A 57,671-nucleotide genomic window follows, 5' to 3' on the forward strand; every position below is an offset into this window, starting at 1 on the left:
CCGCCCCCTCGATCCCCGCCCCCTCGGACGTTCGACGGTCGTACGAGACGAAGCTCAGTTCCGACGCGCCGTAGAAGTGCGTCATGGTCGCGTTCGGTAGCACCGTGGCAAGTGCCGCCCGACCCGACTGCGGCCATCTCGCCGCAGACGACAGCACCTCGCGGACGCTGGGGTACTGCACGTGCGACCGCGCGATGTCCCAGGCAATAGTCGGTACCGAATACAGGTGTGTCGGAGCATCTTCGAGAGCGGCCGCCGCCGTGCGCAGCGACATGCTGTTCGACGGCTATCTGAGTCGGGTGGGTGAGCACACCACCCTGACGGACGGCCCGGTCGACGGGTGGATGACGGTCGGTGATCGCGGCAGCGTCGACCAGGGCCGGCTGACCTTGCTCGGCCGCGGTAGCGAGACGATCGTTCGAGCCGGCCTCACGGTCGAGTTGCCCCCGATCGAGGTAGCGCTGTTGTCGGTCCCCGGTGTTCTCGATGCCGGAGTTCTGGGCTTGCCCGATGATCGAGCGGGGGAGATACCGGCCGCCGGAGTGGTTGTAGCAGAGAATGATTCACCGACGGTAGCGCAGATACGGCGGCACCTGCGTTCGTTGCTCCCCGACCCGAGTCTGCCCGTCGTCATCGCGATCGTCGACGGTTTGCCGCGTACCCCGCGCGGCAAGCTCGATCGTCAGGCCTTGGGTGCAACCTTGGCGACGGTGCGGACCGTGGGTTCGCCCGAGGCTCCGGTGACGACGAACCAGACGGTCAGCGCTCCGCCCTCGTAGCGGTGACGTAGCGTCACGCGTTCGTTCGCCAGCACCGGCGTGAGGTATTCGATGACGGCGCGGTGGGGCGCTGCGGCCAGGTGCGGCAAGTCCACCAGGAGTTCTTCGACCGCGTGCCAGTACGCCGCGTTGTTGAGGTGATTGAAGGGGTCGATATCGGTTGCGCGCAAGGGGAATTCGATATCGTCCTGGGATTGCGACGGTACCGGTTCGGCCAGCCACGCCTTCCAGCGCAAGCGGTGCTGATCGGTGGTCTTGGCCAGCATCTCCAGTGCCGCGTCGCTGATGCGCGTCGGCATGCCGGTGTCCTTGCTGATGTTGATCCAGAAGCCCTCGGTCTCGATGCGACCGCCCTTGGGGGTCGTCACCGCCACCCGCATGTTGGACCAGCGCGTCGACATCGAGGAACACCAGCGCCGCAGGTGCACGCGGTCGGGAAAGTGGATGGGCTCGAAGACGTCGATGACGGTGCGTCGCACGATCCACATCGGGTCGGTCTTACCCAGAGGGGTGGCGTCGAGATTGTCGGTGCCGATGTCCTGGAGGTAGCGCGCGACACCGTCGAACCGGAGTCGGTTGTTGGGGTCGATGTCGCCGGTACGTACTGGCCAGCTCGTCTCGAAGCCTTCACCGGGCGGCGGCTCGGGTGCCAGTTCGTCGTCGAAGCCGGCCGGTTCCACGCGTGCATTGGTCACGTCCGCACTGTACGCGGGTGGACCCACGTGATACCCGTCAGAGGATGTGGCGAGCTCGCATCCCGTCGAACACCGGTGCCACCCGCACCACGTCACCGGTGGTGGGCGCATGCACCATCTGCCCGTTGCCCATGTAGATCGCCACGTGTCCCGGGCCCGCCGCGCCCCAGTTGCCGAACAGTAGATCGCCGGGCTGGGCGAGGGCCATCGGCACCTCGGTGCCCACGTTCCACTGCGTCTCCGACGTACGCGGCAGGGTGACCTTTCCGCCCGAGGCCTTGAACAGTGCGTAGGACGTCAGGCCCGAGCAGTCGAATCCGCCGCCGGACGGTCCGTTGATGTTTCCGCCGCCCCACACGTACGGCAGGCCCAGGTAATCCATCGCCAATTGCACTGCCCGCCCGCCCATTCCGGTGAGATCGAGCCCGGCGAACGGAGTGAGGATGGCCGCGAACTGGGCCTCGGTGGCCCGGATGCGCGCTACGTAGGGCTTGGTCTGAGTCTCGTAATCGACTGACCCCGAGGGCATTCCGCCCGAGCGCAACACTGCGCCCGCTCCGGCGTTGTATCCGGCGAGGGTCAGGTCCGTCGTGTCGCCCGAGACCTTGCCGTCGCGCTTCCAGCTGTCGACCTGTCCGTAGATGTCGCACAGCATCGTTCCCGACGCCATGACCGAGTCACCGATGCTGTTGACGTCGACCACGCCGTTGCCGTCGTAGTCCTTGCCGTAGGTTGCCCAGGTTCCCGGCATGAACTGGCCGGGTCCCTGTGCGCCGGTGCTCGATACCGGAGCTGTCGGACCGTATCGAAATCCGTTCTCTGCGGCATAGAGCGCGGCGATCGTTGTGGCCTTGACGCCGCCGCAGATGTTGCCTGCCTTCTGCAACCACGGAACGAACGCGGTGATCGCTCCCACCGCGCCCAAACCGATAGGGCCCACATTGATGCCGGTGAACGTTATGGGTAGACCGGGGAACAGTGCTCGCCGAATGGCTTCGGCCGACGCCATGAACGCCGTCTGGGTCGCGATGTCGGCGGCGGTGTACGTCCGGCCGGCGAATTGCAGGGCGCCGGTGGCGAGCCCGGCGACGGCGCTGGATGCCGTACCGGACGAGAAGACACTGTTCGACGAGAAGACACTGAAGGGAAGCGGGGCACCGGCAGTGATCGCAGCCTGTGTGACGGCTGCCCCTGCAGCTGGGGACACCGCCCCGGGCGCAGCAGTGTCGGCAGCGCCTGCAGCTGCGGCAGCGTCCGGGGTCTCGATCTCGGCAACCGCGGGCAGGTCCGGCAGCATCGGTTCGACGGCGGTGTGCAGTCCCTCGGCGGCGTCGTTCAGGGTCCGGTCTGCGACGTCGGCGGCGGGTTCGGGCATGGTGCCCATCAGGTCTGCCCATTGGTCGGACATCGTTTTGCCCTGGTCCTCGGCAGCGGCAGCGACCGCGGCTGCCTGATCCTTCACCGCCTGATTCTGCAGTGGAGCTGGGGCGTCCGTTCCGGCGACTGCGCCTGCGGCAGACACGATGACGGCAACGATGACTGCGAAGGGATCGCCTGCCATGCTTCGACTCCTGTTACTCGATCGTTCTTCCCCGAGCCAGGAGCTGTGATCAGACTCACCCGGGTGCTGCAACCATCATGCACGGTGCAGCCGATCGACTCATGAGTTTTGCGAAACTGTCAGAGCAACGAAACTCAGAGCAACGAGCCCCAGTAGTCCGAGAACCGGATTCCGATGAGCGCGACGACGATTGCGTACCACACGGCGAGCAGCGTCCACCGCCATTCGAGGAAAAGACGGCCGACTGTGCCCGGGCGTTCGTCCGGATTACTGGAGCCGGTACTGATCAGCCGGCTCAGCGCCAGTACGAACAGTGGCATCGTCACCGCCCACACCACCATGCAGTACGGGCACAGGGCACCGATCTCGTAGAGACTCTCGAAGATCAGCCAGTGCACGAACACTTCGCCGAGCAGCAGCCCGGCACTCAGTCCGAGCCAGAACCAGTGCGGGAGTTCGACGCGGCCGAGCCACAGGATACCGGCGACGAGAGCGACGGAGAACGCCACGATTCCGAGGATCGGATTGGGGAATCCGAACAGCGCAGCTTGCTTCGTGACCATCACCGACCCGCACGAGAGCACCGGATTCAGGCTGCACGACGGAACGTAGGACGCGTCTTCGAGGAGCTTGAATCGTTCGATCGTCAGGGTCAGTGCGGCGAGGAGCCCCAGTGCGCTGAAGAGTGTGAAGACTGCAGCGCCGGCGCGAGTTCTCATGGTCGGTTACCGGTTGCTGCTCAGTTTCCGGCTGCCGCGGCGGCAGCGAGGATGTTCTCGGGTGTCGGAGTGGCGACGTCAGTGCCGTTGACGCGGACGCTCGGCGTTCCGTTGATGCCCTCGCCGATGACGGTCTGCGTCTGGGTGGTGACCCAGTCCGTGTAACTGCCGTCGGTGATGCACGACGCGGTGGCGGGGGAGTCGGCACCGGCTGCGGCGGCGATCTCGACGAGCTTGTCGTCGGGCAGACCGTTGCCGTTCTCAGCGGGCTGCTCGGCGAACATCGAGTTGTGCCAGTTCGTCCAACTGTCCCGATCGTTCTCGGCGACGCAGATCGACGCGCTCGCAGCACGAGTGGAATACATCGTGCCGTTCGAGAAGCGATCGAGAATGGAGATGGGACGGTAATCGACGGCGACGTTGCCTGCGTCGGCCAGCTGCTGCAGAGTCGATCCGCTGACCGACTCGAATGCCTTGCAGGCCGGGCACTGGAAGTCCTCGACGACGCTGACGACAGTGGTGGCATCGGGGTTGCCGAAACGAATGGCACCGTTCGCGGTGAGTGACGTGGGAGTCAGCTGCGGGCCCGATGTGGAACTCGCGTCGGGAGATGCCTCACCCGACGTCGAATCCTTGTTGACGATGAACAGAGCAATGGCTGCAACGAGTGCGATGAGAACGACCGCGACGACGATCTGGATCAGCGTTCGACGATTCTTGTCGCCGTTCTGCATTGCCCGGATGTCCTTGGACGCTCTGCCGTCTCTCGATGCCTTGTTGCTGGTGTTCACGGCGACCAGTTTATGCAGGACAACCTGAGTGTCAGATGAGAGCTGTGTCGAATAAGTGCAGTATCAGACAAGTACTGCGAGTCGTTCGATTGCGAATCGGTATCCGTCGATGCCGAGTCCGGCGATGACTCCGCTGGCGATCGGAGAGACGTAGGAGTGGTGCCGGAACTCCTCGCGGGCGTGCACGTTGGAGATGTGCACCTCGATGATCGGGACCTCGGGGATGACGAGTGCGTCACGCAGCGCCACCGACGTGTGGGTCAGTCCGCCGGGGTTGATGACGATGCCCGACGCCACCCCGCGTGCCTCGTGGATCCAGTCGATCAACTGTCCCTCGTGGTTGGACTGCTCTGCTTTCACGTCGAGTCCGTGTGTGGCGGCGGTCTTCTCGCACAGGGCGACGACGTCGGCGAGGGTGGCGCTGCCGTACACCTCGGGCTGGCGGGTGCCGAGCATGTTCAGGTTCGGACCGTTGAGCACCAGCACTTGCTTGGCCATGACGTCACTCGCTTTCCTGCTCTACGAACTACCGGGTCCGATCATTCCACAGCGTGGTTGACACAATCGCCCGGTGAGTACTGGCAAGACAGTCTGGGTGGTGTGGGGCGTCGGTGTCTTCGCGTATGTCATCGGGGTGCTGCATCGGACGGCCTTCGGGGTCGCCGGGCTGAGCGCAGCGGACCGGTTCTCGATCTCCCCGTCTCTGCTGTCCTCGTTCGTGGTGCTGCAGGTGGTCGTGTACGCGGCGATGCAGATTCCGGCCGGAGTGCTGCTGGATCGGATCGGTTCGCGCAAGATGATTGCTGCCGGTGCGCTGGTCATGGCGTCGGCGCAGATCACGTTGGCGCTCACCGAATCGCTGCCGGTCGCGGTGGCGGCACGTGCATTCGTGGGCATCGGCGACGCGCTGACGTTCATCTCGGTCCTGCGTCTGGTGCCGCGTTGGTTCTCGCCGCGGCGGGTGCCGATCGTGTCCCAGTTGACCGGGCTGCTGGGTCAGCTCGGGCAGGTGCTCTCGGCCGTGCCGTTTCTGATTCTGTTGAACGGGCCGGGGTGGACGTTCGCTTTCGGTAGCGCGGCGGCACTGGGTTTGCTCGCACTCGTCCTCTCACTCGCTCTGATTCGAGATCGTCCCGACGACAGCACTGCTCCGGAACCGGAGCCGACGTCGTTGCGGGAGACGCTGGACTCCATCGGCGAGGTGTGGCGACGACCGGGGACCCGGCTCGGATTCTTCTCGCACATGGGGACCCAGTTCTCGATCACCACGTTCGCCCTGTTGTGGGGTGTGCCGTACATGACCACCGCTCAGGGATTGTCGGCGTCGACGGCCGGAGCGCTGCTGACGTTGTCGGTGCTGTCGGCGGTGGCGTCGGGCATCGTGCTCGGTTTGCTCACCGGGCGCTACCCGATGCGTCGGTCCTGGCTGGTGCTGGCGATCATGGTCAGCAACGCCACGATGTGGGCCATCGTGCTGTCGCTGCCCGGACCTGCGCCGCTGTGGCTGCTCGTTCTTCTCGTCGTGGTGATTTCCGTGGGTGGGCCCGGGTCGGTGATCGGATTCGACCTCGCCCGCACGTTCAATCCGAGTGCCAATCTGGGGACGGCTCAGGGGATGGTCAACATCGGCGGCTTCCTGGCATCGCTGTTGGTCATCGCGGCGATCGGGTGGATTCTCGACGCGATGGGTGGTTACGACTTCGACAGTTTCCGGGTCGCGATGCTGGTGCAGTTTCCCGTGTGGATCATCGCGATCATCGGGGTGCTGGCGACGCGGCGCAAGACGCGCAAGGTGCTTGCGGCCGACGGCATCCACCCGCACACGATGCGCGAGGTCCGAGACCGGATGCGCCGCAAATAAACCTTTGCTTAGTCGGCTTTCTACGAGCATGCTGGTGGTCCGAATATCGTTGTAGGACACAAGCAAACGTTACGTAAAGGTGAAACAAAGAGATGGTAAGCGAGCCTGAAGCGACCGCCGAGCGTGAAGCGAGTGCGGTGAGTGGCGAGTACTCGCACCGCGAGATCATGACGATTCTGTCGGGTCTGATGATGGGCATGTTCCTGGCGGCTCTCGACCAGACGATCGTGTCCACGTCGGTACGTACCATCGCCGACGACCTGAACGGTTTCTCCGTTCTCGCCTGGGTGACAACGGCATATCTGATCACGTCCACTGTCTCGACCCCGCTGTACGGCAAGCTCTCCGATCTCTACGGGCGCAAGCCGTTCTTCATGACGGCCATCTCGATCTTCGTCGTCGGGTCCATGCTGTGCGGCATCGCGACATCGATGTACGAGCTCGCAGCTTTCCGGGCCGTGCAGGGTTTGGGTGCAGGTGGCCTGATGTCGATGGCGTTGGCGATCATCGGCGACATCGTGCCCCCGCGGGAGAGGGCCAAGTATCAGGGTTACTTCCTGGCGGTGTTCGGTACGTCCAGTGTGCTCGGGCCGGTCATCGGCGGTCTGCTGGCCGGACAGTCGTCCATTCTCGGCATCACCGGCTGGCGCTGGGTCTTCTACATCAACGTTCCGCTGGGCATCATCGCGCTCGTCGTCGTCTGGCGGGTGCTGAACTTGCCGGTCTACCGCCGCGAGGCCCGCGTCGACTGGTGGGGCGCAGTGCTTCTCAGCGTCGGGCTCGTGCCGCTGCTGATCATCGCCGAGCAGGGCCGCGTCTGGGGATGGAGTTCGCCGCGGGCACTGCTGTGCTTCGGGATCGGCATCGTGGGCGTCATCGCGTTCGTTCTCGCCGAGATCAAGATGGGCGACGACGCCTTGATCCCCATGCGGTTCTTCCGAAACCCGTTGTTCTCGTTGTGTATTGCCGTCAGTGTCATCGCAGGCGCAGCCATGTTCGGCGGCATCTCGTTGCTGCCGCAGTACCTGCAGGTGGTCAAGGGTTCCTCGCCGACTCTCGCCGGCTATCAGACCTTGCCGCTCGTCGGCGCTTTGATGATCGCGTCCATCGTGTCGGGTTCGATCATCTCGAAGACGGGGCGGTACAAGATCTTTCCGATCGTCGGCACTGCGCTGATGGCGATCGCCATGTTCACGTTCCACTACGTGCACGCCGACACTCCGTTGTGGCAGACGATGGTCGTGATGGGTGTGTTCGGTCTCGGTCTCGGTTCGATGATGCAGCCGCTCACGTTGGCCATCCAGAATGCGATGCCGCCCAAGGACATGGGCGTCTCCACCTCGGCGGCAACCTTTTTCCGTCAGATCGGTGCGACGGTCGGCGTGGCGGTGTTCCTGTCGATGCTGTTCACGCAGCTGACGCCCAAGACCGGCGATGCGTTGGTCGCCGCGAGTTCGACGCCCGCGTTCCAGCAGGCCGTGCAGAGCGCGGCCACCAGTGCCGATCCGTTGGAGTCCGGGTTCGCGAAGGCCATCGCCTCGGGTGATGCATCCGTTGCCGGTAGTGCCTTGCAGGACAGTTCGTTCATCCAGAAGCTCGATCCCGCGCTCGCCGAGCCGTTCCGCATCGGCTTCTCCGACGCGATGGACTACGTGTTCCTGGCCGTGTCGATCCTGATGCTCCTCGGATTCGTCCTGGTGCTCTTCCTCAAGGAGGTGCCGCTGCGCACGATGTCGGGTCTGGCGGCAGCTCAGCAGGAACGCGACGAAGAGCGAGCGAACGACGTGGGCACGGGTCTACATTGATGGCGTGAATTCGGAGAACTGGGTTCGGCTCGGCTCGGTGGACACCTGGTACGCCGAGGTGGGCGACGGGGAACCGCTGGTCCTTCTCCATCCTGGGGGCGCTGATGCGCGAGCGCTGGATGTCAATGTCGCCGGGCTGTCCTCGGCGTTTCGGGTGCTCACCCCCGAACGTCGAGGGCATGGCCGCACCACGGATGTTTCCGGGCCTGGTCTCTCCTCCGAGTTGACGTTCTCGGACATGGTCGACGACACCGTTGCGTTCATCGAGCAGGTCGTCGGGCGACGGACGCGGTTGGCCGGGTGCAGCGACGGCGGTGTCGTAGCGCTACTGGTCGCACTGCAACGCCCGGATCTGGTGGATCGTCTCGCCTGCGTCGCGAGTGTCTTCCATCGCGATGGTTGGGGCGGCGGGTTGTCCGGACTCGGCGACGCCGACCGTAGCGATTTCGTACGCCGGCTCGACGATATGCACAGTGCAGATCCCGCACTGACTGCGAGCGATCTCGCCGAGTTGTCGGTGCGCACTCTGGTGATGATCGGTGACGACGACGAGGTGAGCATCGAGCATGCTGCCGAGTTCTACCGCAGTATGCCGGTCGCCGAGCTGGCAATAGTCCCGGGTACCTCGCATGGTGTGTTGGTCGAGAAGCCCGCGTTGTCCAATGCGATATTGCTGGACTTCTTCACCCGGGATGCAGTGCAGACGTTCGCGCCCATTCGCCGAGCCTAGTCCGTGGTCACGGTGTGTGACGCAGGCCGTCGAACAGGGCCTTCAATCCGCGATCGAGCTCGCGGGCACCGTCGTATGCGGTGATGAGTGGCGGCAGTACGGACATGATCGGGAAGTCCTCGATCGGGAGTCTGCGCAACGCGAGGCTGAGTCTGTCGACGGTCTCGTCCGGGTTGTCCGTCGTCTCCTGCGTTTCACTGAGCACGTGACCGCGGAGCATCGACATCAGCAACCGGTAGGCCGAGAGCGCCTCGGGGACAGTGAATCCCGCGGTGGCAAACAGGCTCAATATGCCTTCGAGTGACATCAGGGACCTGGTGGTGCCCAAACCCAGCGGAGTTGCTCGTGGCCGAGTCGCCAGCAAAACGGCCGCGCGCGGATGTGCCAAGGCGAGTTCGCGATAATGCCGGCCGAAGATCGTCAGCTGACGTCGCCAATCGGTGTCCGATCCGTCCACCGACACGAGGTCGCCGAGAATCGAATCGGCAACGGCGTCGAGTAGTGCTTCCTTGGTGGCGACGTACCGGTACACGGTCATGGGGTCGCGATCGATCGAGACGGCCAGGCTGCGGATGGTCAGGCTGTCGAGTCCGGTGTCGTCGATGATGGCGAGGGCGGCCGACACGACGAATTCGTGGTCGATTCTGTCCCGAGAGTTGTGGCTGCTGCGATCCGAGGGGGTCATCACATTGCTCCACCATTTTCGGTTATTCGGATAAGCGGCAAGCCGACGGCTTTCGGTCGATAAACAATCTTATTGTTCACCAACGCTTTTCGCTTGACCCCCGACCCTACACATGGTGTGCTGTAGTTCTACACCGTAGAGATACGGGGAAACTCGCTGTTGCGGAGTGGGCCACGAGCCTCCGCGCCCCCTCTACTCATGTCGCGCAGTTGAACAGCCAGCCGGCGACGCCACCGATATACGGACTCCGCGAGACCTCGACGCCCCTGGTGAATTCCAGTGACCATCGTCGACCGTCGCGGTACCGCTGCAGACACCATCGAATCTCGTCGGGGGAATCGATATCCCTAAAGCGTTGTGCGGCAACAAGCCTCGCACGCATCTCCTCGAGCAGATCGGTACACACCATGTACTCTCCGCAACATCGTCCTGCGCCGTCCACATCCAGACGCAAGGGCTCGGCGTTGATTCCCCTCGTCGGTACCGTCGCACTGGCCACCAGCGCGCTCATGCTGGTCAACGCCTCTTCGGCCGACGCTCAATCACCTGCTGTCGTCGTCCCCACCGTCGGTCTCGGTGCCGCAGATCCGTACGCAATTCTTGCCGGCTCCACCGTGACCGATGCGGGTGGATCTGTGATCAACGGCTCCGTGGGTGTGAGCCCAGGTGACGGGAACCCTTCGAGCGTCAGCGGCCTGCTGCAGGGCCAAATTACCAACGGCGTGATCGATGACAAGAACGAACGGGCCTTGAATGCGAAAGCTGCTCTGCAGGTTGCATATACCAACGCTGCCAACAGGTCTGGTCCCGAACTGGTTCCCGTCGAGCTCGGGGGCACCACACGGTATGCCGGTCTGTACAAGGGCGACACGCTCGGATTGACCGGATCTCTGCCTCTGACGCTCGATGCGCAAGGCAATTCCGCTGCGGTCTTCATCTTCCAAGCCGGATCCACTCTCATCACGGGCTCGAACAGCAGTGTCTCACTGATCAACGGGGCCAGCCCGTGCAACGTGTTCTGGCAGGTGGGAAGCTCGGCCACTCTCGGCACCGGCACCGATTTCGTCGGCACGGTCATGGCGCAGGCGTCGATCACCGCGACGACGGATGCCGATGTGCGGGGACGGCTCTTGGCTTTGACCGGCGCAGTCACCCTCGACTCGAACACGATCAGCAACGCCGAGTGTGGGATCACCGAACCGCCGGTCACGACCACGAACCCTCCGGTCACGACCACGACGCCTCCGGTCACGACGACCACACCGCCGGCGCCTACGACAACGACACCGGCACCCACGACAACGACGACCGCCCCGGGTGGCGGCGGCGGTACGCCGGGTGATGGTGGCGGAACGCCGGGTACACCGGGTGACGGCGGTGGTGGCGGTACGCCGCCGATCGTCATCGAAGTACCCCCGATCCCGGGTCTGCCGCCGATCCCCGGCATCACGCTTCCGCCGATTCCGGGTATCCCGAACGTGCCGGACAACCCGAACACGCCGGATCAGCCGAACACGCCGGATCAGCCGCGCACTCCCGATCAGCCGAACACCCCGGACCAGCCTCGGACTCCGGACCAGCCCAACACCCCGGACCAGCCGCGCACTCCGGATCAGCCGCGCACTCCCGATCAGCCGGGCGGCCCTGATCAGCCGGGTACATACAACCCCGGTGGCCAGATCACCCAGATTCCCAACGGTGGAGTCGAAACGGGCGATGGCAGCACCAGCGTGCGGCCGAGCGCGGCGTCGATGACGTCGATGTGGGCTGTGCTGTTGGTACTCGCTGCAGGCGGGGTCTCCGCCTTGGCGCTCAGCCGTCGTCGACGCTGAGTAACACGTGACCACTGAGATCGATACTGCTGCAGAAGTTTCCCGCACTGTAACCCGTCGCCGGGTTGCAGTGCGGGCTGCGGCAGCAGCCTGCCTGATGGTGGTGGCCCTCGTGTCGGGGTGTGCGACACCCGTCGATGAACCCGCTCCGACTCGAACGTCAGCGGCGACATCGGCTGACGTTGTTGCTCAACTTAATTCGATCCCTGCCCAGGGCGGTGGTTCGGCCGAGGATGTTGCATCTCCGCCCGAACGTATCGAGATCGACGCGATCGGTGTCGATTCCGATGTGATGGACCTCGGGTTGAATCCCGATGGAGCAATGGAAGTCCCGCCGGGCGGTTTTCCCGCAGGCTGGTACACCGGATCGCCGGTCCCCGGTCAGCTGGGACCGTCCATCGTTGCCGGCCACGTGGATTGGGCCGGTAGTCCAGGTGTCTTCTACCGACTCCGCGAACTGGAGCAGGGAGACGATGTGTCCGTCACTGCCGAGGATGGAAGTACGGTCCGGTTCGTCGTCAGCGCTGTGGAGCAGTATCCGAAGGATGCTTTCCCCACCCAGAAGGTGTACGGCGATCTCGACCACCCAGGGTTGCGTCTGATCACATGCGGTGGCCAATTCGATTCGGATGTCGCCAGTTACGAGGACAACATCGTCGTCTACGCGGATCGGGTCTGACGCTCTACGTTCCTAGCCCGGCTCGAGTTCGAGGTCGATGAATCTGCCTGCTGTTCCGCGCCTTGGGGTCTGCGGTAGACGGTCGGTAGGTGGCCGCAATCGGCGAGCTGCGTTGTTGCAGGCACGGTGACGGCAGTGGTGCCGGCATTGGAGACCCAGAATTCGACGCCATCAGCAAGGATGACCGGAGTCCACAGGCCCGCGGTCTTCAGGCTGTGGTGACAGCGGCACAGGCAGACCTTCATGCCAGCTCGAATCGCTCCAGCACCACCTGAGTGTCGTCGTTGACCGTGAAATTCGGATTGCCCAGCTCCTCGCGGACTTCGACGGACTGCCAGAATCGTTCGTGTCCGGCACGCCACTGCGCCACATCGGCGTATCCCTCAGCCTCGTCGAGCGCATGCTGCAGCGGAACATCGCTCAGCGCAACGACCTCGACGGCCGTGGTCTCGATGACCCCGACTACGGCACCCGCCGAATTCACCACCGCACCGCGTTCGCCGACCCTCGGCAGCTCCTCGTCGGTGTACTGAGCCAACAGGCTTGCCGTGCTGGTCTTCGCTCCGGACAGCACGGCCGCAACCAGCGTGTCCCGTAGTGGGCCCGGGTAGGCGAACTCGACAATCGGCAGATCGGTCACTCACGCATCATATTTCGAGGTCTACCCACACCAGTCTGTGGTCCGACGGGTGCTCGGCCTGATCGGGCCAATACACCTGCGAGTCGCGCACGGTCAGATCGTCCGACGGCAGCACGTAGTCCACCCGCAGGTCACCCGGCGTCGGATCAGCGAAATCGGCTGTGTCCGTTCCATGTCCATCGGACGTGGGTGCCGGATCTCGAACCCGCGGAAGATCCAGAACCTGTGCGATGGCACCGGCCACGGAGTCGCCGTCGACCGGATCGCTGTTCTGGTCGCCCATCATCACGAACGACGCTCCCTCGTCGAGTCCGCCTCGCACGCCGTTGTCGTCGTAGAGGTAGTCGGCACCGGAAATGTAATCGGCGCTCAACCGGATCTCGTCGTGATTGCGCTTACCGTTACGGTCCTCGGGTCCGTCGAAGGATGGGGGAGTGGGATGCGAAGCCAACACGTGCAGCGTCTTCCCGTTCACGTCGACGGGCACGTCCCAATGAGACTTGCTGGACAGTCGAAGCGCGTCTGCGTTCTCTCCGTAATAGTCGCGCGGTAACAGCGAGTTCGGCATGTCCTTCCACAGAAAGTTCTGGAACGTGCGTACCGAACCGGTGTCGATCGGGAACTTCGAGTACACCACCATGCCGTACTGACCGGGAAACTGTCCGAATCCCCAGGCGTCACCGGGGCCACCGAGTGCGCCGTCCCCGTCCAGGTCGAGTCCCGAGTCGACGCCGGTGTTCACCGGAGCAGTGAAGAAGAACGGGTACTGCCCGTCGAGGTAGTTCTCGTTGAAGAGGGTGGGGCCATCGGACCCCGAATAGTCGAACTCGTTGACCAGCAGAACATCCGGTGAGTTCGCGGAGATCACGTCGGCCACTGCGCGAGCCTGGGCGTTCTCCGCGCTCAGGTCGGTGACCAACTGTCCGGCCGCGGACCGATTGAGACTGGCGTTGAACGTCGCCACCCGGATGCTCGACGGTTCGTCGGGGGTCGGGTCTGCAGCAGACGGGTCCGTGGTGGAGCAGCCGGCAGCCATGACGGCGAGGGTAACGGCGACGGCCACAAGTCTCGACGTTTTCACGTTTCCCACCGTAGAGACGGTAAGCGAACGTAAGGTTACGAATTAACAAGCAAGCGTGCTTGCTTTTTTCTCGTGCCTTTGTGAAGCTGGTCCTATGGCAGACCTCGACTCACTCGTCGGCGATCTCCGTGCCGAGGGTGACGACCTCGACGCGCTGGTGGCCGAGCTGGTACCCGAACGCTGGGCGGCACCTACTCCGGCGGCGGGCTGGACGATCGCACATCAGATCGCGCACCTGTCGTGGACGGATCACGTCGCGGAGCGAACCACATCCGCAGCGTCCGGTGATACCGCGGCCGAGGAGGAGTTCGCCCGCACGCTGAAAAAGGCCTGGGAGAACCCCACTGGATTCGTCGACGACGCCGCCGAGGAGGAAGCGGGCAATCCGGAACTGTTGAGCGCCTGGCGAACCCGCCGCCACGCCATGACGGACGCGCTGAAGCAGGTCCCGTCGGGCGTCAAGATCCAGTGGTTCGGGCCGCCCATGAGTGCCGCGTCCATGGCCACCGCCCGTCTCATGGAGACGTGGGCCCACGGACAGGATGTCGCCGATGCGCTGGGCGTGACCCGCGTGCCGACCGACCGAATCCGCGGAGTCGCACACATCGGCGTGCGGACACGGGATTTCGCTTACGCTGTCAACGAGCAGACTCCGCCGGCGGAACCGTTCGGAGTCGAGCTCACCGCACCCTCGGGCGAAGTGTGGACGTGGGGTCCCGACGACGCAGAACAGCGTGTCACCGGATCTGCACTCGACTTCTGCCTTCTCGTCACTCAGCGCGCACACCGCGACGATCTGGACGTTCGAGCCGACGGGGCCGACGCCGCACACTGGCTCACCATCGCCCAAGCCTTCGCAGGCCCTCCCGGACAGGGACGAGACAAGGCAGGACGCGAGAAAGCATGACCGTACGTATAGGCAACTGCTCCGGTTTCTACGGAGATCGACTGTCCGCGATGCGGGAGATGCTCGAGGGAGGAGACCTCGATTACCTCACCGGTGACTACCTCGCCGAGCTGACCATGCTCATTCTCGGACGCGACCGAATGAAGGACGCGACCCGTGGCTACGCCAAAACCTTTCTGCGGCAGGCCGAGGACTGCCTCGGACTGGCACTCGACAAGGGCGTGAAGATCGTGGCCAATGCCGGCGGACTCAATCCGCGCGGACTGGTCGAGGCGTTGGAGAAGCTCGATTCCGGCGCGAAGATCGCCTACGTGGACGGCGACGACCTCCTCGGCAGGGCAGGCGAACTCGGCCTCGGCAGCCCGCTGACGGCAAACGCCTACCTCGGTGCGTGGGGAATCGTGGAATGCCTGAACTCCGGTGCCGACGTCGTGGTGACCGGTCGCGTCACCGACGCCAGTGTCATCGTCGGCCCCGCCGCCGCTCACTTCGGTTGGTCGACAACCGATTACGATGCATTGGCCGGCGCGGTCATCGCGGGCCACGTCATCGAGTGCGGTACTCAAGCGACCGGCGGCAACTACTCGTTCTTCACCGAGATCGCCGACATGTCCCGTCCCGGGTTCCCCATCGCCGAGATCGAAGCCGACGGATCCTCCGTCATCACCAAGCACGAGGGCACCGGCGGTGCCGTCAGCGTCGGTACCGTCACAGCGCAACTGCTGTACGAGATCACCGGTGGCCGATACGCGAACCCCGACGTCACCGCGCGCATCGACACGGCGGTCCTGGCGCAGGAGTCCAGCAACCGAGTATCGATCAGCGGGGTCACCGGAGAAGCGCCGCCGCCCACCTACAAGGTCTCGCTCAACGCGCTCGGCGGCTTCCGCAACGAATTCACGATGGTGTTGACCGGCCTGGACATCGAGGCCAAAGCCGAACTGGCGCAACGGCAGTTCGAGTCGTGGTTGCCCGCCCGACCGACCGAGTTGGACTGGACTCTGGTGCGTACCGACAAGCCCGACGCCGAGACCGAGGAAACCGCAAGCGCGTTGCTGCGCTGCGTCGCCCGCGACAGTAACCCCGACGCGGTGGGACGCCAGTTCTCGGCTGTGGCGGTCGAACTCGCACTTGCCAGCTACCCGGGCTTCTCGGTCACCGCACCGCCCGGAAACGGAGCCCCGTACGGGGTGTTCACCGCAGGTTTCGTCGACGCACACGACGTACCGCATACGGCCCACCTGGCCGACGGCACCGAACGCAGCATCGCACCCTCGGCGGAGACGCGAGTCCTGGAATCGCTGGTCGAACCGCAGCTGCCGGCACCGCGAGCCGCCGAGGACACCATCCGACTACCACTCGGCACCATCGCCGCCGCCCGCAGCGGAGACAAGGGTGGGAGCGCCAACGTCGGAGTGTGGGTGCGCACCGACGACGAATTCGCCTGGCTCGTCCACGCATTGACCGTCGACACCCTGAAAACGATGCTGCCCGAGGCCGAGCACCTCACGGTCACGCGCCACGTGTTGCCCAATCTGCGGGCGGTGAACTTCGTCATCGACGGCATTCTCGGCCAGGGCGTTGCATCGCAGGCCAGATTCGATCCACAGGCCAAGGGGCTCGGTGAGTGGCTGCGGTCGCGTCACATCGACATCCCCGAAACACTCGTGTTCACAGGAGTGGAGCCTGCGGAACGACCCGACAAGAAAGCAGCACTCATATGAGCATCTGGACGACGCCGGAGCGTCAGCAGCTTCGCAAGACCGTTCGCAGTTTCGTCGAGCAGGACATCGCGCCGCATATGAACCAGTGGGAAGCCGACGGCGAGATTCCGCGTGAGCTGCACAAGAAGGCGGCCGCTCTCGGTTTGCTGGGCGCAGGGTTTCCCGAGGACGTCGGCGGCGACGGCGGTGATCTCGCGGACGCGGTGCTGATCTGCGAGGAGATGCACCAGGCCGGCGCGTCGGGCGGACTGTTCGCTTCTCTGTTCACCTGTGGAATTGCGTTGCCGCACTTGGTTGCCGCGAGAGATCCTGAGCAGATCGACAAGTGGGTACGGCCGACGCTCGCGGGGGAGAAGATCGGCTCGCTCGCGATCACCGAGCCGGGCGGCGGCTCCGACGTGGGTCATCTGCGGACCAAGGCGGTCAGAGACGGCGACCATTACATCGTCAACGGGTCGAAGACCTACATCACCTCGGGGTGCCGTGCGGACTTCGTCGTCACCGCGGTCCGGACGGGAGGCGAGGGGGCAGCCGGAGTGTCGCTCCTCGTCGTCGAAAGGGGCACAGCGGGCTTCGAGGTCACCAGCAAGCTCGACAAGATGGGGTGGCGCGCCTCCGATACCGCCGAACTCTCCTTCGTCGACGCACGGGTTCCGGTGGCCAACCTGGTCGGTGCCGAGAACAGTGGCTTCGTCCAGATCGCGCAGGCATTTCTCACCGAGCGTATCGCTCTCGCCGCTCAGGCCTACGCCAGCGCGCAGCGGTGCCTCGATCTGACGCTGCAGTGGGTCCGTGATCGCGAGACCTTCGGAAAGCCGCTCATCGCACGGCAATCCGTACAGAACACCGTCACCGAGATGGCGCGCAAGATCGACATCGCTCGCGTGTACACCCGCTCCCTCGTCGAGCGGTCCTTGCAGGAGGACGGTGACTTCATCGCCGAGGTCTGCTTCGCCAAGAACACCGCCGTCGAATCCGGGGAGTGGGTGGCCAATCAAGCCGTCCAGCTGTTCGGCGGACTCGGGTACATGCGCGAGAGCGAGGTCGAACGGCAATACCGCGACATGCGCATCCTCGGTATCGGCGGCGGAACCACCGAAATTCTCACCGGCCTTGCCGCAAAACGATTGGGATACCAGGCATGAGCGTGCTGAAGTCCACTCTCGACACCGCATCGGAGCAGTACACCGGTGCCACCGAGGCCATGCACACCAAACTGGCCGAGATCGACGCCGAACACGACAAGGCTCTGCTCGGTGGCGGTCAGAAGTACGTCGATCGCCACAAGAAGCGTGGCAAGCTGCTCGCCCGTGAGCGCATCGAATTGTTGATCGACGAGGACTCCGCGTTTCTCGAACTGTGCCCACTTGCGGCGTGGGGCAGCGACTTTCCCGTCGGTGCCAGCACCGTCATGGGTATCGGTGTCGTGTGCGGGGTCGAATGTCTCATCGTTGCCAACGATCCCACGGTCCGCGGCGGGTCCAGCAACCCGTGGACCCTGAAGAAGGGGTTCCGCGGCAACGACATCGCCACCCAGAACCGACTGCCGGTCATCTCTCTCGTCGAGTCGGGCGGTGCCGACCTGCCCACGCAGAAAGAGGTGTTCATCCCCGGCGGACGCATGTTCCGCGATCTGACGCAGCTGTCGGCGGCCGGCATTCCGACCATCGCCCTGGTGTTCGGTAATTCGACTGCGGGCGGTGCCTACGTTCCCGGCATGTCCGATCACGTCGTCATGATCAAGGAACGATCCAAGGTGTTCTTGGCCGGACCGCCCCTGGTGAAGATGGCCACCGGTGAGGATTCGGACGACGAGTCGCTCGGCGGAGCCGAGATGCACGCCCGGAAGTCGGGTCTCGCAGACTACTTCGCCGTCGACGAGCAGGACGCCATCCGTATCGGACGCAGCATCGTCTCCCGGTTGAATTGGAAGAAGAAGGGGCCCGAGCCACGGGCCGAGGTCATCGAGCCACTCGCCGATCCCGAGGATCTGCTCGGCATCGTCCCCACCGACCTGAAGATCCCGTTCGATCCCCGTGAGGTCATCGCCCGCATCGTCGACGGTTCCGACTTCGACGAGTTCAAGCCGATGTACGGCGGCTCGCTCGTCACCGGCTGGGCCGAGTTGCACGGCTACCCGATCGGCATCCTGGCCAACGCACGCGGCGTGCTGTTCAGCGAGGAATCGCAGAAGGCGACGCAGTTCATCCAGCTCGCCAACCGGTCGAACACGCCACTGCTGTTCCTGCACAACACCACCGGCTACATGGTCGGCAAGGAATACGAGGAAGGCGGCATGATCAAGCACGGATCGATGATGATCAACGCCGTCTCCAACTCGAAGGTGCCGCACATCTCGATCCTGCTCGGGGCGTCCTACGGAGCCGGCCATTACGGCATGTGCGGCCGTGCTTTCGATCCTCGCTTCCTCTTCGCCTGGCCGTCCAGCAAATCCGCCGTCATGGGTGGCGCACAGCTGGCCGGCGTCATCTCCATCGTCGGACGCGCCGCCGCAGAAGCTCGCGGTCAAGCGTTCGACGCGGAGGCCGATGCCGGACTGCGCGCGATGATCGAGAATCAGATCGAAGCCGAATCGTTGCCGATGTTCCTGTCCGGACGCCTCTACGACGACGGCGTCATCGATCCCCGTGACACCCGCACGGTAGTGGGAATGTGCCTGTCGGCCATCGCCTCTGCCCCGATCGAAGGCACCGCGAACTTCGGTGTCTTCCGGATGTGATGCCCGCATGCTGAACAAAGTCCTCGTGGCCAATCGCGGCGAAATCGCCCGACGCGTCTTCACCACCTGCCGCGCGGAGGGCATCGATACCGTCGCGGTCTTCTCCGACGCCGACGCGGCATCTCCCCATGTGCGTGAGGCGGACTCCGCTGTGCGCCTGCCTGGGCAGAGCCCGTCCGAGACCTACTTGCGTGGAGAATTGATCATCGCCGCCGCGGTGCAGGCCGGTGCCGACGCGGTCCATCCGGGATACGGATTCCTCTCCGAGAACGCCGAATTCGCCCGGCAGGTACTCGACGCCGGGTTGACCTGGATCGGACCGCCCGTCAAGGCCATCGAATCGATGGGCTCGAAGGTCGAGTCCAAGAAGATGACGGCCGACGCCGGAGTGCCGGTGTTGACTCGGCTCGATCCCGAGTCGGTCACCGAGAACGAGCTACCGGTACTGATCAAGGCCTCCGCGGGCGGCGGCGGTAGGGGGATGCGCATCGTCCGCAGTCTCGACGCACTGCAGTCGGAGCTCGAGGCAGCCGGACGAGAAGCCCTCTCGGCCTTCGGCGATGGAACGGTGTTCATCGAGCGGTACATCGAAACCGGGCGGCACATCGAAGTTCAGGTCATGGCCGATCGATTCGGCACGGTGTGGACGGTGGGCGAGCGTGAATGCTCGATCCAACGCAGGCACCAGAAGGTCGTCGAGGAAGCTCCGTCGCCGCTCGTCGAACGCATCGACGGCATGCGCGAGAAGCTGTTCGAGGCAGCCACACTGGCAACCGAGGCCATCGGCTACGAGGGTGCAGGCACCGTCGAATTCCTCGCCGACGAGAAGGGAAACTTCTTCTTCCTCGAGATGAACACCCGCTTGCAGGTGGAGCATCCGGTCACCGAATGCACGACGGGTCTGGATCTCGTTGCGCTGCAGATCCAGGTTGCGGCGGGGGAGCGGCTACCGGCCGAACAGCCCACGGCACGGGGACACTCGATCGAGGTTCGGCTGTACGCCGAGGATCCGGCTCAGGACTGGCAGCCGCAGAGCGGTGCCGTGCACCGATTCGACATCCCCGGTGCGCAGTTCGAGGTGTCGGACAAAGCTGGATACATCAGAGTCGATTCCGGCGTCGAGACGGGCAGCGTGGTGGGAACGCAGTACGACCCCATGCTCGCCAAGGTGATCTCCTTCGCCCCGACGCGGGACCGAGCGGCGACTCTGTTGGCGAAAGCACTGCAGAACGCCACCATTCACGGTCTGAAGACCAATCGGGATCTGCTGGTCAACATTCTGCGCCATCCGGCGTTCCTGGCGGGCGACACCGATACAGCCTTCTTCGACACGCACGGCCTCGATGTCCTGGCTCAGCCGATCGCGCAGGGCCGGGCCGAGGAACTGTCGGCGCTCGCGGCTGCCTTGGCCGACGCGGCGAGCAACGTCTCGCGAGCTCGGGTGAACCGGGGTCTACCCGGCGGCTGGCGCAATCTCCGGTCGCAACCGCAGCGCAAGACGTACAACGACATCACCGTCGAATACTCGATCGGACGCAGCGGACTCACCTCCTCGGTAGCCGGAGTGTCGTTGGAGGGTGTCGAACTGGTGGGGCACACACCGACCTCGGTGACGTTGGACGACAACGGTATTCGTCGTATCTTCGCAGTGAGCACCTACGGGCCCGACGTGTTCGTGGATTCTTCCCTGGGCCCCGTCCGATTGGTTCGAGCACCGAGGTTCACCGACCCCACCGACGAGGTGGCGGCCGGATCACTGCTTGCGCCGATGCCGGGCAGCGTCATCAGAATTGCTGCTGCGCAGGGAGATACCGTCACCGCAGGCCAGCCCATTCTGTGGCTGGAGGCGATGAAGATGGAGCACACCGTGACTGCACCCGCCGATGGTGTGCTCACCGAACTGAACGTGCAGCAGGGTCAGCAAGTCGAGGTAGGACAGGTCTTGGCAGTAGTCACCGACACGCCAGTAGTCACCGAGCAGGGAGTGGAGCAAGCATGAGTTTCATCGAAACCGAAGAGCAGAAGGGTCTGCGCAACGCAGTCTCGTCACTGGGCAAGCGCTACAACTACATCGACTACGTGCTGCCCAAGGCGCGCAAAGGTGAGCCACTGACCGAACTGTGGAACGAGGCGGGCAAGCTCGGCTTCCTCGGGGTCAATCTGCCCGAGGAATACGGCGGCGGCGGCGCAGGCATCTACGAACTCGCGCTCGTACAGGAGGAGTTGGCTGCGCACGGTGCCGGTCTACTGCTCGTCGTCGTCAGCCCGGCCATCTGCGGCACCATCATCGGCAAGTACGGCACGCCGGATCAGAAGCAGGAGTGGCTCACCGCCCTCGCCGACGGTTCCAAGATCATGGTCTTCGGCATCACCGAACCCGACGCCGGATCCAACTCGCACCAGATCACCACCACGGCGCGTCGCGACGGTGACGAATGGATCTTGAAGGGCAACAAGATCTATATCTCGGGCGTGGATCAGGCCGACGCCGTGTTGATCGTTGCGCGGACCGAGGATTCCAAGACCGGCAAGCTCAAGCCGGCGCTGTTCATCGTGCCCACCGACGCTCCGGGACTGCAGAAGACGCAGATGGAGATGGACATCGTCGAGCCCGATCACCAGTTCGTGCTGTTCCTCGACGACGTCCGGTTGCCCGCCGAGGCACTCGTCGGTGAGGCCGACGCTGCCCTGATGCAGTTGTTCGCCGGACTGAACCCCGAGCGCATTCTCGGTGCTGCGATGGCTGTCGGTATGGGTCGCTACGCTCTGGACGCGGCGGTCAAATACGCCAACGAGCGGACGGTCTGGAAGACGCCGATCGGCGCTCACCAGGGCTTGGCGCACCCGTTGGCGCAGTGCAAGATCGAGCTGGAGTTGGCGAAATTGATGATGCAGAAGGCCGCGGTGCTCTACGACTCCGGCGACGATTTCGGAGCGGCAGAAGCCGCGAACATGGCCAAATATGCTGCGGCCGAGGCCAGTATCAAGGCACTCGATCAGGCGATCCAAACCCACGGCGGTGCCGGGTTGAGCAGTGAATACGGATTGGCTGCGATGCTCGGAGCCGCCCGCATCGCCCGCGTTGCTCCCGTGAGCCGGGAGATGATCCTGAACTTCGTGAGCCAGCACTCGCTCGGCCTGCCGAGAAGCTACTGATGGCCGTTCTCGTCGAGTCGGGCAAAGACACAGCGTATTTGACGTTGGATTCGCCGCAGAACCGAAACGCGCTGTCGTCGGTGTTGGTCGAGGAGCTGACAGCGGGCCTCATCGCTGCGGCGCACGACGACGACATCAGAACGATCGTGCTCGGTCACACCGGTACGACGTTCTGCGCCGGTGCCGACCTCAGAGAGGCCGGGGCGTCGCCGGAGCTTCGTACTCGGCAGATGCTGGATCTGATGCGGCTGATCATCGACACCCCGAAACCCGTCGTCGTACAGATCGATGGTCATGTGCGGGCAGGCGGGATGGGGCTCGTGGCGGCGTGCGACGTCGCCATTGCCGGACCGGAAAGCTCGTTCGCGCTGACCGAGGTTCGCCTCGGACTGGCGGCGTCGGTCATCTCCGTCGCCGTGTTGCCGCGACTGTCGTCCCGGGCGGCGAGTCGATACTTCCTCACCGGGGAAACATTCGACGGTGCCACGGCCCAGGAGATCGGTCTGGTCACCGTGGCCGACGCCGTTCCCGCGGCCGCGGTGGCCGACTACATGATCATGTTCAGGAAGTGCTCGCCGCAGGGCTTGGCCGAGTCCAAACAGCTCACCACCGCCGCGATCCGACGCGAGATCGACGAGCGCGGAACGGCCGTCGCCGAGCAATCGGCCAGGTTGTTTGCATCGGAGGAAGCCCGAGAGGGGATGATGTCCTTTCTGGAGAAGAGGCCGCCGTCCTGGGCTGCCGAAAAGTAGGTCGAGAAGGAGCAGGGAGATGGTGATGGCGCGCGAACCCAAGCAGGATCGCAGCAGGGTGACGCGTCAGCGACTGCTCGAGGCGACGATCGACTCGCTCGCCGAGCAGGGCTGGAGCGCAACGACGGTCGGGGTCGTCGCCGAGCGCGCCGGCGTCTCTCGCGGTGCCACCCAACACCATTTCCCGACGCGTGAGGACCTCATCACCGGGGCACTCGAGTACATGTTCGACACTCGGATGGACCATGCGCGCCGCGAGGCACAGGAGATTCCGCCCGGACCCGGCCGAACGAAACTGGTGGTGGAACGGCTCGTCGAGTACTACACGGGTCCGATGTTCAAAGCGGCACTGCAGGTCTGGACGGCGGCGTCGGCCGATCCGGAACTGCGTGATCGGATCGTCCCACTCGAAGAGCGATTCGGTCGTCGAGCACACACGATGGCCGTCGAGAACCTCGGAGTCGACGACAACGATCCCGTCACCCACCGTCTGGTCCAGGCGACGCTCGACCTGGCGCGTGGGCTCGGTCTCGCGGATGTCCTGACCGACGACGCGCGTCGCCGCGTCGAAATCGTGCGAGCCTGGGCCGATGTGCTCGACGCCTCGCTGAACGCACGGCTGTCCGCCGCAGGAGCGGTAGCGCACTAGACGCGCACGATCTGCAGTTCCGATCCACCTGTGCTTGAGTCTGCTCGTGACTTCCGATTCCGCACGCGTCCACCGTGGCCACATCTTTCACATCGCGGGCTCGCCCACAGTGCTGGACGCCGCCGCGTCGTTGGTCTCGATTCCCGACGGTGCCCTCGTGGTCTCAGGCGAGGGCAGGATCGAGTACTGCGGCGAGTTCGATTCTCTGCCAACGCACTACGCCCATGTCGATGTGTCGGATCACCGGCCCGGCTTCCTACTGCCGGGATTCGTCGACACGCACATTCATTTCCCACAGACCTACGCCGGTGACTCCTACGGCGGCGGGCAATTGCTCGAATGGCTGAATACGTGCATCTTTCCGTCCGAAGCGCGCTTCGCCGATCCGGAATTCGCGGCGGCGGCCGCGCGCGACTTCTGCGCAGCACGCATTCGCGCTGGGACGACGCAGGCCATGGTGTTCGGGTCGGCATTCCCGCACGCACAGGATTCTTTGTTCTCCGAGACGCTCGAGCACGGACTGCGCATCGTCAGTGGCCGCGGGATCCAGACCACCGGCCCCGCGTCGGCGCACGCGCTGATCACCGGTGAGGACGAGGCGATCCGCCTGGTGTCCGAGGAGATAGAGAAGTGGCACGCCGCCGATACCGGCGACGTCGACACGGCGATGCTGCACGTCGCCGTCGTACCGCGTTTTTCTCTGTCGGTGACGACGGACACGCTGAGGAACCTCGGCGAGCTCTACGACTCCGTACGCGGCAGAGGTGTCTACGTCCACACGCACCTCAACGAGAACAACCGACCGGGCACCGGCGAGATCGACGCCACCAAGGGCGCGTACCAGGTCGAGAACTACCTCGATACCTACGACGGCAAGTTCCTGCCGGGCTCGCAAGTAGGGGGCAAGAGCCTGCTGGGTCGACGGTCGATTCTGGCGCACGCGGTGCACTGCGAGGACGCGGAACTGACGAGGTTGGCCGAGACGGGTACGTCCATCGCGCACTGTCCCACCTCGCAGCAGTTCCTGGGCTCGGGCACGATGCCGTGGAAGAGAACCGTCGCCGCCGGGGTGACCATCGCCATCGGGTCCGATTTCGGTGGCGGTGACGAGTGGCTGCTCCCGCAGGTACTCGCCGACGCGTTCAAGGTGCACATCTCCGAACCGGGAGACGCAGGCCTGTCGTTGCATCCGGCCGAACTGTTGTTCACCGGAACGCTCGCCGGGGCACGTGCTCTCGACATGGAGGAGCGCATCGGAAACTTCGACGTGGGGAAAGAGGCGGACTTCGTCGTCGTCGATCCCGACGCGTGGCCGCAGCTGGCTGCGGCCGTCGACCATGGCGTGCGGGCCGAGGACCCCGAGCTGGCCCGCGACCAGACCCTGTTCGCCCTGCTGATGGCCATGCGAGAGCCGGCCATCGTGGGTGTGTACGTCCAAGGACGCGCTGTGCACGGCACATGACCGCTGCCCTGTTCGGTTGGTAGGTTCGGTGCGACGCGAACTGCAGCATCGGACCAGCACGCGAAGGACGGCATGAAGCGAGTGACACTGGTGATCACCGCGGTCGCCGCGCTGATCGCAGGCTGCGGTGGCTCGGATACCGACGCCGCCGATACCGCGCCCGAGCCGTCGACTAGCAAGGCCGCGTACGAGCCCGGCCCGTTCTTCGGCGAGTGCGGATCGATCAGCGACGCCGAGGTGCAGGCCGCGTTCGGTGCCGGACCGTTTGCCCAAGTCACCCGTAACTCCGTCGGTTGCCAGTGGGAAACCGTGGCCATCAGCGGACCGAGCGTCAGCTTCTCCTGGTACCGCGGCAGTCCGATCGGCCGCGAACGCGCCGGTTCCGAACTGATCGGCCGTCCGGCCAAGGACATCGCCGTCGTCGGCAACCCCGGATTCGAAGCCGAGCAGGGCCCGTTGTGCGAGATCGGTGTGCAATTCGGCGACGACTTCTTCCATTGGTCGGTCACCTACTCCGAGCAGATTCCGGCGCGCCCGCCGTGCGACGTCGGGAACGAACTGGCGAAGCTCACCGTGGAGCGTAAGCAATGAGATCGCGAGCAGGTACTTCGAGACGGGTTTTCGCCGCCGCAGCGACCCTGCTGCTCGCGGCCGGTTGCTCGCAGACGGTCGAGGGCACGCCGCGGCCGGCGAGCTTCGCCGGATCGGGCAACCAAGAATTCACCAAGTTGTTGACCGAGTGCGATGCCGTCTCCGACGACCAGATTGCCGATGCCACCGGAGCCGACGAGATCGCTCGCGGCTTCTTCGGAGCGATCTGCCGATGGGATCTGATCGGTTCCGCGGGCATCGTGAAGGTGACGTTCAACTGGTTCGAGTCCGGCACCCTGGCCGCCGAGCGGGCGGCCGACGAGAAGATGACGTACACCGTCAGTGACACAACAGTGCAGGGCCGCAAGGCAATACAGGCTCAACGCCCGAACGACCCGGACTCGTGCGGAGTGTCGGCCGGAGCGGACCAGGCGGGCATCTTCGGGTGGTGGGTGCAGTACCGTCCGGGCGTCGCACACCCCGATCCCTGCCAGGCGGCCGCGAAGCTGGCAGACCTCACACTCAACCTGAGCAGATAGGTTGCGTATCAGAGCGAAGGGTGTTTTGACCCGAGGCCGCGCCGCCGGGTATCGTTATGGGTCGTGTCCGGCCTGGCCGGACCGTTTGTGTGCCTATGCGAGGTACAGCCGTGCGCACGTTCGTCTCGAGAGCGCGCAACCGGCTGGACGTGTGGGGGTATGCGACACACCCGACCGCGGGGTGCAAGAGACCCGCGGAGACGTCATGGGTGAGGAGCAGTGTTCTCTTGCTCCAACTGCTAGATCCCTGTTTATCGACACGAAGAAAGCCGGTTTATGCCAACGATCAACCAGCTGGTCCGTAAGGGTCGCACCGACAAGGTCGCGAAACTGAAGACCGCTGCCCTCAAGGGCAGTCCCCAGCGCCGTGGTGTGTGCACTCGCGTGTACACCACCACCCCCAAGAAGCCGAACTCCGCTCTCCGTAAGGTCGCGCGCGTTCGCCTGACCACCTCGGTAGAGGTCACCGCGTACATCCCCGGTGAGGGCCACAACCTGCAGGAGCACTCGATGGTGCTCGTTCGCGGCGGTCGTGTGAAGGACCTCCCGGGTGTGCGTTACAAGATCATCCGCGGCTCGCTCGACACCCAGGGTGTCAAGAACCGCAAGCAGGCTCGCAGCCGCTACGGAGCCAAGAAGGAGAAGAGCTGATATGCCACGCAAGGGCCCAGCACCCAAGCGGCCGCTGATCAACGACCCGGTCTACGGATCGCCGTTGGTCACGCAGCTCGTCAACAAGATCCTTCTCGACGGCAAGAAGTCGACCGCAGAGCGCATCGTCTACCAGGCGCTCGAGCAGGCTCGCGAGAAGACCGGCACCGACCCCGTCGTCACGCTCAAGCGTGCACTCGACAACGTCAAGCCGGCCCTCGAGGTTCGCAGCCGACGCGTCGGCGGTGCCACCTACCAGGTGCCCGTCGAGGTTCGTCCCGGCCGCTCCACCACGCTGGCACTGCGCTGGCTGGTCACGTTCTCGCGCGCTCGTCGCGAGAAGACCATGGTCGAGCGTCTGGCGAACGAGTTGCTCGACGCCAGCAACGGCCTCGGTGCCGCTGTGAAGCGCCGCGAAGACACTCACAAGATGGCCGAAGCCAACAAGGCGTTCGCCCACTACCGCTGGTGATCTCCTCGCTCGGGCGGTATTCGGAACTATCCGATACCGCCGGAGCGTTGATCAGCTCAGGCAATACCTCTTCCAACACCAAGGCGGGTTAACTCGTGGCACAGGACGTGCTGACCGACCTCAACAAGGTCCGCAACATCGGCATCATGGCCCACATCGATGCCGGCAAGACCACCACTACCGAACGCATCCTCTTCTACACCGGTATCTCCTACAAGATCGGTGAAGTTCACGATGGCGCAGCCACCATGGACTGGATGGAGCAGGAGCAGGAGCGTGGCATCACGATCACCTCTGCTGCCACGACGTGCTTCTGGAACGACAACCAGATCAACATCATCGACACCCCCGGTCACGTCGACTTCACCGTCGAGGTGGAGCGTTCGCTCCGCGTCCTCGACGGCGCTGTCGCAGTGTTCGACGGCAAAGAAGGTGTCGAGCCGCAGTCCGAGCAGGTGTGGCGTCAGGCCGACAAGTACGACGTGCCGCGTATCTGCTTCGTCAACAAGATGGACAAGCTCGGCGCGGACTTCTACTACACCGTGCAGACCATCATCGATCGTCTCGGTGCCAAGCCGCTGGTCATCCAGCTGCCCATCGGTGCAGAGAACGAGTTCGAGGGCGTCATCGACCTCGTGCAGATGAAGGCTCTCGTGTGGAGTGGCGAGACCAAGCTCGGCGAGAAGTACGAGATCCAGGAGATCCCGGAAAACCTCAAGGAGCGCGCAGACGAGTACCGCACGCAGCTGCTCGAGACCGTGGCCGAGTCCGACGAAGCGCTTCTGGAGAAGCACTTCGGCGGCGAAGAGCTCACGATCGACGAGATCAAGGGCGCCATCCGCAAGATGACGGTCAACAGCGAGCTGTACCCGATCCTGTGTGGATCCGCGTTCAAGAACAAGGGCGTTCAGCCCATGCTCGACGCGGTCATCGACTACCTCCCGTCTCCCCTCGACGTTGCCGAGACCATCGGACACGCCGTCGGCGACGAGGAGAAGGAGATCACTCGCAAGCCGTCCGCAGACGAGCCGTTCGCGGCTCTCGCGTTCAAGATCGCGACGCACCCCTTCTTCGGCAAGCTGACCTACGTCCGGGTGTACTCGGGCAAGGTCGACTCCGGCGCTCAGGTCATCAACTCGACCAAGGGCAAGAAGGAGCGTCTGGGCAAGCTGTTCCAGATGCACTCCAACAAGGAGAACGCGATCGCGACCGCGTCTGCCGGTCACATCTACGCCGTCATCGGCCTCAAGGACACCACGACGGGTGACACGCTCTGCGATCCGCAGAACCAGATCATCCTCGAGTCCATGAGCTTCCCGGACCCGGTCATCCAGGTCTCGATCGAGCCCAAGACCAAGTCCGACCAGGAGAAGCTGGGAACAGCCATCCAGAAGCTCGCCGAAGAGGACCCCACGTTCTCGGTGAAGCTGGACGAGGACACCGGCCAGACCGTCATCGGCGGCATGGGCGAGCTCCACCTCGACATCCTCGTCGACCGTATGCGTCGCGAGTTCAAGGTCGAGGCCAACGTCGGCAAGCCGCAGGTTGCGTACCGCGAGACCATCCGCAAGACGGTCGAGAAGCACGACTACACGCACAAGAAGCAGACCGGTGGCTCCGGCCAGTTCGCGAAGGTCATCATCAAGCTCGAGCCTTTCGAGGGCGAAGACGGCGCGACGTACGAGTTCGAGAACAAGGTCAGCGGTGGTCGTGTGCCCAGGGAGTACATCCCCTCGGTCGACGCCGGTGCACAGGACGCCATGCAGTACGGTGTTCTCGCCGGATACCCCCTGGTCAACGTCAAGGTCACACTGCTCGACGGTGCGTACCACGACGTCGACTCGTCGGAAATGGCCTTCAAGGTCGCCGGCTCACAAGCGTTCAAGGAAGCCGCCCGCAAGGCCAGCCCCGTCATCCTCGAACCCGTCATGGCCGTCGAGGTCATCACGCCCGAGGATTACATGGGTGAGGTCATCGGCGACCTGAACTCCCGCCGTGGTCAGATCCAGGCCATGGAGGAACGCAGCGGTGCCCGTATCGTCAAGGCACTGGTTCCGCTGTCGGAGATGTTCGGCTACATCGGAGACCTTCGGTCGAAGACGCAGGGCCGCGCTAACTACTCCATGGTCTTCGATTCGTACGCAGAAGTTCCCGCGAACGTAGCGAAGGAAATCATCGCGAAGGTCAACGGAGAGTAATTCTCTTCGTTTGCTGGACCACGCTCGACCTGTAATAAGTAACAACACATACGCGTGCTTGCCCCGCAGGGGCGCGCACAGATCAGTCCAGGAGGACACACAGTGGCGAAGGCGAAGTTCGATCGGACGAAGCCGCACGTCAACATCGGCACCATCGGTCACGTTGACCACGGTAAGACGACGCTGACGGCTGCAATCACCAAGGTTCTGCACGACAAGTTCCCGGACCTGAACGAGGCCTCGGCTTTCGATCAGATCGACAAGGCTCCGGAGGAGAAGGCTCGTGGTATCACGATCAACATCTCCCACGTCGAGTACCAGACCGACAAGCGCCACTACGCGCACGTCGATGCACCGGGTCACGCCGACTACATCAAGAACATGATCACCGGCGCGGCACAGATGGACGGCGCAATCCTGGTCGTGGCAGCTACCGATGGCCCGATGCCGCAGACCCGCGAGCACGTGCTCCTGGCCCGCCAGGTCGGCGTGCCGTACATCCTGGTCGCACTGAACAAGGCCGACATGGTCGACGACGACGAGATCATCGAGCTCGTCGAGATGGAGGTCCGCGAGCTCCTCGCTTCGCAGGAGTTCGACGAGGACGCACCGGTCATCAAGGTCTCCGCACTCAAGGCACTCGAGGGTGACGAGAAGTGGGGCGAGTCGGTTCTGGAGCTCATGCAGGCCGTCGACGACTCGGTTCCGGACCCCGTCCGTGAGACCGACAAGCCGTTCCTCATGCCCGTCGAGGACGTCTTCACCATCACCGGTCGTGGCACCGTGGTCACCGGACGTATCGAGCGCGGCTCGGTCAACGTCAACGAAGAGGTCGAGATCGTCGGCATCCGCCCCGGCTCGACCAAGACCACCGTCACCGGCATCGAAATGTTCCGCAAGCTGCTCGACTCGGGCCAGGCAGGCGACAACGTCGGCCTCCTCGTTCGTGGCATCAAGCGCGAAGACGTCGAGCGTGGACAGGTCATCATCAAGCCCGGCACCACGACTCCCCACACGGAGTTCGAGGGCAACGCCTACATCCTCTCGAAGGACGAGGGCGGCCGCCACACGCCGTTCTTCAACAACTACCGCCCGCAGTTCTACTTCCGTACCACGGACGTTACGGGCGTTGTGACCCTCCCCGAGGGCACCGAGATGGTCATGCCCGGTGACAACACCGAGATGTCCGTCACGCTGATCCAGCCGGTCGCCATGGACGTCGGCCTGCGTTTCGCTATCCGTGAGGGCGGTCGTACCGTCGGAGCCGGTCGCGTCACGAAGATCATCAAGTGATCTAGTTTCACCCAGCTCTACGACAGCGGCACCCACCTTCTGGTGGGTGCCGCTTTTGCGTGTGCACGCGACCTCCTCAATGTGCGGCCTCCCTTGTGTGGCCCTCCCGTTGGACGGCCCTCCCGTCGGGATCAATGTGGGTTTCAGTCGCTCAGACTGCAACAAAGTCGCATTGATCCGGCGGGTAGAGGGGAGTACACGACCGAAAAATGGGACGCATCGGACGCGGCTGTCCCGTAACGTCGCTGCGGTGCTACTGACCGTGACTGCAAATGCCACAACCGATTTCCCGGACGCCTCCGATATCGGGTATTTGTTGCACAAGCACCCCGATCGCGTACAGACCCGCAATCTGCCCATGGGCCAGACCGCGGTGTTGTATCCCGAGGTCTCGGCAGAGCGGACAACCCTTGCAGTACTGCTCGACGCCACAGACGGCAAGAGTCCTGCCGCATCCGGGTTTGCTGTGGCGTTGTCTCGCCTGTTCAAGCAGACGCTGGCAGGCGTCTGTACCACAAGACCCGAATTGGTCTCTGCAGCAATCGATTTGATCGTCACGATGCCGGCCGCGCCGTCGCGCGGTGCGACAGATCTTGCGCCTCGGCTGTTCGGTCCCCTCGGATGGAATGTCGAAGCCACTCCGATCCCACTCGATTCGACGCAGTCGAACTGGGGCGACTCCGAATACGTGGATCTGGTGCTCACCGGCACCTTCACTCTGTCGGCTGCGCTGCGGTACCTGTACGTACTGCTGCCAGTGCTCGACGACACCAAGCACTATTGGGTCGGTGAGGACGAGGCGGACAAACTCGTTCGGGCAGCGGGTGACTGGCTGGGCGATCACCCGGAGTCGTCGTTGATCGCCGCCCGATATCTTGCGCACCGCCGGGAGCTCGTCGAGTCCGCATTCGATCGTCTGGTCCCCGATGCACCCGAAGAGGTTGTCATCCCACGGGATCCGACGTTGGCCGAGCAGCGACTACACGCGGTGCTGGCTGCACTCGATGCTGCCGGTGCGAAGTCGGTCATCGACATGGGGTGCGGCGAAGGTCGTCTGTTGCGTGAGTTGCTGGCGCACAACTCAATCGAGCGGATACTCGGTGCCGACGTGAGTGATCGTGCGCTGGCGAAGGCGCAGCGCAGGCTCCGGCTCGACGAGATGTCGGATCGGCAGCGTGGACGCATCGAACTGCTCCAGTCGTCGGCGACCTATCGCGACGTGCGGTTGCAGGGATTCGACGCGATGGTGCTCATGGAGGTCATCGAGCACATCGACCTCGAACGCCTTCCGGCGTTGGTGCGCTCGGTCTTTCGAGAGGCCCGTCCGAGGACGGTGCTCGTCACCACGCCGAACTCGGAATACAACGTGCTGTACCCGGGCCTCGATGCCGGGGCCTTTCGGCACGTCGATCACCGATTCGAGTTCACCCGTGCCCAATTCGAGCAGTGGGCAACGTCGGTGGCCGACGCACACGCCTACACCGTTCGCTTCGACCGCATCGGACCCGTCGACGACGTGCTCGGTAGCCCTACCCAGATCGCAATATTCACCAGAGAGGAGCAGTCCCAGTGAGTACCTTCGAGATTCCGGACCTGTCCCTCGTCGTCCTCGTCGGCATCAGTGGATCGGGGAAGTCCTCCTTCGCTGCAGACCGGTTCGGCCCGTACGAAACCGTGTCGAGTGATGCCTGTCGAGGGATGGTCAGCAACGACCCCAACCTGCAGAGCGCCACGAAGGACGCGTTCGCGCTCCTGGAATTTCTCGTCGCAACCAGGCTGCGGGCCGGTCTGCTCACCGTCGTCGACGCCACCAACGTGCAACCGGCGGCTCGCAAGGCCCTGATCGCCTTGGCTCGTGAGCACGATGTCCTTCCGGTTGCCGTCGTGCTCGACGTGCCGGAACCGGTCTGCGCACAGCGCAACGCGGACCGCAGCGACAGGACGTTCGGCCGAGACGTGCTGCGCCGCCAGCAGTCCCAGTTGCAGCGCTCGATGCGAGGGCTGTCCAAAGAAGGCTTTCGCTCGGTTCATGTCCTCGACGGTGTCGACGCGGTGGCGTCGGCGACGTTCGTTCGTACCCCGCTGCGTAGCGACCGACGGGAGCTTTCCGGGCCTTTCGATGTCGTCGGCGACATTCACGGATGTCTGTCGGAGCTCGAAAGCCTGCTCACGACTTTGGGTTACACGCTCGAGCGCGACGCAGACGGTAAGGCAGTCGGTGCAACGCCGCCGGAGGGTCGAACGGCGGTGTTCGTCGGAGACTACGTCGACCGTGGGCCGGACTCGGTCGGTGTGCTGCGGCTCGTGATGGGGATGGTGGCAAACGGCGCAGCACTGGCAGTTCCGGGCAATCACGAGAACAAGCTCGTCAAGGCGCTGCGAGGTCGGAAGGTCACTGCCTCACACGGTTTGGCCGAGACACTTGAGCAGCTCGACGGCGAGACCGACGAGTTCCGCCGCGAGGTGCTCGAATTCTGTGACGGTCTCGTCGCACACCTGGTGCTCGACGGCGGAAGACTCGTCGTTTCGCACGCGGGGTTGATCGAGAAGTACCACAACCGCGCGTCGGGCCGAGTGCGCAGCTTCGCCCTGTACGGCGACACCACCGGCGAGACCGACGAATTCGGGCTGCCGGTGAGGTATCCGTGGGCTCAGGACTATCGCGGGTCGGCGACTGTGCTGTACGGACACACTCCCGTGCCGGAGGTGCAGTGGGAGAACAACACTGCGTGTCTGGACACGGGGTGTGTCTTCGGCGGCAAGTTGACGGCGCTGCGGTATCCGGATCGTGAGGTCGTCTCGGTGCCGGCGGAGCAGGTCTGGTACGAGCCGACCCGGCCGCTGGGCGGGTTCGTTCGGGAGTCGTCGTCGCTGGATCTGTCGGACGTCATCGGACCGACCGGAGTGGAGACTGCGCTGCGTGGGCGTGTGTCGATTCGGCCGGAGAATGCCGCGGGCGCATTGGAAGTGATGAGCCGGTTCGCCTTGGCTCCGCAGTGGCTGCACTACCTTCCGCCGACCATGGCACCGAGTCGTACCTCGGAACGAGAGGGTTATCTCGAGTACCCGACGGAGGCATTCGACGCGTATCGGGCGCTCGGTGCGTCGACGGTGATCTGCGAGGAGAAGCACATGGGCTCGCGGGTGGTCGTCGTGGTGTGCCGGGACACGGACATCGCTCGGGCGAAGTTCGACGCTCCCGACGGTGTCCTCGGCACCGCGTACACGCGGACCGGTCGGCCGGTGTTCGACGAGACGTCGGCCGGGGTGCTGATCGCCGGGGTGGCCGACGCTCTGGAGGGGGCCGGCGTGTGGGACGAATTGTCCTCGCACTGGCTGGTTCTCGACTGCGAACTGATGCCGTGGTCTGCCAAGGCGGAGGGCCTGATCAAGTCCGAGTATGCGGCACCTGCTGCCGTGTCCCGGGCGAATCTCGAGGCCGAGGAGTCGGTGCTCGCTCGGGCGGCCTCGCGCGGCCTGGCCGTGTCCGAACTGCAGGAACGGAACGTGAGTCGGCAGCGCAACCTCGCCGAGTTCACTGCTGCGTATCGGCGGTACAGCTGGCCGACGGATGGACTGGCAGGCGTCAGTCTTGCCCCGTTCCAGCTGCTGGCCTCCGACGCCGGCACGTATGCGGACCGCCCGCACGAATGGCACCTTGCACTGGCCGATCGACTGGTGGCCACTGCACCGAAGCTGTTCACGACGACGCGTCGAATCGAGGTCGATCTGTCGTCGTCGGATTCGGTTGCGGCAGGGGAGAGATGGTGGGAGGAGTTGACGGCACAGGGCGGTGAGGGAATGGTCGTCAAACCGGCGGCCAACATGCCGCGCGGAAAGATGCAGCCCGGCATGAAGGTTCGTGGCCGGGAGTACCTGCGGCTGATCTACGGTGCGGATTACACCGACCCGAATCGACTCACTGCACTGCGTAACCGAAACGTGGGACACAAGCAGTCGATGGCTCTGCGCGAATACGCGTTGGGAATGGAGGCACTGGACCGGTCGATCCGCGGTGAGCCGCTCTTTTCCATCCACCAGGCCGTGTTCGCGGTACTGGCACTGGAATCGGAGCCGGTTGACCCGCGGTTGTAGGTGCCTGCGGCAGTGGTGTGGCGATGCGCCATCTGGGGCACATATCCACACCACTGCGGCGAAGCCGCACTCAGGCCCGCGGCGATGAAAACGGAGTGATTCCGGCACCGATCGGTGCTGCGATTGCGGCGGTCACCGCTATCGATGCCCAGAAGGTGGTCGAGTCCAGCATCACGCCTCCGGCAAGTCCGCAGACCGCGACCACGATGCCGCATCCGATCAGCAGTGCTGATCCGACAGCGGCGTGGAGCAGGCCGGTTCGATCGGGGGTACGACGGGCGTTGAGCCAGATCATCGTCCCGGTCGTCGCGAACACCAGGGGGACGTAGAAGTAGAGGGAACTGTCACCGAGTTTCGAGGCGAACGCGGCAATCACCAGTACTGCTCCGAATGCCACCGGGACAGAGAGGGGCATTCCGCCGGACCATCGCTCGAATCTGCTGCGCGTCGATGCCGTCATGGATCCACCGTAACGTGACGTCAGGTCCGTTTGTCGATGTGCAGTTGGACGCGTGTCGCCACGTCCGCGCCGCCCAGCGACCGCGCCACGAACGCGGCGCGGGACTCAGCTTCGGCGGTGAAGCCGATGACGTCGAAATCGGCTGCAGCATAGACCGATACGGTGATGGTGGGCATACCTCGGTCGTCGATGGCAGTTCCCCTGGCCCGTCTGACGCCAGGGAACTGCGCCAACTCCGCGGCCACGCCCGACGCGATCGCACTCAGGTCCACATGCGCCGAGAAGTGTGGCTCCTCGATAACGCTCGCCGTTCCGGTCGTGCGTGGTGAGAAGTTGCCGATCAACAACACCAGCGCCGCGACGACGGCCACCGCGACGACGATTGCCAGAGTCGGTACCCACCAACCTTGCTGCGGCAGTTCGGCAATACGAGCACGCTCGAAGCGAGAGAGCGTCTCCCGTGCCCACGGAACGTCGTAGTGCCACGCAAGTGCGAAGCCGCCACCGGCGAGGAGAGTGGCTCCCGCGATGACGGCAACGAGTCGATCCACCCCTGCGACAAAGGTTTTCACTACGACACCCGTGTCGGTTGCGACACCGAGTGCTGCACCGTCAGACTCCGCCCACCCGCGGCGACGGACAGTAACGGACCGAGGGCAGCGCGCACGGCAGCGTCGGCAGTGTTTGGAGAAACAGCTCGATCTCGCTGCACCCGGACCTCGATCTTCCTGCGTGTGACGACGGTATGCGCGTCCACGACTCCGCGGGTGGACTGCGCTGCAGCACTGCACAATCGAGCGATGTCGGTCGGCGTGGCCCAGACGGTGGGTGTCGGGCCGCCCAATCCCGAATGAGTTCTCGTCCGAGGTTTGACGCCCGCAAAGACGAAGAGCGCACCGACGACGATCGATCCGACGGCGGGAGCGATCATCCACCCCTGCCAGTGCAGTTGCGAAACCCAGTGCACGGCATCGGCAATCCATGGGCTGCCGACGATGTGTCCCTGAGCGATGAAGAATTCGCGGCCGGCTACAAACGCCACGGCGAGGAGGGCGAACCCGAACACCAGCGCCACCGGCATCGCCGCGGGACCGGCCGTGGGTGGTCGAGGTGAAACCACCCCAGCAGCAACATCATCAGCAGAACCGCGCGCCGTACGGTCCAGCGCCGTGTCCGACACCAGCACGTTCACCCGATGCACGTGCACGCCGGTCATCGTCGCCAGTGCGGCCTCGACGGTGCGGTGAACCGACTCGGTCACGTCGGTGATCTGCGAGGGCCAGCGCACTCCGATGTAGAGGTTGACCGAGACGGTGTCCTCTCCGAGGGTGACGTCGGCTCGGGGAAGTTCGCGGCCGGTCAAACGCGACATGCCGCCGGTGGTGCGGGTGACCCGAGGGTCCTTCGATGCCGCCGCGATGGCCGTTCTCGACAGCGCACGGTGTTTGATCTCCAGACTTCCGCGCGACTCGTCGTGGGCACTGTGGTGTTGCACTCCACAACTGTAGTGACGCGGTGCACCTCGGCCGGATCGGCGGCGCAATTCTTCCTGGCATACTGCGGTTGTGTCGGAAATCGTTCGGGTGACCACGTCGGATATTGCCTCGGCCGAGGCGTTGCTGGAGCCGGTCATGCGCCGGACGCCGGTGGTCGCGTCACGGATTCTGTCCGACCTGACCGGTCACGAGGTGCGCCTCAAATGCGAGAACCTGCAGCGCACCGGATCGTTCAAGCCGCGCGGGGCGTACAACCGCATCGCCCGACTCGACGCCGACCAGCGAGCCCGAGGCGTGGTGGCGGCCAGCGCAGGCAACCACGCTCAAGGTGTCGCGTGGGCCGCGTCGCAGGTGGGGATCACCTCGACGGTGTTCATGCCGGTCGGAGTGTCGCTGCCCAAACTCGTCGCCACCAAGGCGTACGGCGCGACGGTTCATCTGGTGGGCAATACCGTCGACGAGGCTCTGACGTCGGCACGGGAATTCGCCGACCGTACCGGTGCCACGCTCATCCACCCGTTCGATCATCTCGATATCGTGGCCGGGCAGGCGACGCTCGGAACCGAACTGCTGCAGCAGATGCCGGACGTCGGCACCATCGTGATCCCCACCGGCGGCGGGGGACTGTTGGCGGGGGTCGCCGCAGCGGTGAAACTGACGAAACCGGACGTCAGAGTCATCGGCGTGCAGGCCGAGGGCGCGGCCGCGTGGCCGGCGTCGTTGAAGGCGGGCCACCCGATCGCGCTGACGTCGATGTCGACGATGGCCGACGGCATCGCTGTCGGTCTCCCCGGATCGGTGCCGTTCGATCATGTGCAGGGCTGGGTCGACGACGTCGTCACCGTCAGTGAGGACGCGCTGTCGCGCGCCTTGGTGCTGTGCATCGAGCGAGCGAAGCTCATCGTCGAACCAGCGGGTGCCGCTGCGGTGGCAGCGCTGATGACGCACTCGGCCGAGGAATTGGGTCTGACGGGGTCGGTATGCGCGGTGCTGTCGGGCGGGAACATCGATCCACTGCTACTCACTCATGTCATCACCCACGGGCTTCGGGCCGGTGGACGTTATCTGGCCGTGCGGGTGACGATTTCGGACAAGCCGGGCGGACTCACCGGCGTCCTGGGGGTCGTGCGCGACGCCGGTGCGAGTGTCGTCGACGTCGTGCATTCCCGCACCGGGGGACGTCTGGGTCTCGAGGAAGTCGACGTCATGTTGACCGTCGAGACACGTGGACCCGATCACCGCGGCACGGTTCTCGACGCCCTGGGCGCAGCGGGATATGCGGTGCAGGTCGAGAACTGACGGCCGGGTTCACACAGGTCGCACTGGTACCTTGATCAGCGACCTGGACCAGGACATCGGTGGGAGAAGTTTGCATGGCACGGCTCGTCGCGATCGTTTCCGCACTGGTGGGAATCCTGCTGACGATCTCGATACCGCTGTTGCCGATCGAACAACAACAGTCGTCGTTGACCTGGCCGCAGAGCGAGATCGTCGGAAATGTCGAGGCTCCGCTCGTCGGCTACACCCCGATCAGCGTCGACGCGACCGTCCCGTGTGCGGCCGCGGCTGATCTCTCCGACGGCGGCCTGTTGCTGTCCACCTCGCCCAAGGGATCGCCCGACGCCTATCGCTACGGTCTCGTCGCCGAGGTGACCGGCGGTGAGGCGTCGCAACTGAAGGTGACGCTGCGCGATTCGGTCCTGCTCGAGAAGCCGGTCTCGGAACTGAGCCCATCGACTGCGGGCGACTGCTCGCTGACGATCACCTCGAACGGCACCGCGACAACGGTCGGACTGACCGGTGACGACACCGTCTCCCGCGAGGGCGACGTGCGGCCCCAGCTGGTCGGAGTGTTCAGCGATCTGCAGGGCAACGTTCCCGGTCTGCAGCTGCAGGCCGAGCTGGACAGTAGGTTCTCGTCCACGCCCAGCGCGCTCAAGTGGTTCGCGATGATCGTCGGAGTGCTCGCCACAGGAATCTCGCTGGTGGCCCTGCACCGCCTCGATCTGTCCGACGGGCGTCGCGCCCGCCGGTTCCTGCCGCGCCGCTGGTGGAGCTTCGGGCCGGCCGACGCGGTGGTGGTCGGGACTTTGCTGGTGTGGCACGTCATCGGCGCGAACACCTCCGACGACGGCTATCAACTGGGTATGGCACGCACGGCCGACCACGCCGGATACATGGCCAACTACTTCCGTTACTTCGGGGTGCCCGAAACACCGTTCGGCACACCGTTGTACGACATGTTCACCCTCCTCTCGCACGTCTCGACGGCCAGTGTGTGGATGCGGATCCCGACGCTGATCTGCGGCGTCGTCGTCTGGCTCGTCCTCAGTCGTGAGGTGATCCCGCGGTTCGGTGCCGCTGCCCGCGCGTCGAAAACTGCGCTGTGGACCGGCGGGCTGGTAATGCTGGCGTTCTGGTTGCCGTACAACAACGGTCTGCGCCCGGAGCCGTTCGTTGCTCTGGGCGTGTTGCTGACGTGGTGTTCGGTGGAGCGGTCCATCGCGACACGGCGACTGCTCCCTGCGGCAGCGGCGATTCTGATCGCCGCGTTGACGGTCACGTGCGCACCGTCGGGCTTCATCTGTTTCGCGCCACTGATTGCCGGTGCCCGGCCGGTGATTCAGATCGTCGTCGCCCGCGCTCGCGAGTTCGGCAGCACTACACTCGGCGCGGCAACACTGCTCGCCCCGCTGGTGGCGTCGGGCACGGTGGTACTCGTCTTCGCGTTCGGGAATCAGACCGTGGCCGGCATGCTCGAGATGCAGCGGGTGCACACTGCGGCCGGGCCGAGCCAGGCGTGGTTCGAGGAGTACCTGCGCTACCAGTGGCTGATGAACATGGACATCGACGGCTCGCTGGCGCGCCGCTTCGGGGTGTTCGTCATGGTCGTCTCGCTGATCGCGGTGGTGATCGCGATGCTGCGCAAGGGCGGCAAGATTCCCGGCACCGCCACCGGGCCCGCTCGACGCATCGTCGGCATCACCGTCGGGGCCATGGCATTGATGATGATCACCCCCACCAAGTGGACGCATCACTTCGGCGTGTTCGCCGGGCTCGCGGCCTCGGTTGCGGTTCTCGCGGCCGTGGCAACCGGCGCAGCGGTGCTCCGTTCGCGGCGCAACCGGTTGCTGTTCGCAGCGGCCGTGTCGTTCCTGACGGCGGTCGCCTTCACCGGAACCAACGGGTACTGGTACGTCTCGGCGTGGGGAGTTCCGTTCTGGGACAAGCCGATTCTCGTGGCCGGTCTCGGTATCTCGACGATGTTCCTCGGCCTGACGGTACTGCTGTTGCTCGCCGCCGTGTGGTTCCATCTGCGTGCGCCGTACGTCCGCGCCGACAAGCCGATGGCGCGATGGTGGTCGGTGCCACCGATCGCCGTGGCCGCAGGTCTGATGGTGCTGCTGGCCGTGGCATCGATGGCCAAGGGCGCGGTGGCTCAGTGGCCGTCGTACTCGGTCGCGAAATCGAACCTGTCGGCGCTGGCCGGCAACACGTGTGGACTTGCGAACGACGTGCTGCTCGAGACGAACCCCAATGCCGATGTGCTGCAACCGGTCAGCGGCGACGCCGTCGCCGCCCTGGGGGCCGAGAACGACGGGTTCACCCCGGACGGGGTTGCGCGGGACCTCACCGCAGACAAGGAATCCTCGGCGTCGGGCACCTCGAACACCGTCGACACCGAGGATCAGCAACAGCCGACATCGACCACCGGAGCCGGAACCGGGGGCAGTGCACTGCCGTACGGCCTCGACCCTGCGACCGTGCCGGTACTGGGGTCGTTCGGATCGGACACTCCCGCCACCCTGACCACCGGCTGGTACGCGCTGCCCGCCGACCCCGGTCAGCTCGTCTCGATCGCCGCGGCCGGACGCATCCGCTCGGTGAACTCCGACGGCATCGTCACCTACGGCCAGAACCTCGAACTCGAGTACGGAGTGGACGGCCGGGCGCAGGGGCGGGTGACGCCCATCGACATCGGCCCGACGCCGTCGTGGCGCAACCTGCGGGTGCCGATGGACCTGATTCCCGCCGGCAGCAACATGATTCGTTTGGTACTGAGTGACACCGACCGCGACCCGGACCAGTGGCTCGCGGTCACCCCGCCGCGGGTACCGCGTACCCAGACGTTGAACGAGGTGGTCGGGCGCGAGAATCCGGTGCTGTTGGACTGGGAGGTGGGCTTCAACTTTCCGTGTCAGCATCCGTTCGATCACCGACTCGGGGTTGCCGAAGTTCCGCAGTACCGGGTGTTGCCGGACCGCAGCGGTGCCGTCATCACCAACGCATGGCAGGACCATTTCGGCGGCGGCCCGCTCGGATGGATCGATGTCGTTGCCTCGGCCCGCACCATCCCGTCGTACCTGGACGGGGACTGGGATCGCGACTGGGGATCGATCGAGCAGTACACACCGTACGACCGATCGGCTGAGCCGGCGAAGATCACAGCCACCGAGATCCAGCGTTCCGGCCTGTGGACGCCCGCTCCCATCAAAACCGGTTAATCTCTACGCGTTCGGAAGTCCTTATACCGACAGTGGAAGAAACGGGGAGAGGGCCATGGCGAACGCTATAGAAGTAGAGAACCTGGTACTTCGGTACGGGAAGAACGTCGCGCTCGACGGGATCGATTTCACGGTTCCCGAGGGCACGGTGCTCGGTGTGCTCGGCCCCAACGGTGCGGGCAAGACGACTGCGGTGCGGATCCTGGCCACTCTGCTGCAGGCAACGTCCGGTTCGGCGCGGGTGTTCGGGCTCGATGTAGCGAAGCAGGCCAACGAGGTTCGGGGGACGATCGGCCTGACGGGCCAGTTCGCAGCCGTGGACGAGTATCTGACCGGGTACGAGAATCTGGAGATGGTCGGCAGACTGTTCGGGCTGCGCAAGGCCGAGGCCAGGAAACGCGCCGACGAGCTGCTGAGCAGATTCGACCTCGAATATGCACGCGACCGCACCGCCAAGCAGTACTCGGGAGGCATGCGTCGCCGACTCGACATCGCGGCCAGTCTGATCGGCAGGCCACGGGTGGTGTTCCTCGACGAACCCACCACCGGTCTCGACCCGCGCAGCCGAATCACGATGTGGGAGTTCATCGCAGATCTCGTCCGTGACGGAACGACGATCCTGTTGACGACGCAGTACCTCGAGGAGGCGGACCGGCTCGCCGATTCGATCATCGTGCTCAACAAGGGCAAGATCATCGCGCGCGGCACCGCCGACGAGCTGAAGGCCCAAACGGGCGGCGAGCGAATCGAATTCGTACTCACGGACCGATCTCAGGCCGATCGCGCCAAGGAGATCCTGACCCCGATCGGCGTCGAGCCGCCCACCCTGGACGAACAGGTGGGACGGATCGTCATGCCGGTCAACGGTGGATCGAAGGATCTGTCCACGGCGTTGAGTCATCTGGAAGCTGCGGGGATCGGGGTGGTCGACGTCGGTCTGCGACGGCCGAACCTCGACGATGTGTTCCTGTCTCTGACCGGTCAGACCACCGGCGAGCCCGAGGCTGCGGAGGAAGAGAAATGAGCAACGTTCTCCTGGATTCGGCGATCATCACCAAGCGAAACCTGATCAAGCTCAAGCGAGTTCCCGATCTGCTGTTCTTCGCAACGCTGTCACCGATCATGTTCGTGCTGTTGTTCGCCTATGTCTTCGGCAGTGCCATCGACGTACCCGGCATCGATTACAAGAGCTTCCTGATGGGCGGCATCTTCGTCCAGACGATGATCTTCGGTGCGTCCATCACCGGATCCTCACTGGCCGAGGATCTGCAGAAGGGCGTCATGGACCGCTTCCGGTCGCTGCCGATGGCGCGATCTGCCGTCGTCATCGGGCGGACGGCCGCCGACGTCGGCAACAACGTCGTCACCATCACGATCATGTCCATCACCGGACTCATCGTGGGCTGGCGCATCGCGTCGTCGTTCTTCGACGCTCTGCTCGGTTACGTGCTGTTGCTTCTGTTCGCGTACTCGATTTCGTGGGTGATGGCTCTGGTGGGACTGATCGTGCGTTCTCCGGAGATCTTCAACAACGCGTCGTTCATCGTGATCTTCCCGCTCACGTTCATCGCGAACACCTTCGTGCCGATCGACAACTTCCCGAGCGTGCTCAAGACCATCGCGGAATGGAACCCCATCTCGTCGGTGACCCTGGCCGTGCGTGAGCAGTTCGGCAACACCAATCCGATGGCCCCACCGCCCGAGGTGTGGCCGTTGCAGAACCCGGTCCTGTACACGTTGATCTGGGTCGTGGTGATGCTCGTGGTGTTCGTGCCGCTGTCGGTCCGCAAGTACCAGAAGACGATGACTGCCTGAGATCGTCCGAAACGACAACACCCCCGGCCGCTGAGCGACCGGGGGTGTTGTTCGAGAAAAGGCTCGAATCAGGTGTGGTATGGCTCTGCGCTGACCAGCGTGACCTTCATGGTCTTGCCGTTGGGCAGGGTGTACTCGCGGGTGTCGCCGACCTTCGCGTCGATGAGCGATCCACCCAGCGGGGACGCGGGGGAGTACACCTCGAGCTTGCTGTCGCGGGCACCCTCTTCGCGGGTGGCGATCAGGAAGGTCTCGGTGTCGGACTCGTCGCCGTCGTAGTAGACCTTGACGACGGATCCGGGCAGAGCCACGCCCGACTGGGTGGGCGCCTCGCCGACCTTCGCGTTGTTGAGCAGTTCCTGCAGCTGACGAATGCGTGCTTCCTGCTGGCCCTGCTCCTCGCGCGCAGCGTGGTAGCCGCCGTTCTCCTTCAGATCGCCCTCTTCGCGACGCTCGTTGATCTCGGCGGCGATGACGGGGCGATTGGAAATGAGCTGGTCGAGTTCGCTCTTGAGCCTGTCGTGTGATTCCTGGGTAAGCCAGGTCACCTGGGTCTCGGTCATCTCGATCACTCCCTCGTAGTCGGAATCTCGAGTTCGATTCCGGTTTCTAGGCGGTAGGGCACGCAACGAAGAGGGGACTCCAATGGATGGATCCCCTTGGTCGGCCCGCATCCTGGAGCCGTCGACATCGTTGACGCAGGTAACCCTGCCCGCAATGCAGCAATACACGGCACCTGTGCGGCAGCCGTGTACGACCCGAGCTTACCACGAACAGGCTCTTCGCCTATCGGGCTCGTAAATACTCGGGAACATCGAGGCTGCAGCCGTACACGTCTCCGACAGCGGGTGGGGACGACGTCGTCACGTCGGTGGTGAGCTCCACCGTGGTCGAGGAGGACTCCGGTGGGATGTACACCTCGCGCCGTCCGGTCTCGGAACCGTCGCGAGAACGAGCGCGGACGATGCACACCGCCGGCTGCTCCGGGTTCTCCCGGGTGACGCTGAATCGGATCGACATCGTGCTCTCGTCGACGATGTCGAACGAAAGCTGGCTGCCTTCGACGGGCTTGACCGAGAATTTCGTGTACGCGTAGTAGGCCACGCCGAGCCCGACCAGCAGGACCAGTGCCACCAGTGCGATCTTCGTCGCACGTTTCGGAGCTCGCCGAATGCCACTCGGACCGGAACCCGACGGGTATCTACCTGCGGGAAGTGCGTTGGTCATGTCAGCTCTCGGAGTGAAATCGGGGGTGCCGCTGGGGGCATGTCGGCGTCAGGTGGAACTATAGGGCAGGCAAGAACAAGGCGAATCCGAGGTGAGGAAGAACGTGTCCGGACTGCGGCTCATGGCAGTGCATGCCCATCCCGACGACGAGTCCAGCAAAGGTGCTGCGACCACGGCCCGCTATGCGGCCGAAGGGCACGACGTTCTGGTCGTCACGCTCACCGGCGGCGAGCGAGGGGACATCCTCAATCCGGCGATGGACATTCCGGGCGTCCACCAACGCATCCGGGAGGTTCGACGCGAGGAGATGGCCGAGGCCGCGCGCATCCTCGGGGTACAGCAGACGTGGCTCGGATTCGAGGACTCGGGACTCCCCGAGGGCGATCCGCTGCCGCCGCTGCCCGAGGGCTGTTTCGCGCTGGTGCCGTTGGAGGTGTCCACCGAGGCGTTGGTGAAGGTGGTTCGAGACTTCAAACCCCACGTCATCACCACGTACGACGAACGCGGCGGCTACCCGCATCCCGATCACATCCGCTGCCATGAGGTCTCGATGGCCGCGTGGGAAGCCGCGGGCGATCCCGAGCGTTTCCCCGATGCGGGTGAGCCGTGGACTCCGCTCAAGCTCTACTACTCGCACGGTTTCCTGCGTAAGCGCATGCAGCTCTTCCACGACTGGTTCATCGATCGCGGCGAGGAAAGCCCGTTCGTCGACTGGCTGAAGCGGTGGGACGGTCAGCGCGACGAGATCATGGAGCGCATCACCACGCAGGTCGACGTGGGCACCTGGTTCGAGCAGCGCGACGACGCACTGCGAGCCCATGCGACGCAGATCGATCCCAACGGAGCGTTCTTCGCGGTGCCGGTGGACGTCCAACGCAAGTTGTGGCCCACCGAGGAGTTCGAGCTCGCCCGCACCCGCGTGACCACGTCACTGCCCGAGACCGACCTGTTCGCGGGAATAGAAGAGACCGAACAATGATCGTGTCGATCCTCGCCCAGCAGCCCACGGGGCCCGAGTTCGGCAAGTCGTCGCCGATCGGTCTGGTGATCCTCGTGGCGTTGCTGGTCGGAACGGCGCTGCTGATCTGGTCCATGAACAAGAAGATCAAGCGTCTGCCCGCGACGTTCGAGAAAGAAGATCCCACGCTGGATCAGGCGCTCGACGAGGGCACCGATCGTGGGGGCATCACGCCGAGCCCACAACCGGACACCAGCCGTCCGAAACCCGCTGTCTCCGACAAACCCGCTGTCTCCGACGAACCCTGATGCTCGACGCGAACACGCTGGGCGAATCCACCAGTCCGTATCTGCGTCAGCACGCCGACAATCCGGTGCACTGGCAGCAGTGGGGACCGCAGGCACTGCAGTCCGCGCGTGATCGCGACGTCCCGATCCTGTTGTCCATCGGGTACTCGGCGTGCCACTGGTGTCATGTCATGGCACACGAATCGTTCGAGGACGAGGCCACCGCGGCCCTGATGAACGAGCACTTCGTGTGCATCAAGGTCGATCGGGAAGAACGCCCCGACCTCGATGCGGTGTACATGAACGCCACTGCCGCGATGACCGGTCAGGGCGGTTGGCCCATGACCTGTTTCCTCACACCCGAGACCGAACCGTTCTACTGCGGGACGTACTACCCACCGGCCCCGCGCCAGGGGATGCCCTCCTTCGAACAACTACTGACCGCAATCGCCGATACCTGGTCCACCCGGCGACAGGAGGTGTTCGACGCGTCCGCGGCCATCGTCACCGAACTGCGCAAGCAGAGTTCCGGAATTCTGGCCGGCGGACGATCGCTGGACGCCGATTTTCTGGCCGCGTCCGTCGCGGCGGTCTGCGCCGACGAGGACACCACCTACGGCGGCTTCGGCCGGGCACCGAAATTTCCACCGGGTGCACTGCTCGAGGGTCTGCTCCGGCACTACGAGCGCACCGGCAACGGTGAGGTACTCGACGTGGTTCGACGTACCGCGTCGGCAATGGCGCGCGGAGGCATGTACGACCAACTCGCCGGCGGCTTCGCACGGTATTCGGTCGACGCCGAATGGATCGTTCCGCACTTCGAAAAGATGCTCTACGACAATGCGCTGCTGCTGCGGTTCTACGCTCACGCCGCCCGGGTCGACGATGATCCGCTGGTGCGTCGGGTGGCGTCGGATATCGCACGATTCATGCTCGGCGAAATGCGCACGGCCAACGGCTGTTTCGCGTCGGCGCTCGATGCCGACACCGAAGGAGTCGAGGGTCTGACCTACGTGTGGACGCCCGAGCAGCTGGTCGACACCCTCGGTTTCGAAGACGGTGTATGGGCTGCGGGCCTGTTCGCGGTGAACTCCGCCGGCACGTTCGAGGCCGGTATGTCGGTGCTGCAACTGCCCGCCGAGCCCGAGGACTACGACCGGTTCGCCCGCATCCGGAACACGTTGTCGGCGGCTCGAGCGTCGCGGCCGCAACCCGGTCGAGACGACAAGGTGGTCACCGCATGGAACGCACTGGCCATCACCGCGTTGGCCGAGGCCGGAACCGGCGCGAACGAACCGATCTGGGTCGACGCGGCCGTCGAATGCGGCGAGCAACTGTTCGCCACTCACGTGGAATCGGGACGTGTCCGGCGGGCGTCCCTCGGTAGCGCAGTGGGTGAGGCCACCGGAGTGCTCGAGGACTACGCCTGCCTCGCCGTGGCCGCTGCCACGCTGTTCCAGGCCACCGGCGACGCCGTCTGGACCCAACGGATGACGACGATCCTCGACGCTGCGATCGAACACTTCGCCGATCCCGACGACGCCGGCAGCTGGTTCGACACCGCCGACGATGCCGAGATCCTGGTGACCCGGCCGCGGGATCCGATCGACGGCGCGACTCCGTCGGGAGCGTCGACGATGGCCGAGGCGCTGCTCACCGCCGCCGCACTCGTCGATCACGAATCGTCCGCACGGTACGCCGAACTGGCCGCTGCCTCGCTCGCACGAGCGGCGGCCATCCTCGAACGCGCCCCGAGGTCGGGTGGTCACTGGCTGGCCGTGGCCGAGGCAGCAGTGCGCGGCCCGATTCAGATCGCCGTATCGCTCGCACCGGGCGGTGAGTTGCTCGCCGCCGCGCGGTCGCTGGCGCCCGGAGGTTCCGTGGTGGTCGCAGGATCGGCCGATTCGTCTGCGCTGCTGACGGGCCGACCGCCCGTCGACGGGCAGGAAACGGCGTACGTGTGTCGCGGATTCGTCTGCGACCGGCCTGTGACGTCGGTCGAGGATCTGGCGGCCGCACTGCGGAAGTGACGTCGCCGACGCGGTGTTCCGAGCCTTCCGACGCGTCGTCAGAACAGGACGAGCCACACTGCCACGAGGTGGCAAATTGCCGCCAACACCGTTGCTGCGTGGAAGAACTCGTGATGGCCGAATGTCGTGGGCCACGGATTCGGCCACTTGGTGGCGTAGAGGATCGCCCCGACGCTGTAGAAGATGCCGCCGACCAACAGCAGCAGGAACGGTGCGAAGCCGACGTGCTCGATCAGGGTGGGAGCGACCGGCACGATCGCCCAGCCGAGAACGAGATACAGCGGTACCCCGACCCAGCGGGGAGCGGTGGGCCACAGCATCTTCAGAGCCACCCCGCAGATCGCTCCGATCCACACGACGATCAACAGAGTTCGTCCCGTCGCGGCCGGCAGACCCAGTACGGCGAACGGGGTGTAGCTACCGGCGATGAACAGGAAGATCATGGAGTGGTCGGCGCGTTTCATCCAGATCTGCGACGCGGTGGTCTTCCAGTGCACGCGGTGATAGGTGGCGCTGACGCCGAACACCCCGCACACGGTGATCGAATAGATGCCCGTCGCGAGGCCTGCGCTGACCGACACCAGGCTGAACGCCATCGTGACGAGGGTGATCGCGCACACTACCGCGACGCCGAAGGCGTACAGGTGAATCCAGCCACGCATGCGTGGCTTGACGGGTATCTCGTCCAGTCCGAACATCGTCATGAAAGATGACCTCCCGTTCCGCCGTAGTGAACCTACGCAACCGTAGGTTCGGACGCTACTGTACCGGCCGCCCGCTCGAAGACGTCGGCGTAAGGTGATCCTCCGTGGTGATGAGAGCAGCGGTGACGAAGTAGTGGTGATCATTCCGCAGAAGGTGCGCGGCGTTCTCTACAACGTGTACGAGCGGCGTTTGTTGAGTCAGCTCGAGGGTGTGCAGCACCCGCGGCACGTCGCGGTGATGTGTGACGGCAACCGGCGGTGGGCACGGGAGAACGGGTTCACCGACGTCGCGCACGGCCACCGCATGGGGGCGCTCAAGATCGCCGAGATGCTCGGCTGGTGCGACGCTGCCGGAATCGAGATGGCCACCATCTATCTGCTCTCGACCGAGAACCTCCGACGGGATGCCGACGAACTCGATTCGTTGCTCGACATCATCACCGACGTCGTCGAGGAGATCTGCGGACCCGAGATGAACTGGGGTGTCAAACTCGTCGGCACTCTCGATCTGCTGCCTGCTTCGACCTCACGCCGGCTCAAGGAGGCGGCTGCGCGCACCGAGGGCCGAACCGGAACGCACGTCAACGTCGCCGTCGGATACGGCGGCCGCCAGGAGATCGCCGACGCCGTGCAGTCGCTGGTCACCGAGAAGATCGCCGAAGGCATCACCGGGGACGAGTTGGTGGCCTCCATCAACGTCGACGGTATCGACAGTCACCTGTACACCTCGGGTCAACCCGATCCCGATCTCGTCATCCGCACCTCGGGAGAGCAACGCCTGTCCGGTTTCCTGCTGTGGCAGAGCGCATATTCGGAGATCTGGTTCACCGAGGCCTATTGGCCGGAATTTCGCCGCGTCGACTTCTTGCGCGCACTCCGCGACTTCGCCGCACGGCACCGCCGGTTCGGTATCTGACGTGCGCGGCTGGACCGTCTGGTCATTCCGCAGGCTCCACTCCAGCTCGTAGCCTGCTACGAACTTCCACTCACGACCTTGACCTACAACTTTCGCAGGCGCAGCCGGTTGATCGCATGGTCGTTGTCCTTGCGTAGCACCATCGTTGCTCGCGGACGAGTCGGAAGAATGTTCTCCACCAGGTTCGGCAGGTTGATCGAATGCCAGAGATCCTCGGCCGCGATCTGCGCGTGATCGTCGGACAGTCCTGCATAGTGATGGAAATGCGAGGACGGGTCGGTGAACGAGGTCTTGCGTAGCGCCAGGAATCGTTTGACGTACCAGCTCTCGATGTCCTCGATCCGAGCGTCGACGTAGATCGAGAAGTCGAACAGATCCGAGACCATCAGCCGAGGTCCGGTCTGGAGTACGTTGAGCCCCTCCACGATCAGGATGTCGGGCTGGCGAACCATGTGGTACTGGCCTTTGACAATGTCGTACGACACGTGCGAATAGACCGGCGCGCCCACCTCTTCGGTTCCGGACTTGACCTCGGTGACGAACCTGAGCAGCTTGCGTCGGTCGTAACTTTCGGGAAAGCCCTTGCGGTGCAGGATCCCTCGGCGCATGAGCTCGGCCGTCGGATACAGGAAACCGTCCGTGGTGACGAGGTCCACGCGGGGATGGTGATCCCACCGGGCCAGGAGTGCTTGCAGCACACGGGCAGTGGTGGATTTACCGACCGCGACGCTGCCCGCTACGCCGATGACGAACGGAACCTGTCGATCGGGATGTTTCTCACCGAGGAACGTGGCCGTTGCCGCGAACAACCGCTGGCGCGCGGCCACCTGGAGATGAATCAGCCGGGCCAGCGGCAGATAGACCTCGGCCACCTCGTCCAGATCGATCTGCTCACCGAGGCCGCGCAGACCGACCAGTTCTTCCTCGGTGAGTACCAGCGGTGTGGATTGACGCAGCGTGCGCCACTGCACACGGTCGAACTCGACGTACGGACTGGACTCGCTCACGCACGCCACCTGAGCATCGGAGCTGCTGAGGATTCGGCGGTGCTCCTGTCGGGCGCGAGTCGCATGGTTCCAGATTGTGCTCGGTGCCTGTCCACCGCGCACGGGCGGGGTCGTTCGCCGTACTAGGGTTCGGATATGGATGCTGCTTCCCTGGTTCGCGAATACCTGTTGCTGGGCCTGAGTTTCGACCGACTCGAAGACGGTTTCGTCGACGCGTACACCGGTGATCCCGAACTGCGTCGAATCACCGAGAACGCCCCGGCGCCGGAGCCGCGTGAGCTCGTCCGTCGAGCGCAGACACTGCGCGCCGAGCTCGGCAACGTCGAACTGACAGCGGAACGCCGGACGTTTCTCGACGTCCACCTGCGGGCGTTGGAATGCTCCGCGCGCAAGTTCGCAGGCGAGAACATCGGCTTCGTCGACGAGGTCCACGCCTACTTCGACGTTCGAATCGCACCGGGGGATCAGGACCAGTACCTGCAGGCGCATCGCAAGATGGACGAGGTGCTCCCCGGACCCGGCTCGCTGAGCGAACGGTTGATCGCCCACCGCCGCGCCGACGTCATTCCAGCGGATCGACTGCAGGACTGCGTCGAGGCGTTCTCGTCCGCATTGCGCGACCGCGTCCGCGCCGAATACTCGTTGCCCGAGAACGAGAAGGTGACGTACGAGGTAGTCGGCGATAAGCCGTGGTCCGGCTTCAACTACTACCTCGGCAACTTCCAGTCCACCGTCGCGATCAACTCCGACATCGAACAGCAGATGGCCAACCTGCCCCACCTGATCGCGCACGAGTCCTACCCCGGCCACCACACCGAGCATTGCCGCAAGGAGACGGGGCTCGTCGGCGCAGGACAGCTCGAGCAGACGTTGTTCGTGGTCAACACTCCGCAGTGCCTGATGGCCGAGGGGCTCGCCGACCACGCTCTCGGGGCGATCGTCGGCGAAGGCTGGGGCGCGTGGGCGCAGGAAATCTACGCCGACCTCGGACTGCGATTCGACGGCGACAAGGCCGAGCGACTCTCGGCGGCGTCGAGCCAACTGCTGGGAGTTCGCCAGGACGCCGCGCTGTTGCTGCACGATCAGCACAAGAGCGAGGACGATGTGGCCGCCTACCTGGAGCGATGGTCACTTGCCTCGCCGCAGCGCGCACGGCACAGTCTGCGCTTTCTGTCCTCGCCGCTGTGGCGGGCGTACATCAGTACCTACGTCGAGGGCTACAAGCTTCTCGCCGGCTGGTTGGACCAGGGTGAGACCGCCAGTGAGCGGGCACAGCTGTTCGGCAGACTGCTCGACGAGCCACTGACACCGGGCGCAGTACGCGTCTCGTAAACTGGCCCAGGTCCGTTGTTTATTGATGCCCCCTTACTCTGCTGTCCCTTGGAGACTCCTGTTATGACTGACGTCAACAACCTGTCACTGGCCGAGCTCGATCCCGAGGTCGCCGCGGCGATGGCAGGTGAACTGGGACGTCAGCGCGACACCCTCGAGATGATCGCCTCGGAGAACTTCGTGCCCCGCGCGGTTCTGCAGGCCCAGGGCAGCGTCCTGACCAACAAGTACGCCGAGGGATACCCCGGACGCCGCTACTACGGCGGCTGCGAGCACGTCGACATCGTCGAGGACCTCGCCCGCAATCGCGCCAAGGAACTCTTCGGTGCCGAGTTCGCCAACGTGCAGCCGCACGCCGGTGCGCAGGCCAACGCCGCGGTACTGATGGCACTGATCAACCCGGGCGACAAGATCATGGGCCTCGACCTGGCCCACGGCGGCCACCTCACCCACGGCATGAAGCTCAACTTCTCGGGCAAGCTCTACGAGGTCGAGTCCTACGGGGTGTCGAAAGAAGATCACCGCATCGACATGGACGAGGTGCGCAAGCAGGCCATCGCCGCCAAGCCCCAGGTGCTGATCGCCGGCTGGTCGGCCTACCCGCGCCACCAGGACTTCGCTGCGTTCCGCTCCATCGCCGACGAAGTGGGCGCACTGCTCTGGGTCGACATGGCACACTTCGCCGGACTCGTCGCCGCAGGCGTACACCCCTCACCCGTGCCCTACGCAGACGTCGTGTCCTCGACCGTGCACAAGACCCTCGGCGGACCGCGCTCCGGCATCATCCTCGCCAAGAAGGAATGGGCCAAGAAGCTCAACTCCGCCGTGTTCCCCGGCCAGCAGGGCGGGCCGCTGATGCACGCCATCGCCGCGAAGGCCGTCGCCTTCAAGATCGCTGCGACGCCCGAGTTCAAGGAACGTCAGGAACGCACCCTCCTCGGCGCGTCGCTGCTCGCCGAGCGGCTCACCGGTGCCGACGTCGCCGACAAGGGCGTCTCCGTCCTCACCGGCGGTACCGACGTGCACCTCGTCCTCGTCGACCTCCGCAACTCCGAGCTCGACGGCCAGCAGGCAGAAGACCTCCTGCACGAGGTCGGCATCACCGTCAACCGCAACGCCGTGCCCTTCGACCCGCGCCCGCCCATGGTCACCTCCGGCCTGCGCATCGGCACCGGCGCACTCGCCACCCGCGGATTCGGCGAAGCCGAGTTCACCGAGGTCGCCGACATCATCGCAACCGCCCTGGCCACGGGTCAGGCCACCGACGCCCTGAAAGAACGCGTCGTGAAACTGGCACAGAGCAAGCCGCTGTACGAGGGCCTCGAAGACTGGGGATTGCTGGGCTGACCCTGGCTTTCCTGCCCACCCCGGTCGCGTCAATGGACCATTGCAGCGTTCGGACGTCTGCAGTGGTTCATTCACGCTGGCCCCCGGTCGGATCAATGTGGCTATCAGTCGATCTGAGTGCAACAAAGCCACATTGATCCGACGGGGGAGGGCGGTCTCGGCACCGAACGTCCCGCCGACCTGGGGCGAATCGGCCGTAACGCGTTGTTCACCGACACGCCAGACTTCCAGCGCGCCCCCAAGTAGTTTCGGCGGTACCGTCGGCAGTAACAGGCAGCGGGGAAGCTGCCTGTGCGGGAGGTTCTGATACGTGACTGAGCTAGTGAGCGCGAGAGGGCCGGTACCCGGTCCTCGTGTCACCTGACACATCGGACCCGACCGGCCGAGCGACAGAGTTTGCGCGGTGCCGCGCAAACGTAGGAGCCCCACGTGACCACTTCACGCTCCGTTTCCGCCCCTCTTCGGACATTCGTGCTCGATACCTCGGTCCTGCTGTCGGATCCGTGGGCAGTCATCCGGTTCGCCGAGCACAATGTGGTACTTCCGTTGATCGTGATCAGCGAGTTGGAGGGCAAACGCCACCATCACGAACTGGGATGGTTCGCGCGGGAATCCTTGCGCATGCTCGACGACCTTCGCGTAGAATTCGGCCGACTCGATCAGCCGGTCCCCATCGGAACGTCCGGCGGCACACTGCAAGTCGAGCTCAATCACACCGATCCGTCGGTGCTTCCCGTCGGATTCCGTACCGACTCCAACGATTCTCGAATCCTCGCCTGCGCCCTGAATCTGGCGGCCGAGGGCAAAGATGTGGTGCTGGTCAGCAAGGATATCCCGCTGCGCGTCAAGGCCGGTGCTGTCGGGCTCCCCGCCGACGAGTACCACGCTCACGACGTCGTGCCGTCCGGATGGACCGGTATGACGGAGCTCGAGGTGCCCTCCGACGCCGTGGACACCCTGTTCAACGACGGTGTCATCGACCTGGTGGAGGCGCGAGACCTGCCGTGCCACACCGGAGTTCGACTGCTTGCCGGACGGCAGAGTGCACTGGGGCGCGTCACGCCCGACAAGCAGCTTCAGCTCGTGCGCGGCGAGCGTGAGGCGTTCGGCCTGCACGGTCGTTCGGCGGAACAACGTGTGGCGCTCGATCTTCTGCTCGACGAGAGCATCGGCATCGTCTCGCTCGGCGGCAAGGCCGGCACCGGTAAGTCCGCACTGGCTCTCACTGCCGGACTCGAGGCCGTCCTCGAACGTCGCTCACATCGGAAAGTTGTTGTTTTCCGGCCTCTTTACGCCGTCGGTGGGCAAGAACTCGGCTACCTCCCCGGCAGTGAGAGCGAGAAGATGGGCCCGTGGGGCCAGGCTGTCTTCGACACCCTCGAAGGACTCGCGAGCCCCGAGGTGATGGAAGAAGTCATCGCCCGCGGAATGCTGGAAGTGTTGCCGCTCACGCACATTCGTGGTCGCTCGCTCCACGATTCGTTCGTGATCGTCGACGAGGCGCAGTCACTCGAGCGCAATGTGCTGCTCACGGTCCTGTCCCGACTGGGGTCGGGCTCACGCGTCGTGCTCACCCACGACGTCGCGCAACGAGACAACCTGCGGGTCGGACGACACGACGGCGTCGCTGCCGTCATCGAAAAGCTCAAGGGGCACCCGCTTTTCGCGCACATCACCCTCACTCGCAGTGAGCGTTCACCGATCGCTGCACTGGTGACCGAAATGCTCGAGGAATTCGGTCCGTCAGGGGCCTGACGCCCCTCGTGAGTGGAACTTCGTAGCCTGCTACGAAGTTCCACTCACATGGGTCACCGGCCCACCGCAGCCCGTAGTACTCCTCGCACAACGCCTTGGAGGAAATCGACGTTGTCGAAATAGTCGCGCCACACAGCTACTTTGCCGTCGCGCAGCTCGAATGTTCCGCACACCCAGAACTCGACACGAAGCCGACGCCAGATCAGGACGTCGGTGCGCTCGGTGAGCACGACATCTCCGTCGGCCGCGATGTTGTGCACGACGACGTCGAAGCCGTAACCCGGCTTGGCCAGCAGCGTCAGAAATCTGCCTACGTTCGAGATTCCGCGCACCTTGGGAAGCCCGACGTTGTGCCACACGATCTTCTCGTCGAGAAGCGCCAGCGCGCGATCGGTCTCGCGAAGCCTCAACGCGTCGAACAGGTTTTGCACGATATCGGTTGCTTGTCGGGTATCAGTCACTTGGTGAACCGTCCTAATCCATCGCCGTCGAAGAACTCGAGTCTGACCGTGTTCCCCTCGAATGTCGCCTGAGAAATCGTTCCGTCCGGTGCGTTCTCACCGGTCGGCTCGAACGCGAAGGTATCACCGTCCCAGTGCGACAACTCGTAGGAAGTCGAGTTCGGTCCGAGGGTCAACACCAGCCTCCCGTCGACCTCCGCGACGGTGGCCGGCCCCCAGTAGGCGTTCTGGTACAACCCGGTGTACGACGTGAGCGGTTGTGGCGCAGCGGCATTCGTCGGAGCGGTCTTCCCCGCGAGCTCGCCCTCCGGCTCGCTCATACCGGCGAAGGCATTCTTGTACAGCGTTCGCCAGTCCTCGCGTACCTCGCCGAACTGCACGAGGTCGGCGAACTCGGCCGTGACCGTTTCTGCGATGCCGAGTGGCGCGGCGTTGGTCAGTACGACGATGGCGACGTCGAGCGACGGGATCCAGAGAAAGTTCGTGCCCGCCCCGAGCGCGAACGCTCCGGAATGGCTGACGGTCGTGCGGCCGGCTGCACTGGTGGAGACGTTGAATCCGTACCCGTAGAAGCCCGCGCGCGAATCCGCCGTCGTCGACGGGCTCGAGACGATCTGCGCGCTGATGGCAGGAAGGAGGGCGTCGGGATCGACGATCTGTTTTCCGTCGTGGGTGCCGTCGGCGATGAGCATTGTCAGCCACCTGGCGAGATCGTTCACCGAGGAGCTGACGCCACCGGCCGGCGTCTGCGGATCGGGTTCGCGTTGGTATCGGGCCTGATACTCGCCGTCCACGAGGACGTGAGGTACCGCTCGGTCGGCGCGGTCGATGTAGTCGGAGAACGACGAGCTGGTCGAGGTCATGCCGAGTGGACCGTAGATCGTGTCCTGGCTGAGGGTGTCCCAATCCTTGCCCGAGGCGGCAGCAACGGCCTCGGCCGCGGCTGTGATCCCGAAATTGGTGTAGTGATACGTGGATCGGAACGGATCGAGGGGCACCTCCCGAAGGCGCTCGAGGATCTGTCTGCGGTCGTAGCCGAGGTCTTCGAGCAGATCGCCTTCGTGCTCTGGGAGTCCGCTTCGATGCGCGTAGAAGTCGCCGACCGTGATGTTCTGGGTCACCCACGGATCGTCCAGCGCAAACCACGGCAGCTCGGAGACCACCGGCGTCGACCAGTCGACCACACCCGCTCCCACCTGTGACGCGACCACCGTCGCACCCACCGACTTGGACAGCGAGGCCAGCTGGAACACGGTGTCGCCGTCGATCGGGTCGTCCTTGCCCATTTCGCGAACGCCGAAGCCTTTCGAGTAGACGACGTCGGAACCGTGCACGACGGCAATGGCCATACCCGGAATGTTCGACGACGCCATCAGCTCGTCGGCGATACCGTCGAGCTTGCCGACCGCATCGTCGACGCGACCGGCCGGAACGTCGACGCCGGCAACCTGGCCGGGCGACAGATCCTCGGTCGGCACCGGCTCGGACGCCGGTGGACTGTCTGCGGTGGGTGCGTCGTCGGAGCACCCAGCCAACAGAACCAAAGAGCACACAACAGCAAGACACAGAAAATTTCGACCCGACCGCATCATGAGGAGTCCTCACGTCGATGACTGGATGCACCTGAGGATAGACCCGCAACGACCTGGCGTTAGGAGAATTCACAGAGGTCAGGGGCGCGACGTCGGACGCTCGGCGGCAGGCGCTACGGTTACCGCATGTCTACGAACCTGTCCGACGGTGATCTGCTGGTCCGTTTGGAGCCCGCGGTCGAAGAGAATCTACGACGCCATATCGAGGCAGCGAGTGATTGGCACCCCCATGAGCTCGCGCCGTTCGACGACGGCAAGAACTTCGCGTTCCTCGGCGGCGAGGATTGGTCGCCCGAGCAGTCGCACCTGAGCGACGTCGAAATTCTGTCCGCCACGGTGGGCGTATTGGTGGCCGACAACCTCCCCGCCTACCACCGGGAACTGGCCCACGCCCTCACCGGCCTCGGTGCCTGGTGGAAGTGGACGGGCCGCTGGACGTCGGAAGAGAACCGACAGTCGATCGTGCTGCGCAACTTCCTGGTGCTCACCCGCGCTGTCGATCCGGTCGCCCTCGAGCGAGTCCGGATGGAACACATGACCCTCGGATTCGACGCGCCCAGCCAGCGGCTGCTCGACATCCTGGCGCACTTCGCCATCGAAGAAGCTGCCGCCGCCCTGCGTAACCGCAACACCATCGCTTTGGGCAAGGATCCGGTGCTGGCCACCATCCTCGGCAGAATCGCCGACGACGA

At 64.5% G+C, this 57,671-nt stretch carries 53 protein-coding genes and 1 pseudogene (1 of these 54 running past the window's edge); 35 read left to right on the top strand and 19 right to left on the bottom strand.

All coding sequences use genetic code 11. The features are described 5' to 3' along the window. Positions 1 to 274: pseudogene (locus CH262_RS13115) on the bottom strand (AMP-binding protein); the annotation flags it as partial. Between CH262_RS13115 and CH262_RS13120 the strand changes: the two are divergent. Next, positions 261 to 779, top strand: a complete 519-nt coding sequence (locus CH262_RS13120; protein WP_256988783.1) for an AMP-binding enzyme — start codon at positions 261 to 263, stop codon at positions 777 to 779. The pseudogene CH262_RS13115 and the gene CH262_RS13120 overlap by 14 nt on opposite strands. Here the strand turns inward: CH262_RS13120 and CH262_RS13125 are convergent. The 5 genes from CH262_RS13125 to aroQ all read right to left on the bottom strand — a co-directional run bounded on the left by CH262_RS13125 (position 683) and on the right by aroQ (position 5,043). After that, positions 683 to 1,474: an acyl-[acyl-carrier-protein] thioesterase gene (locus CH262_RS13125; RefSeq protein ID WP_256988784.1), complete on the bottom strand. Its 792-nt coding sequence runs from the start codon at positions 1,472 to 1,474 to the stop codon at positions 683 to 685. The genes CH262_RS13120 and CH262_RS13125 overlap by 97 nt on opposite strands. Before the next feature lie 37 nt (positions 1,475 to 1,511). Continuing rightward, the gene (locus tag CH262_RS13130; protein ID WP_094717765.1) at positions 1,512 to 3,035 is read right to left on the bottom strand and encodes a C40 family peptidase; all 1,524 of its coding nucleotides are present in this window, start codon (positions 3,033 to 3,035) and stop codon (positions 1,512 to 1,514) included. A 134-nt stretch (positions 3,036 to 3,169) separates the two neighbouring features. After that, complete coding sequence (locus CH262_RS13135) at positions 3,170 to 3,754, bottom strand: vitamin K epoxide reductase family protein (RefSeq protein WP_032399416.1); 585 nt, start codon at positions 3,752 to 3,754, stop codon at positions 3,170 to 3,172. Between the two features lie 20 nt (positions 3,755 to 3,774). Next, the gene (locus CH262_RS13140) at positions 3,775 to 4,545 is read right to left on the bottom strand and encodes a DsbA family protein (protein ID WP_179274988.1); all 771 of its coding nucleotides are present in this window, start codon (positions 4,543 to 4,545) and stop codon (positions 3,775 to 3,777) included. A 63-nt stretch (positions 4,546 to 4,608) separates the two neighbouring features. After that, on the bottom strand, positions 4,609 to 5,043 hold the full coding sequence (gene aroQ / locus CH262_RS13145) for a type II 3-dehydroquinate dehydratase (RefSeq protein ID WP_094717767.1): 435 nt from the start codon (positions 5,041 to 5,043) through the stop codon (positions 4,609 to 4,611). A 73-nt stretch (positions 5,044 to 5,116) separates the two neighbouring features. On the opposite strand from aroQ, the gene CH262_RS13150 reads away from it, so the two are divergent. The 3 genes from CH262_RS13150 (at position 5,117) to CH262_RS13160 (ending at position 8,941) form a co-directional block, all read left to right on the top strand. After that, positions 5,117 to 6,406, top strand: coding sequence for an MFS transporter (locus CH262_RS13150; protein ID WP_094717768.1), 1,290 nt, complete (start codon positions 5,117 to 5,119; stop codon positions 6,404 to 6,406). Between the two features lie 92 nt (positions 6,407 to 6,498). Next, positions 6,499 to 8,211: an MDR family MFS transporter gene (locus CH262_RS13155; protein WP_045840698.1), complete on the top strand. Its 1,713-nt coding sequence runs from the start codon at positions 6,499 to 6,501 to the stop codon at positions 8,209 to 8,211. Between the two features lie 4 nt (positions 8,212 to 8,215). Further along, positions 8,216 to 8,941 carry an alpha/beta fold hydrolase gene (locus CH262_RS13160; protein ID WP_094717769.1) on the top strand — a complete coding sequence of 242 codons (726 nt, stop codon included), beginning with the start codon at positions 8,216 to 8,218 and terminating at the stop codon, positions 8,939 to 8,941. Positions 8,942 to 8,948: 7 nt separating this feature from the next. On the opposite strand, the gene CH262_RS13165 is transcribed toward CH262_RS13160, so the two are convergent. Then, positions 8,949 to 9,626, bottom strand: a complete 678-nt coding sequence (locus CH262_RS13165) for a TetR/AcrR family transcriptional regulator C-terminal domain-containing protein (protein ID WP_063216065.1) — start codon at positions 9,624 to 9,626, stop codon at positions 8,949 to 8,951. A 196-nt stretch (positions 9,627 to 9,822) separates the two neighbouring features. Continuing rightward, on the bottom strand, positions 9,823 to 10,035 hold the full coding sequence (locus CH262_RS27945; protein ID WP_048316103.1) for a hypothetical protein: 213 nt from the start codon (positions 10,033 to 10,035) through the stop codon (positions 9,823 to 9,825). On the opposite strand from CH262_RS27945, the gene CH262_RS13175 reads away from it, so the two are divergent. Together CH262_RS13175 and CH262_RS13180 are read left to right on the top strand one after the other, a co-directional pair. Next, positions 10,034 to 11,458: an ice-binding family protein gene (locus CH262_RS13175; protein ID WP_094717770.1), complete on the top strand. Its 1,425-nt coding sequence runs from the start codon at positions 10,034 to 10,036 to the stop codon at positions 11,456 to 11,458. The genes CH262_RS27945 and CH262_RS13175 overlap by 2 nt on opposite strands. A gap of 7 nt (positions 11,459 to 11,465) precedes the next feature. Then, positions 11,466 to 12,137: a class F sortase gene (locus CH262_RS13180; RefSeq protein WP_256988785.1), complete on the top strand. Its 672-nt coding sequence runs from the start codon at positions 11,466 to 11,468 to the stop codon at positions 12,135 to 12,137. A gap of 241 nt (positions 12,138 to 12,378) precedes the next feature. Here the strand turns inward: CH262_RS13180 and CH262_RS13190 are convergent, their stop codons facing one another. Then, on the bottom strand, positions 12,379 to 12,777 hold the full coding sequence (locus tag CH262_RS13190; RefSeq protein ID WP_094717773.1) for an ASCH domain-containing protein: 399 nt from the start codon (positions 12,775 to 12,777) through the stop codon (positions 12,379 to 12,381). A gap of 7 nt (positions 12,778 to 12,784) precedes the next feature. Continuing rightward, on the bottom strand, positions 12,785 to 13,858 hold the full coding sequence (locus CH262_RS13195) for an endonuclease/exonuclease/phosphatase family protein (RefSeq protein ID WP_094717794.1): 1,074 nt from the start codon (positions 13,856 to 13,858) through the stop codon (positions 12,785 to 12,787). A gap of 94 nt (positions 13,859 to 13,952) precedes the next feature. On the opposite strand from CH262_RS13195, the gene CH262_RS13200 reads away from it, so the two are divergent. From CH262_RS13200 to CH262_RS13280, 17 genes are all read left to right on the top strand, one after another. Further along, complete coding sequence (locus tag CH262_RS13200) at positions 13,953 to 14,765, top strand: TIGR03084 family metal-binding protein (protein WP_094717774.1); 813 nt, start codon at positions 13,953 to 13,955, stop codon at positions 14,763 to 14,765. Then, complete coding sequence (locus CH262_RS13205) at positions 14,762 to 16,489, top strand: acyclic terpene utilization AtuA family protein (protein ID WP_094717775.1); 1,728 nt, start codon at positions 14,762 to 14,764, stop codon at positions 16,487 to 16,489. Before CH262_RS13200 ends, CH262_RS13205 begins: the two co-directional genes overlap by 4 nt. Further along, on the top strand, positions 16,486 to 17,634 hold the full coding sequence (locus tag CH262_RS13210) for an acyl-CoA dehydrogenase family protein (protein ID WP_094717776.1): 1,149 nt from the start codon (positions 16,486 to 16,488) through the stop codon (positions 17,632 to 17,634). The genes CH262_RS13205 and CH262_RS13210 overlap by 4 nt, the downstream gene beginning before the upstream one ends. Further along, positions 17,631 to 19,229 carry an acyl-CoA carboxylase subunit beta gene (locus CH262_RS13215; protein ID WP_094715043.1) on the top strand — a complete coding sequence of 533 codons (1,599 nt, stop codon included), beginning with the start codon at positions 17,631 to 17,633 and terminating at the stop codon, positions 19,227 to 19,229. Before CH262_RS13210 ends, CH262_RS13215 begins: the two co-directional genes overlap by 4 nt. 7 nt (positions 19,230 to 19,236) lie before the next feature. Beyond that, the gene (locus CH262_RS13220) at positions 19,237 to 21,228 is read left to right on the top strand and encodes an acetyl/propionyl/methylcrotonyl-CoA carboxylase subunit alpha (protein WP_094717777.1); all 1,992 of its coding nucleotides are present in this window, start codon (positions 19,237 to 19,239) and stop codon (positions 21,226 to 21,228) included. Continuing rightward, entirely contained in the window at positions 21,225 to 22,385 is a 1,161-nt protein-coding gene (locus CH262_RS13225) for an acyl-CoA dehydrogenase family protein (protein WP_032365310.1), read from the top strand. Before CH262_RS13220 ends, CH262_RS13225 begins: the two co-directional genes overlap by 4 nt. After that, entirely contained in the window at positions 22,385 to 23,137 is a 753-nt protein-coding gene (locus CH262_RS13230; protein ID WP_032375412.1) for an enoyl-CoA hydratase family protein, read from the top strand. The genes CH262_RS13225 and CH262_RS13230 overlap by 1 nt, the downstream gene beginning before the upstream one ends. Before the next feature lie 25 nt (positions 23,138 to 23,162). Then, entirely contained in the window at positions 23,163 to 23,786 is a 624-nt protein-coding gene (locus CH262_RS13235) for a TetR/AcrR family transcriptional regulator (protein ID WP_032390459.1), read from the top strand. Positions 23,787 to 23,832: 46 nt separating this feature from the next. Beyond that, positions 23,833 to 25,248, top strand: coding sequence for a guanine deaminase (locus CH262_RS13240; protein ID WP_094717778.1), 1,416 nt, complete (start codon positions 23,833 to 23,835; stop codon positions 25,246 to 25,248). 72 nt (positions 25,249 to 25,320) lie between these two features. Next, a complete protein-coding gene (locus tag CH262_RS13245; RefSeq protein WP_094717779.1) occupies positions 25,321 to 25,839 on the top strand; it encodes a DUF3558 domain-containing protein in 519 nt (172 codons plus the stop codon). Further along, positions 25,836 to 26,378 (top strand): DUF3558 domain-containing protein, encoded by a 543-nt coding sequence (locus CH262_RS13250; protein ID WP_094717780.1) that lies wholly within the window; start codon positions 25,836 to 25,838, stop codon positions 26,376 to 26,378. Before CH262_RS13245 ends, CH262_RS13250 begins: the two co-directional genes overlap by 4 nt. Before the next feature lie 276 nt (positions 26,379 to 26,654). Then, a complete protein-coding gene (gene rpsL, locus CH262_RS13255) occupies positions 26,655 to 27,029 on the top strand; it encodes a 30S ribosomal protein S12 (protein ID WP_027498160.1) in 375 nt (124 codons plus the stop codon). A gap of 1 nt (position 27,030) precedes the next feature. Continuing rightward, a complete protein-coding gene (gene rpsG / locus CH262_RS13260; RefSeq protein WP_003941856.1) occupies positions 27,031 to 27,501 on the top strand; it encodes a 30S ribosomal protein S7 in 471 nt (156 codons plus the stop codon). A gap of 95 nt (positions 27,502 to 27,596) precedes the next feature. Then, positions 27,597 to 29,699, top strand: coding sequence for an elongation factor G (gene fusA, locus CH262_RS13265; protein ID WP_027498159.1), 2,103 nt, complete (start codon positions 27,597 to 27,599; stop codon positions 29,697 to 29,699). A gap of 102 nt (positions 29,700 to 29,801) precedes the next feature. Continuing rightward, a complete protein-coding gene (gene tuf, locus CH262_RS13270) occupies positions 29,802 to 30,992 on the top strand; it encodes an elongation factor Tu (protein WP_032365471.1) in 1,191 nt (396 codons plus the stop codon). A gap of 262 nt (positions 30,993 to 31,254) precedes the next feature. Next, complete coding sequence (locus CH262_RS13275) at positions 31,255 to 32,565, top strand: 3' terminal RNA ribose 2'-O-methyltransferase Hen1 (RefSeq protein WP_256988786.1); 1,311 nt, start codon at positions 31,255 to 31,257, stop codon at positions 32,563 to 32,565. Continuing rightward, positions 32,562 to 35,087: a polynucleotide kinase-phosphatase gene (locus CH262_RS13280; RefSeq protein ID WP_094717782.1), complete on the top strand. Its 2,526-nt coding sequence runs from the start codon at positions 32,562 to 32,564 to the stop codon at positions 35,085 to 35,087. The genes CH262_RS13275 and CH262_RS13280 overlap by 4 nt, the downstream gene beginning before the upstream one ends. A 70-nt stretch (positions 35,088 to 35,157) precedes the next feature. Here the strand turns inward: CH262_RS13280 and CH262_RS13285 are convergent, their stop codons facing one another. Genes CH262_RS13285 through CH262_RS13295 form a run of 3 tightly spaced genes read right to left on the bottom strand, consistent with a single transcriptional unit; the run spans position 35,158 to position 37,042 of the window. Further along, positions 35,158 to 35,547, bottom strand: a complete 390-nt coding sequence (locus tag CH262_RS13285) for a hypothetical protein (RefSeq protein WP_032390551.1) — start codon at positions 35,545 to 35,547, stop codon at positions 35,158 to 35,160. A gap of 20 nt (positions 35,548 to 35,567) precedes the next feature. Beyond that, a complete protein-coding gene (locus tag CH262_RS13290; protein ID WP_094717783.1) occupies positions 35,568 to 36,119 on the bottom strand; it encodes a hypothetical protein in 552 nt (183 codons plus the stop codon). Next, positions 36,119 to 37,042 carry a DUF6286 domain-containing Asp23/Gls24 family envelope stress response protein gene (locus CH262_RS13295; protein WP_179274989.1) on the bottom strand — a complete coding sequence of 308 codons (924 nt, stop codon included), beginning with the start codon at positions 37,040 to 37,042 and terminating at the stop codon, positions 36,119 to 36,121. Before CH262_RS13295 ends, CH262_RS13290 begins: the two co-directional genes overlap by 1 nt. A gap of 136 nt (positions 37,043 to 37,178) precedes the next feature. Here CH262_RS13295 and ilvA point away from each other — a divergent pair, with 136 nt between their 5' ends. From ilvA to CH262_RS13315, 4 genes are all read left to right on the top strand, one after another. Beyond that, positions 37,179 to 38,342 (top strand): threonine ammonia-lyase, encoded by a 1,164-nt coding sequence (gene ilvA / locus CH262_RS13300; protein ID WP_217900701.1) that lies wholly within the window; start codon positions 37,179 to 37,181, stop codon positions 38,340 to 38,342. A 74-nt stretch (positions 38,343 to 38,416) separates the two neighbouring features. After that, complete coding sequence (locus tag CH262_RS13305) at positions 38,417 to 41,548, top strand: arabinosyltransferase domain-containing protein (protein ID WP_094717785.1); 3,132 nt, start codon at positions 38,417 to 38,419, stop codon at positions 41,546 to 41,548. Between the two features lie 55 nt (positions 41,549 to 41,603). After that, on the top strand, positions 41,604 to 42,572 hold the full coding sequence (locus tag CH262_RS13310) for a daunorubicin resistance protein DrrA family ABC transporter ATP-binding protein (RefSeq protein WP_032381330.1): 969 nt from the start codon (positions 41,604 to 41,606) through the stop codon (positions 42,570 to 42,572). Further along, positions 42,569 to 43,363, top strand: coding sequence for an ABC transporter permease (locus CH262_RS13315; protein WP_094717786.1), 795 nt, complete (start codon positions 42,569 to 42,571; stop codon positions 43,361 to 43,363). Before CH262_RS13310 ends, CH262_RS13315 begins: the two co-directional genes overlap by 4 nt. A 68-nt stretch (positions 43,364 to 43,431) precedes the next feature. On the opposite strand, the gene greA is transcribed toward CH262_RS13315, so the two are convergent. Together greA and CH262_RS13325 are read right to left on the bottom strand one after the other, a co-directional pair. Then, positions 43,432 to 43,926 (bottom strand): transcription elongation factor GreA, encoded by a 495-nt coding sequence (greA, locus tag CH262_RS13320; RefSeq protein ID WP_027498150.1) that lies wholly within the window; start codon positions 43,924 to 43,926, stop codon positions 43,432 to 43,434. 223 nt (positions 43,927 to 44,149) lie between these two features. Further along, entirely contained in the window at positions 44,150 to 44,590 is a 441-nt protein-coding gene (locus CH262_RS13325; protein WP_027498149.1) for a DUF4307 domain-containing protein, read from the bottom strand. 103 nt (positions 44,591 to 44,693) lie between these two features. On the opposite strand from CH262_RS13325, the gene mca reads away from it, so the two are divergent. The 3 genes from mca to CH262_RS13340 are packed head-to-tail and all read left to right on the top strand — an operon-like array spanning position 44,694 to position 47,865. Next, positions 44,694 to 45,569, top strand: coding sequence for a mycothiol conjugate amidase Mca (gene mca / locus CH262_RS13330; protein WP_027498148.1), 876 nt, complete (start codon positions 44,694 to 44,696; stop codon positions 45,567 to 45,569). Continuing rightward, the gene (locus tag CH262_RS13335; RefSeq protein ID WP_027498147.1) at positions 45,566 to 45,856 is read left to right on the top strand and encodes a hypothetical protein; all 291 of its coding nucleotides are present in this window, start codon (positions 45,566 to 45,568) and stop codon (positions 45,854 to 45,856) included. The genes mca and CH262_RS13335 overlap by 4 nt, the downstream gene beginning before the upstream one ends. Next, positions 45,856 to 47,865 (top strand): thioredoxin domain-containing protein, encoded by a 2,010-nt coding sequence (locus CH262_RS13340; RefSeq protein WP_094717787.1) that lies wholly within the window; start codon positions 45,856 to 45,858, stop codon positions 47,863 to 47,865. The genes CH262_RS13335 and CH262_RS13340 overlap by 1 nt, the downstream gene beginning before the upstream one ends. 38 nt (positions 47,866 to 47,903) lie before the next feature. Here the strand turns inward: CH262_RS13340 and trhA are convergent, their stop codons facing one another. Continuing rightward, positions 47,904 to 48,569 carry a PAQR family membrane homeostasis protein TrhA gene (trhA, locus tag CH262_RS13345; RefSeq protein ID WP_032369683.1) on the bottom strand — a complete coding sequence of 222 codons (666 nt, stop codon included), beginning with the start codon at positions 48,567 to 48,569 and terminating at the stop codon, positions 47,904 to 47,906. 133 nt (positions 48,570 to 48,702) lie between these two features. Here trhA and CH262_RS13350 point away from each other — a divergent pair, with 133 nt between their 5' ends. Next, positions 48,703 to 49,485: an isoprenyl transferase gene (locus CH262_RS13350; protein ID WP_027498144.1), complete on the top strand. Its 783-nt coding sequence runs from the start codon at positions 48,703 to 48,705 to the stop codon at positions 49,483 to 49,485. Positions 49,486 to 49,568: 83 nt separating this feature from the next. On the opposite strand, the gene coaA is transcribed toward CH262_RS13350, so the two are convergent. Beyond that, positions 49,569 to 50,501: a type I pantothenate kinase gene (gene coaA / locus CH262_RS13355; RefSeq protein WP_027498143.1), complete on the bottom strand. Its 933-nt coding sequence runs from the start codon at positions 50,499 to 50,501 to the stop codon at positions 49,569 to 49,571. A 126-nt stretch (positions 50,502 to 50,627) separates the two neighbouring features. Here coaA and CH262_RS13360 point away from each other — a divergent pair, with 126 nt between their 5' ends. The 3 genes from CH262_RS13360 (at position 50,628) to CH262_RS13370 (ending at position 54,926) form a co-directional block, all read left to right on the top strand. Then, entirely contained in the window at positions 50,628 to 51,824 is a 1,197-nt protein-coding gene (locus tag CH262_RS13360; protein ID WP_032365323.1) for a hypothetical protein, read from the top strand. A gap of 63 nt (positions 51,825 to 51,887) precedes the next feature. Next, positions 51,888 to 53,171, top strand: coding sequence for a serine hydroxymethyltransferase (glyA, locus tag CH262_RS13365; protein ID WP_027498141.1), 1,284 nt, complete (start codon positions 51,888 to 51,890; stop codon positions 53,169 to 53,171). A gap of 429 nt (positions 53,172 to 53,600) precedes the next feature. Continuing rightward, positions 53,601 to 54,926: a PhoH family protein gene (locus CH262_RS13370; protein ID WP_027498140.1), complete on the top strand. Its 1,326-nt coding sequence runs from the start codon at positions 53,601 to 53,603 to the stop codon at positions 54,924 to 54,926. Between the two features lie 53 nt (positions 54,927 to 54,979). Here CH262_RS13370 and CH262_RS13375 read toward each other — a convergent pair whose 3' ends face one another. Then, positions 54,980 to 55,387, bottom strand: a complete 408-nt coding sequence (locus tag CH262_RS13375) for a limonene-1,2-epoxide hydrolase family protein (RefSeq protein ID WP_373453784.1) — start codon at positions 55,385 to 55,387, stop codon at positions 54,980 to 54,982. Continuing rightward, positions 55,384 to 56,976 carry a serine hydrolase gene (locus CH262_RS13380; protein ID WP_094717795.1) on the bottom strand — a complete coding sequence of 531 codons (1,593 nt, stop codon included), beginning with the start codon at positions 56,974 to 56,976 and terminating at the stop codon, positions 55,384 to 55,386. The genes CH262_RS13375 and CH262_RS13380 overlap by 4 nt, the downstream gene beginning before the upstream one ends. 129 nt (positions 56,977 to 57,105) lie before the next feature. Between CH262_RS13380 and CH262_RS13385 the strand changes: the two genes are divergently transcribed. Further along, positions 57,106 to 57,671, top strand: partial view of an acyl-ACP desaturase gene (locus CH262_RS13385; protein ID WP_032381336.1) — the 5' portion only. Its footprint extends 292 nt past the window's final position; only the first 566 of its 858 coding nucleotides appear in the window; the start codon lies at positions 57,106 to 57,108; its stop codon lies off the right edge, out of view.

The organism is Rhodococcus sp. 05-2255-1e, assembly GCF_002259025.1.
Lineage (GTDB): Bacteria > Actinomycetota > Actinomycetes > Mycobacteriales > Mycobacteriaceae > Rhodococcoides > Rhodococcoides fascians.

Bases quoted from the DNA above. Each gene is read 5' to 3' on its own strand.
- trhA (WP_032369683.1), bottom strand. From the start codon at position 48,569: ATGACGATGTTCGGACTGGACGAGATACCCGTCAAGCCACGCATGCGT.
- CH262_RS13220 (WP_094717777.1), top strand. From the start codon at position 19,237: ATGCTGAACAAAGTCCTCGTGGCCAATCGCGGCGAAATCGCCCGACGC.
- CH262_RS13230 (WP_032375412.1), top strand. From the start codon at position 22,385: ATGGCCGTTCTCGTCGAGTCGGGCAAAGACACAGCGTATTTGACGTTG.
- aroQ (WP_094717767.1), bottom strand. From the start codon at position 5,043: ATGGCCAAGCAAGTGCTGGTGCTCAACGGTCCGAACCTGAACATGCTC.
- CH262_RS13215 (WP_094715043.1), top strand. From the start codon at position 17,631: ATGAGCGTGCTGAAGTCCACTCTCGACACCGCATCGGAGCAGTACACC.
- CH262_RS13155 (WP_045840698.1), top strand. From the start codon at position 6,499: ATGGTAAGCGAGCCTGAAGCGACCGCCGAGCGTGAAGCGAGTGCGGTG.
- CH262_RS13135 (WP_032399416.1), bottom strand. From the start codon at position 3,754: ATGAGAACTCGCGCCGGCGCTGCAGTCTTCACACTCTTCAGCGCACTG.
- CH262_RS13340 (WP_094717787.1), top strand. From the start codon at position 45,856: ATGCTCGACGCGAACACGCTGGGCGAATCCACCAGTCCGTATCTGCGT.
- greA (WP_027498150.1), bottom strand. From the start codon at position 43,926: ATGACCGAGACCCAGGTGACCTGGCTTACCCAGGAATCACACGACAGG.
- CH262_RS13130 (WP_094717765.1), bottom strand. From the start codon at position 3,035: ATGGCAGGCGATCCCTTCGCAGTCATCGTTGCCGTCATCGTGTCTGCC.
- CH262_RS13310 (WP_032381330.1), top strand. From the start codon at position 41,604: ATGGCGAACGCTATAGAAGTAGAGAACCTGGTACTTCGGTACGGGAAG.
- CH262_RS13250 (WP_094717780.1), top strand. From the start codon at position 25,836: ATGAGATCGCGAGCAGGTACTTCGAGACGGGTTTTCGCCGCCGCAGCG.
- CH262_RS13235 (WP_032390459.1), top strand. From the start codon at position 23,163: ATGGCGCGCGAACCCAAGCAGGATCGCAGCAGGGTGACGCGTCAGCGA.
- CH262_RS13380 (WP_094717795.1), bottom strand. From the start codon at position 56,976: ATGCGGTCGGGTCGAAATTTTCTGTGTCTTGCTGTTGTGTGCTCTTTG.
- CH262_RS13245 (WP_094717779.1), top strand. From the start codon at position 25,321: ATGAAGCGAGTGACACTGGTGATCACCGCGGTCGCCGCGCTGATCGCA.
- CH262_RS13225 (WP_032365310.1), top strand. From the start codon at position 21,225: ATGAGTTTCATCGAAACCGAAGAGCAGAAGGGTCTGCGCAACGCAGTC.
- CH262_RS13205 (WP_094717775.1), top strand. From the start codon at position 14,762: ATGACCGTACGTATAGGCAACTGCTCCGGTTTCTACGGAGATCGACTG.
- CH262_RS13360 (WP_032365323.1), top strand. From the start codon at position 50,628: ATGGATGCTGCTTCCCTGGTTCGCGAATACCTGTTGCTGGGCCTGAGT.
- CH262_RS13165 (WP_063216065.1), bottom strand. From the start codon at position 9,626: ATGACCCCCTCGGATCGCAGCAGCCACAACTCTCGGGACAGAATCGAC.
- CH262_RS13285 (WP_032390551.1), bottom strand. From the start codon at position 35,547: ATGACGGCATCGACGCGCAGCAGATTCGAGCGATGGTCCGGCGGAATG.
- CH262_RS13210 (WP_094717776.1), top strand. From the start codon at position 16,486: ATGAGCATCTGGACGACGCCGGAGCGTCAGCAGCTTCGCAAGACCGTT.
- CH262_RS13335 (WP_027498147.1), top strand. From the start codon at position 45,566: ATGATCGTGTCGATCCTCGCCCAGCAGCCCACGGGGCCCGAGTTCGGC.
- ilvA (WP_217900701.1), top strand. From the start codon at position 37,179: ATGCGCCGGACGCCGGTGGTCGCGTCACGGATTCTGTCCGACCTGACC.
- rpsG (WP_003941856.1), top strand. From the start codon at position 27,031: ATGCCACGCAAGGGCCCAGCACCCAAGCGGCCGCTGATCAACGACCCG.
- CH262_RS13305 (WP_094717785.1), top strand. From the start codon at position 38,417: ATGGCACGGCTCGTCGCGATCGTTTCCGCACTGGTGGGAATCCTGCTG.
- glyA (WP_027498141.1), top strand. From the start codon at position 51,888: ATGACTGACGTCAACAACCTGTCACTGGCCGAGCTCGATCCCGAGGTC.
- CH262_RS13325 (WP_027498149.1), bottom strand. From the start codon at position 44,590: ATGACCAACGCACTTCCCGCAGGTAGATACCCGTCGGGTTCCGGTCCG.
- CH262_RS13175 (WP_094717770.1), top strand. From the start codon at position 10,034: ATGTACTCTCCGCAACATCGTCCTGCGCCGTCCACATCCAGACGCAAG.
- rpsL (WP_027498160.1), top strand. From the start codon at position 26,655: ATGCCAACGATCAACCAGCTGGTCCGTAAGGGTCGCACCGACAAGGTC.
- CH262_RS13315 (WP_094717786.1), top strand. From the start codon at position 42,569: ATGAGCAACGTTCTCCTGGATTCGGCGATCATCACCAAGCGAAACCTG.
- CH262_RS27945 (WP_048316103.1), bottom strand. From the start codon at position 10,035: ATGGTGTGTACCGATCTGCTCGAGGAGATGCGTGCGAGGCTTGTTGCC.
- CH262_RS13200 (WP_094717774.1), top strand. From the start codon at position 13,953: ATGGCAGACCTCGACTCACTCGTCGGCGATCTCCGTGCCGAGGGTGAC.